This window comes from Lacticaseibacillus yichunensis (assembly GCF_003946405.1).
Taxonomy (GTDB): Bacteria; Bacillota; Bacilli; order Lactobacillales; family Lactobacillaceae; genus Lacticaseibacillus; species Lacticaseibacillus yichunensis.
In genome coordinates this window covers 1-57,671 of sequence record NZ_RHOG01000011.1, presented here as the reverse complement: position 1 = coordinate 57,671, position 57,671 = coordinate 1, and the positions used below count along the sequence as shown (strand labels likewise).

Genomic DNA, 57,671 nt, shown 5'->3' with positions numbered 1-57,671 from the left:
TTGTCTGGCGGATTATTATCACGAGGCGCCTTATACGCCGCGGTTATGGGCGATCATTGGCAATTTCATGGTGTTTGCACATGACGAGGCGCTGATGGACACGCTCTTGACTCCGATCTTCACGCCGCCCCTGGACACGGCGGTGGGGGCGACGCGGACCAATGTGCAATTGGTACAGATCTTGCCGGGCACGCCATATCGATTTGACTGGTCGCGCCTGCGAAAATGGTGCCAGCTGGCCCAGCAAAGTGGGTTTGCGTATCTGGAAATGCCGCCTTTGTTTACCCAGTGGGGCGCACAGGCGACGCCAACCATCACGGATACGGCCGGCACCGCGCTGTTTGGCTGGCATGTGCCGAGTACCGCGCCGGCGTATCGCGCGTTTTTACAGGCCTTGTTGCCCCAACTCTTGGCGGTGCTGGCCGAGGAAGGCTATGACCGTGACCACCTATTTTTCCACCTGGCCGATGAACCCAACGCGTCAACAGAGGACGGGTATCGGGCGGCCCGCGCGCAGGTCGCGGATCTGCTGGACGGCTTGCAGGTGATCGATGCGCTGTCGGATGTCCGCTTTTATGAAAATGGGTTGGTGCCGCATCCCGTTGTCGCCGATGATGCCCTGGCGCCGTTTTTGGCGGCTGACGCGGCGCCTTTGTGGACGTATTATTGTTGCGCACAAACAACGGCGGTGCCGAATCGCTTTTTCGCCTTGCGCAGTTATGACAACCGGGTGCTTGGGGTGCTGTTGTATCGCCATCAGATCCAAGGCTTTTTACACTGGGGCTTCAACTTTTACAACGCGCAGCTTTCCACGCGGCCGATCGATCCGTTTGCCGTGACCGATGCCGGCGGGGCCTTTCCATCCGGCGACCCGTTTCTCGTGTATCCGGGGGCGGACGGCCAACCGCTGAACAGCCTGCGCAACGAGGTGCAGCGGCTGGGCTTTGGCGACCTCGCCGTTTTGCAGCAACTCGAAGCGCTCAAGGGCCGGCCGTTTGTCGAGCGATTGATCGACGTAACTGCCGGCATGGTCCCGCAATTTGATGATTACCCACCCGATGCGGGCTGGCTGACCCGCCTGCATGAAAAAGCTGTTGCGACCTTGGCCGCAGCGGCGCCTGCCCACAAAAAGGAGTGACCCGTAATGAAATTAGCTGAAGCCGAAAAAAGGAGTGACCCGTAATGAAATTAGCTGAAGCGATCAACGTGACCCCCAGCCCCCGCCAGCTCGCCTGGCAGCAGCTTGGCTTCTACGGCTTTATCCATTTTGGCATGAACACGATGACCGACCGCGAATGGGGCGACGGCACGGAAGACCCCGCGCTGTTTGCGCCAACGGGGCTCGATGAAGCCGCCGCCGACCGTGCCGTGGCTGCGATGCAGGCGGCGCACATGCGCGGGTTGATTCTGACGTGTAAGCACCACGACGGCTTTTGCCTGTGGCCGACGAAAACAACGACCCATTCCGTGGCGGCCAGCCCTTGGCAAAACGGCCACGGGGATGTGGTGCGGCTGTTTGCGGATGCCTGCGCACGCCATCAGATGCAGTTCGGTGTGTATCTGTCGCCGTGGGACCGCAACGCGGCTGTCTATGGGCAGGGCAAGGCCTATGATGACCTGTATGTCGCCCAACTGACGGAGCTGCTCAGCAATTACGGGCCCCTGTTTGAGATCTGGCTAGACGGGGCGAACGGAGAGGGCCCAAACGGCAAGCATCAGGTCTATGACTGGGACCGCTATTACCAAGTGATGCGGACGCTTCAGCCAAATGCGGTGATCGCCGTCAGTGGCCCCGATGTGCGCTGGATCGGCAACGAAGCGGGCCACATCCGGCCCAGCGAGTGGAGCGTGGTGCCGGCTGCGCTTAGGGAAGCCGAGCGGGTCGCCGCGCTGTCGCAACAAAGCGATGACGCCGCTTTTTCCCGCCAGTTCAAGTCGACCGATGACGACCTCGGCAGTCGCGACGCCTTGGCCGATTATGACGGGCCGCTGGTGTGGTATCCAGCGGAAGTCGACACGTCGATCCGGCCGGGATGGTTTTTCCATGAGGCACAAGACACTCAGGTGCGCTCGGGTGAGGCGCTGTTTGACCTGTACTGCAAGGCGGTCGGCGGCAACGCGGCACTGTTGTTGAATGTGCCACTGGACCGTTGCGGCCGGTTCGGCGCTGCGGATCAGGCGGCGCTGGTTGCGGTCGGTCAAAAAATTATCCAGCTGACTGACACGGATGTGAGCGGGGCGGCTGTTGTCGCGGCGACCAGCGCTGTGGCGCCCTTTGCGATCACGGGCGGGGCGAGTGAGGCCCCGGCTGCGACGATGGGGGATGCAGGCGAGACGCTGGCCTTACAGTCGGCGTGGGAGGCGGCGCCGGATGACGCGACCCCGACCGTCACGTTGACGTGGGCGCAACCGGTGTGCGTCAACACACTGATTCTGCGCGAAGCCATCAGCCGCGGGCAACGCGTCGAGGCCTTTTCCGTGATGGCTCTGCAAGCGGATGGGTGGCATGCGCTGACGCGCGCGACGACGATCGGCAATTGTCGGATCTTGCGCTTTGAGGAGGTTGAGACCACTGCGCTGAAGATCACCTTCACCGGTTTTCGCGCAGCGCCAACACTGGCGGAAGTGCGGGTGGCCCGGCTGGAGGGTGTGGAGGCTCGCGTATAGGGGCGGGCAGTTAGCTTGGTCTGGGCGCTTGATGGCGTCCCTTGCCATCGAGTGCCTAGGCCAGCTAAATGTCCCACCCTGCGAGCCGGAACCCGACTAAAAGGTGTGGAGGCTCGCGCTCAGGGGTGGGCGCCCGACTCGGCTAAGCGCCTTGGCGACGCGGAAAGGAAACTGTAGATGAAACCGAATGTGATCTTGATCGTGGTGGACCAAATGCGCGCAGAGGCACTGGCGCTCAATGAGGCCACCCACTTTGCCAGCACGCCGACGCTTGATTCCATGGCGGCCAGCGGGGTCAATTTTCAAAACATGTACTCGGCCACTCCAACCTGTGTGCCGGCGCGCGCATCGCTGCTGACGGGCCTGGACGCCGATCGTACCGGCCGCGTTGGGTATCAGGATCGGGTGCCGTGGGACTATTCCCAGACCTTGCCCCAGGCGTTTCGCGATCGCGGCTATCAAACGGAATGTGTCGGCAAGATGCATGTTTATCCGCCGCGCGCCCGGCTCGGCTACGATCATGTGCTGCTTCACGACGGCTATCTGCATGTTCAGCGCAAATACGGCCAGGCGTACGGTTCCCAGTTTGAAAATGGGGATGATTACCTCGCATTTCTCAAAGGGACGCTCGGTACCGAGGCTGATCTGACTGACGATGGCATCGGGTGCAATAGCTGGGAGGCGCGGCCTTGGCCCTATGCGGAGCGGCTGCATCCGACGAACTGGGTCGTCTCCGAGTCGATCAAATTTTTGCAACGCCGCGATCCCACTGTGCCGTTTTTCCTCAAGATGTCGTTTGAAAAACCGCACGCGCCGCTGGATCCACCGGCTTACTATTTTGACATGTACATGGACAGGCTGCCGGCCAAGCTCGATCTGCACCTTGGCGACTGGGCGATCCCGGGCAGCGGGGTGCCAGATATCGAGGCCATGCGCGGCACCTTGAAAGACGATGACGAACGGCGGATGGTTGCGGCCTATCTGGGCTTGGTCACCCAGATCGACCACCAGCTCAGCCGCTTCATGACGGCGCTGGGCGAATTTGACGCGCTGGGGGACACGCTGATCTGGTTTGTCTCGGATCACGGCGATCAACTCGGCGAACACCGACTTTTTCGCAAAGGCTATCCGTATCAGGGCAGCATTCATGTCCCGTCCTTTTTGTACAACGCAGGCGGGCTCTTGGCCGGTGCGCGTCATACTGTGCCGGAGCTCGTGTTGCTGCAGGATATTTTTCCATCGCTGGTGGACCTGGCATGCGGCGACGCGGTGGCTGGGGTGGATGGACGCTCGGTGAAACCGCTCCTGTTTGGCGAAAAGACGGCGTGGCGGCAGACCTTTCATGGCGAACATGCCCTCGGCGCGGACTCCAGCCAATTTATCGTCGGCCCGCGCTGGAAATTGATCTGGTTCCCGGTGCGCAACGTGTTTCAGCTGTTCGACCGGGACACGGATCCAAACGAAATGTGTGACCGCAGCCGTGACCCAGCGGCACAGACGATTTTCGTCGATTATCGCGCGCAACTGGTGGCCGCGCTGACTGGACGCGAAGAAGGCTTCGTGCAAGACGGTCAGCTCGTGCAGGTGCCGGTTGAAGCGATACGGGCGGTGCTGGGCCATCGGGGTGGTCAGACAGGGTAATGAGCAGTGAAGTTAACTTCGCGGCTGATAATGGTGCTGCTCAAGGTCCGGCGGTAGATCGCCTTCTTCGAAAAACGGGACATGATGGCGCTCGCGGTAAGTGACTTCGCCTTGCAGCCGCTCGATCAGGTGGGCGAGCTTGGTCTCATAATCGAGATTAGATTCCTCCATGAAATATGGATCGATCCACCCATCGAGTTTTGCCTGATAGAGCCAGTTGCCTGGCTTTGTATTGATCAAAAGGGGCACCGGGGCACCGTTTTGGGCATCATCCGCCGCGATAAGGCTAAGTTCGGCACGCCGCTTTGCAATCAACTCGTGAGGGAGACTGCCTCGGTATGGCTTGGTGATCTTCGTTTGCAGATCGTAGAGTTGATCGAGGGTCAGCTCAGATTTTTTGAAACGGAGATAGAGGCCGTCGAGACGAGCGAGATTGCGCGGGGAGAGGTCTTTGGATTGCTTGAGGCGGCCGAGCCAGCTCGCTTCGAATAGACGTAATTCCTTACTAATGGCTATTTGGTGGGTCAATCGCCACTTGGTTTGAGAGACGGTCGTTGTGAGATAGGCCGTCGCGACTTTGCCAGTGAAACTGTTCATCCCGCCGATATCTATCCTGAAGATGTCTCGTCGAAGTAGGGCTGGTGTCACGTCGACATAGACAATGATCGAGTCGATCGGAAGCCGGGGCTCATCCGGCCGAGCTTGCATCCAGTCGGCACCGATCTCTAAAAAGACGCCGCTTGTGACGTGACTCGTCACAGGATCGATCATGTCCGCTTTAACGATGTCGATGATCCAGCCATATAACGTGATGATCTGCTTTGGGATCGCCATTTTGGTCATTCCTTTCTAGTTTGCCAAAAAGTTTAGACTGAACATCGTTATTTGTCACGGAATTAGTCTTGTGAAATTTGTATAAATCAAAAATCATATGTTTATCTAGAAGACGGGCCTTGAAACGGGGAAAAGAAGCTGATGTGTTGGCCGTGCGGGCGACGATCTACATTCAACTAGTTACAAACATTTTACAAGAATGGGCCAAAACAGATTCACAATCCTATTGACGAGAACGTTTTCTCACGTTATACTTATTTCGACACTGAGAGGCGTGGAGGAGCTGGCCACGAGTTTTCTCCCAGCGTCGGTCAGTCCGGCGGGAGACAACCCGCGACCCACCCCGAGCGACGCAATGACGGTCATCTGTACGATGTTGGGTGACCCAAAGGGAGAAACGGACCCAGTGCTGAAAGGCACCGGAAAATGTACCACCCGTATTTCTAACTCAATAAGTTCCCCTAACACCGACGGGAGGAATCTCGAAAATGAAGAGGGAAAGGGATCCAACCTAAAATTTGGCAGGTCGGAGGAGACTTCGGCCTGTTTGCTGTGCCATCAAAACGGTGGTGTCCGCGCACCGCCGCGAGAAGACGCCAAAAAAGCTGAGACCGATCGTCTGGTCTCAGCTTTTTTGCGTGGTGCGTGTTGATTTATGTGTGGATCAGGCTTGCCGGTGGTCGGCATCAAAGCCGATTGCATGCAGCCATTCGTTGGCGACTAAGGTGTGGCCAATGTAATTTGGATGGACCCGATCTGGTGTGAGCAGGTACGGCGAATTGTTTTTCAGATACGCATCGATGCGCGCCTGAATATCAATGTAAAGCAGATCGTTGGTCGCAGCGAGGTCCTTGGCCGCGGCGGTGAACTCGTCGACCATTTGCCGCATCGGGTCGTTGTGGTTGGCCTCAAAGAAGAAGGGACTCATGACCAACACCTGGGCGCCGGCCGCCTTCGACTGGTCGATCAGCCATTGGTAATGCTCGCGGTACAGCGGCAAGTCAACGAGGTCCGTGGGATGCAGGAAGGTGCTGTCGAAATGGCGCCATACGTCGTTGACCCCGATCAGAATCGAGACGACATCTGGATGCAGGTCCAAGACATCGGCCTGGTAGCGGGCGACCAGTTCGTTGGTCGTGTCGCCGGACACGCCGCGATTGATGGTCAAGATCTTCAGTTCCGGATACACCGCGGCCAGCTCGGCGGAGATCACGCGCGGATAGCCGGTTCCAAGTGACGGTTCGGTGCCCGGCCAGCCCGTCCGATCGCGGCCAAAATCAGTGACGGAATCACCCGTCAAAACAAGTTTCGTGTTCGCTTTAAAAAGCAAAAAACTCATCTCCAAGCTTGTATTTGTAAACGCTTCACCGGTATCTTCTCACTGGATGGCAAAAAAGAAAAGACTCGATGAGAAATTGCCAGAAACTGTTTTTCAGCAGCCTCGATGGCGTAAAATAACAGTGCACTCAAGGAGGCAAGCCATGATCACCCTTCAATCATTGATGTCCCATATTCAGACCCCGAAACCGATCGCGCTGGCGATGACCGAAATGGACGCGCGATACGCATTTGAGTACGACGAACCCTATTGGCAAGGGCAACTGGATGCGCTGGCGAGCTGGCAGACCGATCAGGAACTGGCGACCCAGTTGGACTCGTGGGATGCACGCGGTGAGGGCTTTGCCGGGCGTTATTATGCCCTACTGAAACTGGCGGCGCTCGCACATAATGGGTATGCGCATCGCGGCATCAGTATGCCGATCTATGACGCGACCATGCGGTTTTTCACGCGGATCCTGCAAAGCGATGCTCAGGCAATCGATGTGGCGCCATATGATCTGCAGTGGCCGATTCGGCAGCTGACCTTGCGCGAATTTCGACTTGGGGCGTTTGAGTATGAGCGCACTGAGACGGCGATTCAGGTCCACATTCCAAATGATGCGGATCTGCACACTGCGTCTCGGCAGGCGTCTTATCGCGCGGCCCGCGATTTCTTTGCCGATTATTTCCCGGGTGATGCCGCGAAGCCCTATGAATGTCATTCTTGGTTGATGGCCCCGGGGCTGGCGGAGGTGCTGCCGCCCGAGTCGAAAATTCGCCAGTTTCAAGATGATTTTGAGGTGATCGCCACGGATCTGTCCCATGAGGATGTGCGCAAGTGGGTGTTTGGTCGCACCAAAGCGGCCCTGATCGACTGGCCGGAGCACACGACCTTGCAGCGGAATCTGAAGACCTTTCTATTGAAAGGCGGCAAGCTCGGGGTCGGCGTGGGCCGATTGCGGCAAACGGCACTGACTCAGTAAGTAATGGGCGACTCTATTTGGGGGTCGCCTTTTTGTTTTGCGAAGGTGGTTGGCGAGCGACGGGGTGCGTGCTACTATTTATATCGTACTGATTACGATATGGGGAGGCGGGACGCATGCGCCATTGGCTGAGACATTATACGCGGCCATTTGATTATGTGCTCTTGGTTATCCTGATTCCGCTGTGTTTTTTGCCATGGTGGCTCTGGTCTCGCCAGCAGGCCGCTCAGCCTTTCTCAAACCTGATCGCCGTGATCTCGATCGATGGTCAGACGGTCCGCCGCATCAAGCTGGACAAGCAGACCCCGCACACGCAATTCACGTTGCACCCCGCGCCGGGCCAATACAATGTGATCGAAGTCGACGGCGCGCGGATCCGGGATAAAGAGGATAACACGCCGGATCAGATCGCGGTCCATACCAGCTGGATCTCGCAACCTGGGCAGCAAAGCATCTGTCTACCGCATAAATTGATCATTCTGATTCAGGCAGGCGACGATCCGGATGCGGGTGGGCTCGTGCAACCTTGACCCGGACGCAAAAAGGCAACGCGGCGTGCGTTGCCTTTTTGTATGGCCCCTAGTTTAGGATGGTCCGTCATCTTCGTCTTCATCGACGCCAAGCACGGTCCCGTTGTAGGCGTCGAGCTGGACCTCGGTCTCTTTTTGGCCATCTTTATATTGAAACTCCCACACCATGCGACCGCTGTCTTCTTCGATCTCCCAACTGGTCAGCTTCCCAGTCGCGTGGGGCGTTGCGGCGGCAACGGCCTTGCTCTGGGTCAGGAGATTTTGTCGCTCGATCACGGCATCGCGGTCGTCATCAAGCTCATCTTCGGTGATCTCCTCGGAGGCTGTTTTCAGGACCCTGCCCGAGGTGGCATCGATCGTCAGCTCGATCTCTCGGCTCGCATCTTGCCCAGTCAGCGTGTAATGCCCAGCTGCCAGTTTGACTTGGGTCACGGCGATCTCGCCATGTTGGCGCAATAAGGTTGTCCAGGCATCGTTCAACGTCACATCCGGCGCCGCGGCATCCACGGAGGTCGGGGCGGCGGAACTGGTCATCGTGGCCGGATGGGTCTTGGTGGTCGATTGCTGGCAGCCTGTCGCTACGAGGCACAGGGCAAACAGCGTCATGATCGCTATTTTTTTCATCGTAAGTCGCTCCTTTTCGTGGGGGCGGTGCGAGCGGCAAAGTTAGCCGCTTGTCTCATCATAACAGGGTGGCGCCGGGCAAAGATAGAGGCCTCAGGAAAAATCGTGGCAGTCTCTCGCACTAATTGGTATGCAGTGACGGAGGCAATCACCCCGGATGTGGGGTACGATTGTCGGTCAAAGCTGACCAATATTTTTTTTGCTTATTATCACCACGCGGGCCAATTTCGCGTGAATTCAGGATAAAGGCGACTGGTATCGCATTCATTGGCATAGACCAACCAACAAGCTCCACGTCAGCGCTTTCTCATAATTGGTGTAGACCAAACGCCAGGGGGTTGTGTTTTTTTCATTCGCCCTGTAAACTCGAAAATGCTTACATGACCGCTTTTTGATTGCGTTTTTGGAAAGCGATTGCATTATTTAATTTATATTTGGGGGGATAAACATGAAGTCATACATGCAACGACTCGGCCGCTCCTTGCAGCTGCCAGTCGCCGTTTTGCCAGCAGCCGCGCTGTTGGTCGGCATCGCGAACTATTGGCTGTCTTTTGGGCCTAACTCGATCGCCAACTTCTTGCTTCAGGGTGGACTTGCCATTCTCAACCAGCTGCCAATTCTTTTCGCAGTGGGCGTTGCGCTTGGCATGGCCAAAGATAAAGACGGGGCCGCGGCGTTTGCCGGGCTGGTCGCCTTTGAAGTGCCAGTTAATGTGCTGAAACCGGACAACATTGCGGTGTTCACCGGCGTCAAAGTGACCGCCGTTAATCCGGCGTTCAATCAAATCACCAACGTTTTCATCGGGATCATGGCCGGGGTCATCGCCGCGGCGCTGTACAACCGATTCCATGAAGTAAAATTGCCAATGGCCTTGTCGTTCTTCAGCGGCAAGCGCGCGGTGCCGATCATCTCAGCGTTTGTGATGATGGCCGTGTCCGCAGTTCTGTTCGTTGTTTGGCCGCCAGTATACTCCGCATTGGTCGCATTTGGCGAAAGCATCGTCAAACTCGGCGCGGTCGGGGCTGGCCTGTACGGGTTCTTCAACCGCTTGCTGATTCCGACCGGCCTGCATCAGGCGCTGAACTCTGTTTTTTGGTTCGACGTCGCCGGCATCAACGATATCGGCAAGTTCCTCGCGTCTCAGGGGCCAAAAGGGGTCACCGGGATGTTCCAGGCTGGCTTTTTCCCAGTCATGATGTTTGGTCTGCCAGCCGGCGCGTATGCAATCTACAAGAACGCGCGGCCTGAGCGGAAAAAGGAAGTCGGCTCCCTGATGTTGGCTGGGGCGTTTGCCTCATTCTTCACCGGTGTCACCGAACCGCTTGAATTCTCCTTCATGTTTGTCGCATGGCCACTGTACGTGATTCACGCGATCTTCACTGGCCTGTCCTTGGCCTTTGCCGCATTCATGCACTGGACTGCAGGTTTCGCGTTTTCCGCCGGCTTGGTCGATTTCGTGTTGAGCTTCAAGAACCCGATCGCCAACCAGCCGTACATGCTGATCTTGCAAGGGCTTGTGATGGCCGTCATTTACTACTTCGGCTTCAACTGGGCAATCAAGAAGTTCAACTTGATGACCCCAGGCCGTGAAGCCATCGATGACAGCGCCGACGACGAACCGATCATCACCGCCGCCGCCGAAGACGACAAGTACATGCGTCAGGCCAAGCAGATCTACGCCGCTTTGGGTGGTTTTGAAAATCTGACTGAGGTTGACAACTGCACGACCCGTTTGCGTCTGCAACTTTCCGATACCAACAAGATCAACGAAGGCGCCATCAAGCATTCCGGTGCGGCCGGCGTCAACAAGATCGATGATCACAACTTGCAGATCATCATCGGCACCGAAGTTCAATTCGTTGCGGATGCCTTGAGCAAGTTGGAAAATGCGAAGACGCCGCTGGCTACGTTGCAGGGTGGGGCAGCTGCAGACAAGGATGCCGCCGCCGATGCAACGCCTGCAGCACCTGTTGCGGACGTCCCAGCCGGCATCAAGCGTGATGTCACTGAAAACTTTTACAGCGTCGCAGAAGGTCACGTCATGGATCTCGCCGATGTGCCAGATCCGACCTTTGCCCAAAAGATGCTGGGTGACGGCTTTGCCATCGATCCCGCAAACGGTACGATCACCGCGCCTGTCGATGGGACGATCGAAGCGGTCTTCCCAACCAAGCACGCGATCGGCTTCAAGACCGATGCTGGCCTGGAAGTTCTGCTTCACATGGGTATCGACACCGTTGAGCTGAAGGGTGCGCCGTTTGACGTCAAAGTTGAAGTTGGCCAAACCGTCAAGCACGGTGACGTGGTCGCGATCGCGGATCTTGACGCGATCGTCGCGGCAGGCAAGAAGACCCCAATGATCGTGATCATCACGAACATGGACGCGGTCGGCATCATGAAGTTCAAGGCTGTCGGCGATGCCACAGCTGAGACGCTGGTGTTGAGTGCTACCACGAAGTAACCACTTCTATAATGGAAGAAAAAAACAGGCAGCGCCGCATCACACTGGTGGAAAACACCGAGGTGACGCGGTCGCTGCCTGTTTTTTGCGTGCATTTGGAATGGTGCAATGTTGCGAAAGCGCGTGGCGCTGGTGCGCTTAGCTGCTCAGACCTAACCGCTCGGCTTCGCACCCTTTTCTAATAAGCGAAATGGTATGAGATCCAGTCGTCGCGCTGTTCGTCTGCGGCCAGCTTGATGGTGCCAGAGTCGTCTGTGGCGGCGGTTGGCAGGGTCTGGGCTTCAACGGCGATACCGACGTATGGGCGGCCTTCATAGCCTTCCAGGTCGTCCGCAGCCTCGAAGTGATTGCCAGAGTACACGACAAGCCCGTTGCGCGGGGAGGTGAGCGCGACACTCACCTTTTTGTCGCTGGACCACAGGGTGCAAACAGGGTCGTTTTCGTCGTGCTCGTTGATCACATAGACATCATCGATGCCCTTTTCATCGATATCCTGCAGGCCGTCGATCGCGGTACCCAGGTTTGCCTGCGTCTTGAAGTTATATGGAGTTTCCGCCAGCGGCAGGAATTCGCCAGTCGGAATTTTTTCCTCATCGAGTTCAAGCCGCTGGTCGGCAAGCACCTGCATGTCCTGCGCGTTGATCGTGTTGTCTGCGCCGTCCAGGTTGAAGTAGATATGGCAAGTCGGGTTCCACAGCGTGTCTTCGCTGGCGGTGGCGCTGTAGCTGATCGTGACAGTGTCGTTGTCGTCGAGCAGGTACTCCACCTGCGCGTCCAGATCGCCCGGGTATCCGTCCACGCTGCTTGGCATGTGGCAGGTGAAAATAATGCGCGACCCCTCAGTACGGCCGTCCCAGTTGAGGTCATGCAGGCCATGCTTGCCACCGTGCAGGGTGTTGCCATTTTCGTTGGTTGGGACCTGAACGAGCTGGCCGTTCAGCGTGGCTTGGCCCTTGCCGATTCGACCGGCTGTCCGCCCAATCGTTTTGCAGAGAAAAGAACTGGCTTGGTCGTATTCTTCTGCGGTGCGGTAGTGCAGGACCACGTCGCGCGGGCCGTCGTCAGTCGGGACGGTGAGCGAATACCAGGTCGCACCAAACGACAAACAGGACAGTGTGACGCCATTTGCGTTCGTCACGGAATATTTGGTAACAGGTTGACCATTTATCTGGCCAAATAATGATTGCATATGTGATCGACTCCTTTATATAGGTTCCCTTGTATTATACCTGAATGGAAACCGGTTGCATCTCGCGCTGCCGATTCGTGGCCGGTTTTTGACAATAATTGGTATATGTGAGTATTCGCGGTATTTTCGCTAGTTCTTTGTGTGGACGATCAGGACGAAACTGTTGCAAAAATTTCCTGGGAAATCATGCCGCATCTGGGTCCCAAGTCCCTTGCACGCGCCTCTCATAGCGGTAAAATATAACTATATTGATGCATGAAGGCTGATAGGGGGAGACAAATGACACAGTTATATCGCGCGTGGTTTCGCTCCAAAAAAGATGGGCGTTATCTTCAAAGTTATAAAACAGACACCATGGAGTCTTTCAGTGTCCAATTGACCGATGATCCGGACGAGGCCGTTTCGCTCGTCACGGATCTCGTCAACGATGTGCAGCTGGAGACGCGACTGTTCCAGGCGGTCCTTCGTCACCCCGACCGGTCTAGCATTCCGCTGTTTTATTCGATCACGATCGAGGCGTTTCAGATCGTTCGCCATTATTTTGAGATTGTGACCGAAAAAGTTGAGCCGGATGTCATCGAAGGGCGCGAGGTCACCTATGCAGTCGGCGATGCGTTGGTCGATTACGATCGGTTTGGGGCAGAACGCCAGATCGCCCGCGACAACAACCGTGTTTTCAACCTTGACGAGGCGGACTGGGCCAAGCGTCAGTTCACTGTCCTGGCCGCGGGGCATTACGTCGATAGCGACACAGGCCAGGCTTATGCTGGAATGACCGTGGCCGGGCCTGATCAGCCGACATTCTGGGCACTGCCAGACGAGCTGCTCGACTGGTCGGACCTCGCCTACCAGATGAACAACTTCCCCTGTGTCGTCGAATTTGGCCGCCTGGAAAATGGGGACGGCGTGGGCGCCATGCAGCTGAGCATTCAATTACGGGAGGACGCCGAATGAGGTACGTTGCCTTTAACACTTATCAAGATTTTGATGCGATTCCGGCCGAGGCCAAGCCTGCACTGTTTACGACAGCCAGCATCGGGCTCAAGTTGCCAGATGAGGGCCGAATCAAATACATTGCCGATGTTGAAGAGGAAGACGATGATTCGCTCACGCTGACCTGGAGCAACGATCCAAAAGACGGCATTCCGCTGTTTTCCAAGGCTCAGATTCAAAAGTATGTGGATCTTCTCCTGTCGTTCGCGAAGCAGGAAGGCGTGTCTGCGAACAAGGCGATGAAGTCGCTGTATATCGTGCCGAATCAGATCGGGTATAAAAACGCCGACGACTAGGTCACACATCAATGATAAGCGGTGCGTGTCAATTTTGATGCGAACCGCTTTTGTTGTGCAGACGGCCATTTGGGGGCCATTTTGTATACGGCCTAACTAACAACGCGCCGCATCGGCCATTTTGGAGAGGCTCAATCCCTGAACTATGCGAAAAAATTTTATTCAGTAATAAGAAACAAAAACAATTGTTTCCTTAAATGAAATACTTTCCGACCGTTTCAACCTGGGGCCGATAGACAGTCGATTCTTGGCCGATTTCAATCGTGCCCAAACCATAACCGAATTCAAAAACGTGTTAATAATCTCAATGTTCTTTAATTATTAAATATAAGTAAGTGTCTTGCACCTGTGATTTTTAGATGATATATTGGGCGAGTTAACAGTCTTTGGGGGAAGACTTTTTAACGGTGCAACAGGCTTTTTTGGGGTGTAGCGACGGATGGTGATCTCGGCCATCTTTTTTGCGGCCCTTTGCGCTGTTATCTTCACGTGAGCCTCCGGAGACGGGGGCTTTTTATTATGTCAGAAACTGGGAACCAGTGGTTTGATGGCGGACCCAGCGATGAGGATCAACATGACAGAGACAAAGGATCGTCATACAAATATAGTAACGCGGCTGACCCGGATCTTATGCGCGTCCGTTGTTTTGCTCGGGCAGGTACTTGTGATGCCCGCGGCGAAAACGGCGAAGGCTGATGGTTCGGCACTCGCGCAACCGGCAGGCACGTATGCCCAGACCTATCCATCGACACAATACGACATCCTTGGCGCGGCCCAACATTTTTCGCTTGTTGGCCGTGATAAGGTCACGTTGGGGTCTAGCCAGGACGGTAATGTGGCGACAAAGGATCTCGCTGCAACGAGTGATTGGCACACTGCCGACGACCTTGGCCCGTTGCCTGTGAACGCGACTACAGGTAAGGGCACCGATGTCAATTATTTTCAGACGATCGATGATATCAATGGCTTTTCCGCTTCGGCGTTTGGCTCTGCTTCTAAGCAAGTCGTCGTAGGGGCAGACACCACTGTGGGTCTGGCTAGTCAAAATCAAGGCGAGACGACCCTTACTCTGGATGGCAAGAAGATGGACGCGCTGCATATCGGCGATGTTTCGCAAGAGTCCGCTGATCAGCCCTTCATCGATCTTGATCAGACTTTCCAGCAATTAGAGACCGTCTCCAACCTCTTTGCTGGCAAAGGGAAAACATACCAGAAGACAAACGACAATGAACTAGACATCGACGTAGATCCCGAAGCCGACAACTCACAATGGCCGCTCATGTACCCACTGCAACTGACGAAGGTCGATGAGAATGGCAAGCCGATCACCTCGGGCGTCAAATTTCAGCTCGTTCAAAAAGACGATGATGGCCAACTGACCCCGGTCGATTTTTCAAAGATCACTGTCTTTGATAGCCAAAATAATCGGCTGGATAAAAACGTCCTGACCACAGATAAGAATGGTCAGATCAATATCTCGGTCAGCGCGCCGGGCACGTATTACTTCGTTGAACTCCCGCAGGACCAGCAGGCGGCCGACTATAACTACGCCGTCAATGCCGCACCAAGCGATGAATTCACCACTGGCGTCATGCCAGATGCCGCCTATGTCAACTTGACGTGGGAGCAACTGGCTGGCGAAAAAGGTGAAGCGAAGAGCGCCATCAACTTCTCGGGGATCAACTTTGACGATCCCAACTCACGGCCGATCATTATCAATGTCGATTTTTCAAATTACGATGGTACCGATATCAGCGCCGGGGATGCCGGCAATATCTCGTTTGAGGGCCTCACTGACGCTGATCTGAAAGACTTCAACAAGGCGAAGATTCTCTGGAATTTTTATGGCTATAAAGATGGCCAGACCATCTCAATCTGTAATGATACGTTTTATGGGTCGATTCTCGCCCCGGATGCGAATCTCGTTGTTCAAAGTGCCCACGTGTTTGGCTCGATCATTGGCCGCACAGTGGCGGTCAGCGGCGATACGAATCACCGGTGGGACCTCAACTTCTCGGCTTACACTGGTGAAAATACCGGGACGGTCGAAAATACGCAGTTCGCTCAGGCAACCGTGAAGAAGGTCTGGCACTTAGGCGACCCTGTCGATCAGCAAAATGCCGAGGCGACGGTTCAACTCTACCAAGTCGCAGACGGGACATCGCAAACGAAGGACCAACCCGTTGGCGATCCGGTCACGTTGAATGCGGCGAACGATTTCACGGCTACGTTTAAGAAGCTCTCGCCGACTGCAAAGTATGTTGTCAAAGAGGTTGGGGCGACGGTCAATGGCCAGTCAACCGGGAAAGAATTCAGTACGACCCTGACTGGGGATCTCGATGGAAACGGCGACCTTGATTTCACGTCTACGACCGATCCACAAGTTACGCTCACAAATACACAACACGTGATCGACGTCAGAAAAGTTGCCACCGGCGCCAAGGCAGGGGACGCTCCGCTGACTGGTGCAACATTCAAGCTCGATCAGATCACGACAGCCGAAGATGGGTCCGAGACGAAAACACCAGTCGCAACGATCACCGATGCAAACCAGACCCAGCCGCTGGCCCCAGGCGTCTATGAGATCACTGAAACAGTTGCGCCGACTGGCTATTCGCTCGATGCCACGCCTACGCGATTTGAACTAACAACTGATTATCAGTGGCAACACCTGAGTCAAAATGCAGACAAGAAATGGGTCCCATCTGCACTCCCAACTCAGACACCAAGCATATATGACAAGGATTCGTTTTACGTTTCAAGTAGTGGCGAGTCGACGGCTGGCAATGTCCTGCACTTCATTAAAACCGATACGCCATCGTGGCAACTCAACGTTTTGAAGCAGGATGAGGCGACAGGCAAACCGCTGGCCGGGGCGATCTTCACCTTGTATCCGAAGGACCAGCCGGACAAAGCAATCACCTCCGCGCCAACTGATGCGGATGGCCACGTTCAATTTTCCCAAGCGCTTGACCGCGACACGACTTATGAGCTGGTTGAAAAGACGGCACCGGATGGGTATGACGTCGATGCGACGCCAAGAGAGATCTCATTTGGTAATGCGTCTCAGGATCCGGCACTGACAGTCGATGCCGACGCCCCAACAACGATGACGTACGCCTTCACAGATAAGCGCACGACGGTCAATTTTCACCTCAACAAAGTGGATCATTGGAACCACAAGACGCAGTTGACTGGCGCTCAGTTCAGCCTCCAGGATACGACGAGCGATGCCGCCCCTGCTGTCCTGAAGTCTGAAAACGTGGCCGGCCAGAAATGGAATATGACGGCTATGGGGCTTCAGGCTGGACACACGTATACGTTGACGGAAACCACGGCGCCAACGGGATATTTGCGCGGCACCGGCGCGTACACGATCAAGGTCAAGCTGGACGGCACGGTCGAGTTCTATGCGCCGGGTGACAAAAAGGCGCAGAATCTGGCTAAAACAGATGGCATCGCTACCATCACCAACATGCCGCAGACCATTTTGCCGCATACCGGCGGCGGTGGCGTGTCGCGGTACCTGGTCATGGCCTTGGCGATGTTCGCGCTGGCCGGGTTCCTGATCTTGATCGTTGCGGCTTTTCGCCGGGAGGTGCGCCATGAGTAAGCGATGGAAAGCACTTCTTGCAGTGGGCGCCGCGTTCCTGATGTTGCTTGGGGTCGCGCTCAGCCCGGCGCAAGCAACCGCCGCGGCTCAGACACAAGCGCCCACGACCGTCGATATCGTCCTGCACAAGCTGCTCTTCGACGAGACGTTGCCGGACAAACAGGCCAACGACGGTGCGGCCATTCCCGATTTTGGCCAGTCCGCGCGCCCGCTGAATGGCGTGACCTTCACTGCGTATGACATCACGACCGATTTTTGGGCGTATGTCGCAGATGGCCATGATGTGGCGGCGGCGCAGGCCCATTTTGCGAATACGCAGGCCGATTTTTCGCGCCAAGCGGTGGTCAGTCACCAAACGGCTGGCTCGGGTGAAGCGCGGTTCGCCGGCCTCACGCTTCGCGAAAATGGGCAGTACGCGGTTTATCTGTTCAAGGAAACTGGCACGCCCGCCGGCATTGATGGGCAGAGCCAAAACTTGGTCGTTGTGTTGCCGCTGATGGCAGACGGCCAGATTCAATCGCAGATCGATCTGTTTCCAAAGAATGTGGTGAGCGGCGGCGAAACGACGATCGCGAAAACCGTCACGGCGAACCGCACCAATTTCGCGTATGGGGAAACCATTCCATACAAGATCGCGGTGACGGTGCCGGCGGATATCGGCGCGCTGAAGACGTTCACCATTTCGGACAGCGCCAACGCCGAGCTTGTCCGCCACGGCGGCATTCATGTGGCGATCGACGGACAGCCAGTCACGGCGACTGCGGGGCTGTATCGGGTCCGCGATGCCACTGCGCACAGTTTTTCCCTAGCCTTTGACGTCACCCAGCTGACGGGGGATGCCGGCAAAACGATCACCGTCACTTATGACATGGCGATCAAGGCCGGCACCCCAGCGGATGAGCTGCTGGTCAACCGCGCGATCGTCTATCCGGGCGGCGATGACCCGCAACAGGATTACACGGTGGATGTCACCGGCGGCAAGCGGTTCATCAAGGTCGATGCGAAGTCTGGACAACCATTGGCCGGCGCCGTCTTCGTGGTGAAAAACGAGCAGGGTGCCTACCTGATCAAGGCCAAGGACGGCTGGGCGTGGAAAAATGTGTCCGCGCCGATCACCACGTCGTACAAAGCGGCGGGCCTGGCCACCCTGACGTCGGGAAAAGATGGGCGTTTTGCCATTCAAGGCTTGGCCGCTGGTCATTATTCGCTGGTTGAAGTCAGGGCGCCGGCTGGCTATGTGCGAAACACCAAGGCCATTGCGTTTCAGATCGTAGCCGGGGAGTACACGCGCGGCCAAACGGATCCATACAAGGTCGTGAATGTCGCTTCACCCATGACACCGGACAAACCAGTGTCACCCACGCAACCGCACCACCCAACACCAAAATTGTGGGATTACCTGCCACACACCGGCAGCGCCTGGGCCTCTTGGCTTTCGGCCATCGGGGTCGTGGTGATCGCACTGGTGCTGGCGCTTCGTTATCGGAACCGGAGATCAGTTAACTAACTAGTTAAAAAACTATTTTGGGGGAACCAATGATTATGAAGAATTCACTTGTAAAGAAAGCACTGATCGTGATCGGTGCGGCCCTGTTGGCATTGCCTCTGGCGGCCAATGGTCTCAACGCAACAACGGTCAAAGCGGACGGCGAGACACAGAAGGTGACGCTGACCAAGTATGTTTCGGCCAGCAATCAGCCGACCGGCAACCCTGTCCCTGTCGACACGTTGCCGGCAACAGCGGACAAGGCGAATAATGCCCGTGTCGATGGTGCGGAGTATTCCGTGTATGATGTGACGGCCCAGTATTGGAGCAAGATCAAGGATGGTACGTTGACTGCCGCGGATGCTAATCAGGCAGATGATAACGGCCATACCACGGTGTTTGACCTCACAGATGCAAAGCCGGACCTCAGCGACACGACTCAGAACGGGCAAGTCACCTTCGACTTGCCTAAATCCTCAAATGGTCAGCCCGCTGTCTATCTTTTCCGTGAAACAAAGACACCGGCTGGCTACAAGACTTCCTTTGATTTCGTGCTTTCCCTGCCTGTGAAGGCGCCGGCTTCCGATGGCGTGGCGTATGTTTATCCGAAGGAACAAGTCGACAAGACGTATAAGTTGAAGTTCACCAAGGTTGACGAGACGAACACCAAGACTGTTTTGGCCGGTGCGAAGTTCTACATCAAGCAAGGCGACCTCTATGCCGCCATCAAGGGTTCTGAAAATGCAGCGCTGACCGAATTGCCAGCTGGCGCCTCCGATGTTTCCTGGGGCACGAGGGACCAGGCAACGACCTTTGTTTCCAACGACAAAGGCGAATTCGGCTTTGAGGCGAATCCAGAAGCAACGGTCGATGGCGTGCTGACAGGCCTTGATCCTGACAAGTCCTACACGATCGAAGAAGTCGCGGCACCAAACGGCTACAACAAGGATGCGGCGATCGATGGCAAGGCGGCTGCGGACGCTTCAGTCAAGCCGGGCGATAACGCAACGACCGTCACCGATACCCCAGAAGGCATTCTCCCGCATACCGGTGGCGCCGGCATCGTGGCCTTTGTCGTGCTGGGCGTGGCGCTGATCGCACTTGGCGGCGTGGCTTACAACAAGCGGCGCGCAGCCTAATTTTCCCCGCACCTGCAAAAGGAGGAGCCGGCCGCTTCTCCTTTTTGCTATCGAGACAAGTCGCTGAGAAGGAGGCACATGATGGCGAAAAAGAAAGCGAAAAAGCCGATTGGGGCGATCGACATCATCATTTTGCTCCTGATCGTCGTCGGCATCGGGGTGCTGGCCTATCCCTTCGTGTCGGATGCGTATGTCTCGTACAAAAATCAGCAGGTGATCGACGCCTATCAGGTCCGCGAAACGAAGAAGAATACGGCGGCCTTGAAGCGCGAGTACAAACAGTATCAGGCCAAAAATACGGCGCTGGCGAAAACTGGTGCGGCGCCTGGCGTGGCGGCGTTCAACACGGCCGTCAATGCGCAAGGCACCGCAAAGACCAGCGCCAAACGCGACCAACAGACGCTGACAAATGACACGATCGCGCAACTCACCATTCCGACGATCGGCGTGTCGCTACCTGTTTTTTCTCGCACGACGGACTGGTTGCTGCAATTCGGCGCCTGCCTGCTGGACGGCACGAGCTATCCGACCGGCGGGAAAAATACGCACGCGGTGATCTCCGCGCATCGCGGGATTCCCAATGCCGAGCTGTTCACCCGCCTGCCGGAGCTGAAAAACGGCGCCAAATTTTTCATCAAGATCGGTGACAAAACGCTGGCCTATCAGGTCTTCAAGCGGCAGACGATCGACCCCAGTGATATCGGCTCGCTCAAGGTCGAGCCGGGACAGGACCTGGTAACATTGATGACGTGCACGCCTTACATGATCAACTCGCATCGCTTGCTGATCACCGGCCGCCGGGTCCCCTACACCAAGGCGGATAAGACCGCTTCAAATTGGGCAGAGCGCTGGAACAAACTGAAGCTGGCAGCGTGGGGGCTGGCCGGGATCCTGCTACTCGGCGTGATCTGGCTATTGCTTCGCGGCCTGCTGGTGGCGGGCAGCCGCTATGAACTGCGTGTCACGGCCTTGACCGCAGACGGGGCCGCGCTAGCTGACGCTTCGCTCGTTGTCCGGCGTCGGCGCAAGCACGTGGCGACGCTGACGACCGGCCCAGATGGCGTGGCCAGCACCACGCTGCGCGGCGGGACCTACCGCGTCGAGGTGCCGGCTGGCGTGACATCCGGTCCGCTGAAGGCCTACGTCAAGCACTGGCATGACAAGCAGTTTACCCTGAAGCCCCGCCATCATTAGCGAAGCCCCGGTATAGCCAAAAACAGCCCACGCGCAACGAGGAACCCCGAGATCACAAATTGATCCTTGGGCGCCCTCCGTCAGCGCGAGGCTGTTTTTTTTATGTTTGTCAGGCAGCCGCAGTCTTAAACCAAGCGCGAATCCAAGGCGGTGACATAGGTGATGTAATTCGCGAAATCCCCGATGCGCCGGCGGTTCAATTTTGCCTTGGCGACATCCGGGTTGGTCAGGTCGATGTTGAGCTTGGTTGCCCATGAGTAATCGCGACCATCTTGCGCCTGCAATTTGGCGACAGCCGCCAGCGCCGAGATCACGGAATTATGTGCGGCGGTGCGCTTTGTGCCTTCCTCGGAGCTTTCCACGATGGTCATCAGCGCAAAATCGGCGCGGATGCGCGTGTAGCTGGTTGCGGTGTGGACGAAGGTCTCCCAGGTCTCCTGGTAGAAGTCGTCGGTCAGATCCATCGCCGCGATGATCTCATCCAGCAGCTCCCCGCATTCTTCGACCGTGATGTGGTCGTTGGGGGTGGCGGTCAGGTAATCTTGATAAGTTGGAATTCGAAATGTCATAGGTGAATGCTCCTGTTTCTCGCGCCAGCTGGCGGTAATAGTAAGGCGGTCCCACGGCGGCAAGCCAACCGTGAAACCGCTATCTTCTTTCTCTATCATACCTTAGTTCACCGAGGAAAGCATCCGGTTTGGGGTTTTCGTGGGAAAAGCGTGGCGATACGACAGGCGTAAGGCGAAAACTGACGAGACCTGACAAACTAAAATCACCGGAAAAATCGCGGTCGCACCAGCCACAGCCCTGTTTTTTCGCCATTTCGGCAAAAGCCGGCCCATTTGTTCAATTCCGCATCAGTTGGCGCGAGAAAGCGCTATTTCTATCGCTAAAGCCCATTAAACTGCGGGGTCTGCGGTCACTTGCGGGTAATTCAATTGCTATTCGGCAAGCGTGAGGATATAATCTAGTTCGTTAGTAGTCCAAACAAAAAGGAGGGGTAGAGATGGCTGCAAACAAGAACATCCTGCGCGTGCTCAATGAGCGTCATGTGTTGGAGCAGGTCTTCAATCATGGGCCGATCTCTCGTAGTCAGGTCTCCAAGAATCTGGGCCTGAACAAGGTCACTGTCTCGGAGATCGTTGGCGACCTGATCGCCCATCAGCATTTGCTTGAGCTTGGGCAAGGAGATAGTACGAAAAACGGCGGCCGCAAGCCGACACTCTTGCAGTTCAACGCAGATCTTGGGTATGTGATCGTCTTTGACCTCGGGTTTGACTACATCGATCGGATGGTCAATAAGATGGACGGCAGCATCGTGGCAGTCGAGCGCTATCAAGTCGCCGACATGCCTGTTGAAAAACGGCTTGCGATGCTGGTCGACATGGCGAATGTGGATAATATGATCGATGGCTTGCCGCTACTGGGTATCGCGGTGTCCATCCACGGGATCGTCAACGAAAATAAAGTCGTGTACACACCGACGCTTGATTTCAAGCGCTTCGACGTGGCGAAGATGCTGCAGGACGCCACGCATGTCCCGGTCGTCCTGGAAAACGAGGCGAATCTTTCCGTCATTTATGAGCGCGATTTTGACACCAAGGAAAGTGTCGCCAACCTCGTCTGTGTCAGCATTCATAAGGGCATCGGCGCGGGGATTATTTTGCACAACCAGCTGTACACGGGTAATCGCGGCGAGGCCGGGGAGATCGGCCACACCATCGTCTACAACAATCATTTCCTGGGCAATAGTAAACCTGATACGGTCGAAAATCTGTGCTCGGAAGATGCAATCATGGAACGGCTTCGCCATGATACCGGTGAGGCCGACCTGGTGCGGCAGGATGTCGTGCAGCGGTTCCGGGCCGGCGACAAGCTCGTCACCGAGGCGCTCGACCGCTTCTGCTTTGCGATCGCACATGTGATCTACAATGTCGGCGTCACCATGGCGCCACAGCTGATCGCCCTGAACTCGGGGTTGGTCGCGGCGATTCCGGAGCTGTTTGCCAAGATTCAGGCGGACATGCCGCGGCTTACTGATGAAGACCCGGATGTGATCTTGGTCAAGGATGTGCGCAACGCGACCTTGCTTGGTGGCGCCTCGCTGATCATTCAAACGCTTTTGAACGTCGAAGCCGGCAGTTTGAGCTTCGCTTAACGAGCTATATCAACAAAAAAGACGGGGTAGGCAGATTTTTTGCCTGCCCCGTGTTGTTTTACCAAAATGAAAGCGTTAAACTATGTTTGAAGTAAGTTAGCAAAACAAACCAACCGAAAAGGCTGACGTTTAGGAGGCACTCTGATGACAAAGACTTATTTTCCCGATGTGACCCAGATTCCTTATGTTGGGACCAAGGATCTCAAATCTGGGTTTGGATTCCATTACTATAATGCCGATGAAGAGATCGGCGGCAAAAAGATGCGCGACTGGCTCCGCTTCTCCGTTGCTTACTGGCACACATTTGGCCAGAAGCTGGACGATATTTTCGGCGACGGCACCGCGATTCGGCCTTGGGATGGCTTGACTGGCATGGATCTGGCAAAGGCGCGCGTGGATGCGGCCTTTGAATTCTATGACAAGCTCGGCGTGGACTTCTTCTGCTTCCATGACCGCGATATCGCGCCAGAAGGGGATACGCTGCGCGAGACCAACAAGAACATCGAGACGATCACGGACATGTTCGTGGATTATCAAAAGACGTCGCACATGAAGGTCCTCTGGAACACTGCGAACATGTTTACCAATCCACGGTTCGTTGCCGGGGCAGCCTCCAGTCCGTTTGCGGATGTGTTTGCGTTTGCTGCGGCGCAGGTCAAGGAAGGGCTCGACACGGCCAAGAAGGTCGGCGCTGAGAACTATGTCTTCTGGGGCGGCCGTGAAGGGTACGAAAGCCTTTTGAACACCGACATGAAGCGCGAGCAGGATCATCTGGGCGAGTTCTTCCACATGGCGGCTGATTACGCAAAAGAGATCGGCTACACGGGCCAGCTGCTCCTCGAGCCAAAGCCAAAAGAGCCAATGATGCACCAATACGACTTCGATGCCGCGACCACCATCGCGTTCATGAAGGAATATGGGCTGGATGGCACCTACAAGTTGAACCTTGAAGCCAACCATGCCAACTTGGCGGGCCATACCTATCAACACGAGATTCGCGTCGCACGGTCGGCCGGCTTGCTGGGTTCTTTGGATGCCAACCAAGGCGATAAGCTGATCGGCTGGGATCTGGATCAGTTCCCGACCAACCTGTATGACACCACCCTTGCGATGTATGAAGTGGTGGCCAATGGCGGGCTCAACCATGGTGGCCTGAACTTTGATGCCAAGCCGCGCCGCTCCTCCTTCACGCCTGAGGATATGTTCTATGCGCATATTGTCGGCATGGACAGCTTTGCGGCTGGCCTGAAGGTGGCGGTCAAGCTCCATGAAGATCGCGTCTTTGACGACTTCATTCAGGACCGTTACAGCAGCTACGATAGCGGCATCGGTGCCTCGATCGAAGCGGGCAAGGAGACCTTCACGTCCTTGAATGATTACGTGATCGACAAGCCGCAAGCCGCATTGCGGGCCGCAACCAAGTCCGGTCGCTGGGAAGAGCTTGAAGACACGTTGAATCATTACATCATCGAGACTTTGCACTGATCGATCAACAATCAACACTAAGCGGCGCTTGCACGACGCTGACGCCGGCTGCGCAAGTGGCTCGTCAGCGGAGGCAGGCGCCGTTTTTTCGTTAGCGTTAGATGGAGGAAAATTATGAAATATGTGATCGGCGTTGATCTTGGCACAAGTGCCGTTAAAGTCCTTCTGGTGGATCAAAAAGGCGCGGTGGTGGCCCAGGCCAGCCAGCCTTACCCGCTGGCCCAGCCAAAGCCGGGCTACAGTGAGCAAGATCCAGAAGATTGGATGCGCGGCGTCACCGCGGCCATTCATGAATTATTGGCGAAAACGGACGTGGCGCCCACAGCCATTGAGGGCTTGAGCTACTCCGGCCAGATGCACGGACTGGTGCTATTGGATGCCCAAGGAAACGTCCTGCGCCCGGCCATTTTGTGGAACGATACCCGCACGACTGCGCAATCGGCCGAGATCACGGCCAAAATGGGCGCGCAGTTTTTGGCCATCACGCGCAATCGCCCGCTGGAGGGGTTCACCTTACCGAAACTCCTGTGGGTCAAGGAAAATGAGCCGGCGATCTTTGCCCAGGCCGCCAGCTTTGTGCTGCCCAAGGATTACGTGCGCTACCGCATGACCGGCCACCTGGAAATGGAGCTTTCCGATGCGGCCGGCACCGTGATGCTGGATGTGGCAGGCAAAAAATGGAGCGACGAGATCTGTGAGGCATTTGGGATTCCCACCAGCCTGTGCCCGCCATTAGTCGAGGCGACCAAACAAGTCGGCACGCTCACCCCAGCGTATGCCGCGCTCAGTGGGCTCGATCCAGCCACCGCGGTGTTTGGCGGTGGGGCCGATAATGCCTGTGGGGCGATTGGCGCCGGGGTCCTGCAGCCGCAGCAGGCCATGTGCAGTATCGGCACCTCTGGGGTTGTTTTGACGTATGAGCCGGATGCCACGGCCGATTATCACGGCCATCTTCATCTGTTCAATCATGCGGCGCCAAATGCTTTTTACTCGATGGGCGTGACGCTGGCAGCGGGCTACAGTCTGAGCTGGTTCAAGCACACGTTTGCCCCAGACGAGGAATTCACACCGTTTGTGAACAGCGCGGCCACCTCTATTCCGGGGGCGCACGGGCTTCTTTTCACCCCGTATCTTGTCGGCGAACGGACCCCGTATGCAGATGCGGCGATCCGAGGAAGCTTCATTGGCGTCGATAGCAAGCAGACGCGCGCCGATTTTGTCCGGGCGGTGCTTGAAGGCATCACCTTCTCGTTTCGCGATATTCTTGAGATCTATGCGGCCAATGGGAAGGCCTTTAAGCAGCTGGTCTCGATCGGCGGTGGGGCAAAAAGTCCGCTGTGGCTTCAGATGCAGGCGGATGTCTTCAACACGCCGATCGTGCGCCTGACCTCCGAACAGGGGCCTGGACTGGGCGCGGCAATGCTCGCGGCGGTCGGCCTCGGGTGGTTTGCCACGCTTCAGGACTGCGCGGCGCAGTTCGTGCAGGTCAAGCAGGTCTATCAGCCGGATCCGGCGGCCGTTACGCAATACCAGAAGCTTTATGACTGCTACCGCGACGTGTATCCCGCAACCAAGAATCTGACGGCGCGGCTGATCGATTTTCAATAGGAGACAATCATGTATAAAAATCCTGTGATTCCCGGGTTTCATCCCGATCCAAGCGTTGTGCGGGTCGGCGATCACTATTATCTGGTGACCAGTTCATTCAACTATTTTCCCGGTGTGCCCTTGTTTGAAAGCACCGACCTCGTCAACTGGACGCAGATCGGTCATGTGCTAACGCGTCCGAGCCAACTTCAACTCGCAGACGCCAACACCCACGGCGGCATTTATGCGCCGACCTTGCGCTACAACAACGGCCGGTTTTACATGGTGACCACGAATGTGAACCATGGCGGGAATTTTTACGTGTGGACGGACGACATTCATGGCGAATGGAGCGACCCGATCTTCGTTGAACAAGGTGGCATCGACCCATCCCTTTATTTTGAAAATGGCACGGCGTACTTCATGAGCAACGGCGATGACGATGCGGGCCGGCATGGCATCACCCAGTGCGAGATCGACATCGCGACGGGCAAAAAGTTGACCCCGGCCACCGTGATCTGGACCGGCGCTGGCGGGCGCTACCTGGAAGGCCCGCATCTGTACAAAAAGGATGACTGGTACTACCTCATCGCCAGCGAAGGCGGCACCGAATATGGGCACATGCTGGTTTATGCGCGGGGCAAAACGCCGAACGGGCCGTTTGAAAATGACCCGGGCAACCCAGTCTTGACCAACCGCGATCTCGGCGGCTATCAGATTCAAGGCTGCGGCCATGCGGATCTCGTCGATGATGGCCACGGCAATTGGTTTCTCGTCCACCTCGCGTTTCGCATGCTCGATCAGTGGATCCAGCACCACACGCTGGGGCGCGAGGTGTATTTGGTACCGGTCGCGTTTGATGACAAAGGCTGGTTCACGGCCGGCGACCACGGCACGACCCGGCTGGCAATGACCGCCCCTGGCCTGAGCGATGTCGTGCAGACGCCGGCACAGGACCTGAGTTTTGCTAACACGGCGCTGGGCCGGCAGTGGGTCACCCTACGCGAACCCGAGACAGCCAATTACGCCTTCGGGGAAAATCGGTTGGCGCTGCGCCCCAACGGCCTGATCCTGGAGGAAACAAGCGGGTCCCCGACTGCGGTGATGCTGCGCCAGGACCAGTTCAACTTGGACGTTCATGTGACGATCGCCGAGCCGCACAATTTGGTGGGGCTCGCCGCCTACATGGAAAATGATCAGCATTATGATGTCGTGGTCTGGCCGGAAAATGGGCAGGTGCAGGCGGCGCGGCGGCTGCGCATCGGGCCGGCCGCGACGCTCGACCATCAGCTCACATTGCCGGCGGGGCCGGTGACGCTGGGGGTCCGCACCACGAACTACCAGTATGCCTTTTACGTGAGCGCCGGGGGCCAGCAGTTTGACCTCGGCGCGGCGGCGGCGCAGTTCTTGTCGTCTGAGGTCGCAGTGAATTTTACCGGCGTAATGCTGGCGCTATTCACCGAGACTCACGGCGAGGCGCCGGCGTGGAATGAACTCAGCGATTTTTCCTATCACTTGATGGAGGCAGAGAAATGACAAATGCACGTCAATTAGCGCAACACCTTGCCGCACAGCTCACGGTGAGCGAAAAGATCGGGCTGCTTTCGACCACGCAAAAGGCGGTGCCGCGCCTGGGTCTGCGCGAATTTCACATTGGCGGGGAAGCCGCGCATGGCATCGTGGACCGTGAGACCTATCACACCACGAGTTTTCCGATACCGTTGACCTTGTCGCAGACCTTTGACCCGGCGCTGTTGAAGCGCGTCGGCACCGTGGTCTCGGCCGAGGCCCGGGCGCTGTACAACACGACCGGCCGGAACAGTCGCCTGATGCCATGGGCGCCGACTGTGGATCTTGAGCGCGATCCGCGGTGGGGCCGCAATGAGGAAGGCTACGGCGAGGATCCGTTTTTAACCGGCGCGGTGGCAGGCGGCTATATCGATGGGCTGCAGGGAGACGACAAAACGCTACGGGTGGCCGCGGCGCCGAAGCATTTTTTTGCCAATAATACCGAGGCCAAGCGCGGCAGTGAGTCAAATTCCGTCACCCCGCGGATGAAGCACGAGTATTACCTGAAGGTGTTCAAATTCGCGTTTCGCGATCACCACGCGCAGTCGATGATGACCGGCTACAACGGCGTCAATGGCATTCCGATGATGCAATCGCCAGAGCTCGCGCACACGGTCAAGGGGCAGTGGGGCATGGATGGCACGATCGTCACGGACGGGTCGGCTTTGACGCTGAACATTGAGGATTACAAATATTTCGGCGATTACCCCCATGCTGTGGCCGATGCGCTGCACAAGGGGATGGACTGTTTTGTCGATGATCCGGCCAAGGTGGAGGAAGCGGCGAAGCAGGCACTGAGCCGCGGCTTGATCACGGAAGCCGAGATCACCATGGCGATCACCAACACCCTGACCGTTCGTACCAGACTCGGTCAGCTGGATGAAACGACCGATCCATACGCGGAATTGGGCAATGCGGCTATCGGGACCCAAGCGGCCGATGACCTGGTGCAGGAAGTCACGGCGGCCGGCACCGTTTTGCTGAAAAACGAGCATGCGACCTTGCCGTTGACGGACGCCGACCGGGTGCTGTTAACGGGGCCGGCTGCCGACCGGTTTGTGCGCGATTGGTACGCGACCTTGCCGATGGACCGCGAGACCTTGCGCGAGGGGTTAGCCAAGCGGCTGGGGGCGCGCGTCACCTATGTCGAGTCAAATGATCATGCGACCCTCGCCGTTCAAGCCGGGTTGCCGGCGACGCCTGACCTCGCCCAATTGACGTACGAGATCGAGCGGTGGCAAGGCGACCTCGTCTTTTTGCGGGACACCAACAGCGGACGCTACCTGCAGTTTGAGGAGGACGGCCAACTGAGTCTGCACAAGACGGAGGTCTATGACTGGGTCGTGCGGGAGGCGTTTGTGTTGACGGCAGCGGGCGACCTGTATGCCGTTGACCATGATTTTCGCGCCAGCGACCGCAATGCCATGGAAGCCGGCGGACGCGGGCCGCGCGTCGGCACGGTCACGATCACGGAAAATGGGGCTGAGCGGGTGGCTGCGGCGGCCGGCGACTCCACGAAGATCGTGATCGCAGGCGGCAACCATCCACTGGTGATCGCCCGGGAAACCGAGGATCGCACGGATCTTGAGTTGCCGGCTGCCCAGCGCGCGTTGTTTGACCGCCTTGCGCAGCTTGGTAAGCCGGTGGTCGGTGTGCTCATCACGGGCTACCCATTTGCGGTCGAGACGCTTCCGACCCAGGCGCTGCTTGAAGTCGGGTATGCGGGGCAGTCCCTGGGCGCGGCGCTGGCCAAGGTGCTGGTCGGGGATGTCGCCCCAACGGGTAAGCTCAGCCAGACGTGGTATAACCACACCTGGCAGATGCCGAGCATGCGCGCCTACGACATCGAAAAAACGCGACGCACCTATCAATTTGCGGCGCCCGAAACCGTTCAGTATCCGTTTGGCTTTGGTCTGACATACGGCCAGGTGACGCTGCAAAATGCCTCAATCAACCAGCAGGGCCGGCACCTGACGATCGACTTGGTATTGGAAAATCGGGAGACATATCCCGTGACGGAAACGCCTCAGGTCTATCTGGTCGCCACGGGGCTTCAGGACTTGCCGAATCGCCAGCAGTTGATCGCCTTTGAAAAAACCACTGTCAACGCACACAGCACCCAGCTGGTCACGCTCGCGGCGGATCTCGCCGACTTTCGCTGGTATGACGCCAAGGCGCAGGCCTTCTATTTTCCGCGGGGCACGTATCAGCTGGCGGTCGGCTTTGCCAGTGGTCAGCCGCAACAAACCCTGCCTGTGACCATCGATGGGGCCGCGCCAACCACCTATGATCTCGATGCGTTCCCGCTGCGCGCCGGTGCCTTTGATGACGCCGATGGGGCCGAGCTGACGAGTGAAGCCGGCCAATATGAGGTGGTTTCGTTGAGTAAGGAAGGGTCCCTGACTTACCGCCATCTGACCGCCAAAAACGGTGACCTTGTCGTGACAGTGGTGGCGTCCGGTCGCGGCCAATTAACATTGACACGCGGCGATGGCCACCACGAAACGCAAGCGTTTGACGCCGCCACCAGCGAACAACAGCTTGTTTTTGCGCTTGGCGGAATGGCCGATCAGATTTTGCAGGTCACGACAAACGCCGCAGTTTCAGTGTTAACACTGGCTGCGGCGCCGACTGGTTCAAAATAATAATTATTGGTTCGTAAATTAAGTTTACAAATAGACACACTTGTTTTATACTAACCACGTTGAAGCGTTTTCACCGGTCGCCTAGACTTGGTCCGAATAGTTGGCCAACAGCTTTTTGTCCACGAAGGCTTTGAGATAAAGCCAAAAGGCAAAGCCGAACAGGACGAACGTGACCCGGCCAAACGATGTGAAGATGAACAGCAACGCGGCAAGAACGTCGATCACGGCGAGAAGCAACACTTTCGGCAGTTCTGGCAACACCAAAAGCGCAGCGTTCTTGAACGTCTGCTTGTAGGTGTTGGCAAAGGTGCCGACCAGCGGAAACAGTACTTGGCAGATCAATAGCAAGACGCCGGTCGCAATGATCATCAGGACCATCACCGGCGTGGCAAACCAATCATCAAGCCCGCGCCAGAAGTTGACGTTGAAGATGAACACGGCTGCCAGAGCCAGGACCGTGAGCCAAGTGGTGGTGCCGAGTTTGAAGCTAGACTTGAAATTTTTCAGGTAGCTTCGGGTCAGCGATAACCCGCTTTGATCGATGTATTGCATCATCGTCCGTTGCATTGCAGCCAGCCCCGCGCCGATCGTGAAGACCGGCAGGCAGGTGATGATGAAAACGAAATTAACGGCGACAAACGAGACAAGGGTGCCCATCGCCCGGAAAAATGAGCTGTTTGGATTGAATTTCATGTTTGACCCACCTGTTCATATTTTATGACCTTGTGTCACATACTAGGCCACACGCGTCGCCGAATGCAAGTCTTATACAAGGAGAGGAACGCCATGGAGAATGTGATCGATAACCAAAAGGAAAGCGAAGCGCTGCAGCAGCGGCGCCAGCAACATGATAAGGCCAAGCGAAAGCGTTCGCGGCGGATGTGGCTGTTGATCGTGCCATTCTTGGTGCTGGTCGTGGCTTTCAGTTATTATCCGCTGTTCGGCTGGGTCTACGCGTTCTTTGACTATGAGCCACCGATTCCGCTGCGCGACAGTCAATTCGTCGGTATGCAGTGGTTCAAGATGATGGTCGCCAACTCCACGCAGGTGCGCCAGTTGATGCAGGTGCTGATCAACACCTTCGCGATGAGCCTGCTGAACATCGCGACGTCATTTTTCCCGCTATTATTTGCCATCGGACTGAATGAGATTCGCAACAAGCATTTCCGCAACATCATTCAGACCTTGACCACGCTGCCGAACTTCATTTCTTGGGTGCTGGTCTACTCGATCGCCTTTGCGATGTTCTCCACCAACGGCATGGTCAATGACCTGCTGCAAAACCTCAATGTCATCGCGGCGCCGATCAAGTTCCTTGACTCCGACTCGTTGACTTGGATCAAGATGCTGCTTTGGAGCACCTGGAAGGGCCTTGGCTGGGGATCGATCATCTACCTGGCCTCCATCTCCGGCATCGACCAAGAGCTGTATGAAGCGGCGCGTGTCGATGGCGCCAGCCGCTTCCAGCTGATCCGCTACATCACCATTCCGGCGCTGATGCCGACCTTCTTCGTGATGTTGATGCTGTCGGTTTCCAACTTCCTGAACAACGGCATGGATCAGTACTTTGTTTTCCAAAACGCGTTCAACCAGACCCATATCCAGGTCCTTGACCTTTACGTGTACAACGTCGGCATGGGCCAAAACAGTCTGTCATACGCGACTGCGATCTCTATGCTGAAGAGTCTCGTGTCGGTCGCCCTTCTGTGGATCGTCAACATCGTATCCAAGAAGACGCGCGGCGCGTCGATCATTTAGAAGACGGAGGTAAAAATTATGTCTAATATTGAAAAAAACGAGACGACCCCCGGCTTCAAAGCGTTCAGGGTGTTCAACATCATTTTCTTCGTTCTGTTTACGTTGATCTGCTTCTATCCGTTCTACTACCTGATCATCAACAGTATCTCGGCGAATGACCTTTCCGCAAACGGGCTCATCAACTGGTTCCCGCGCAAGATCCATTTTGAAAACTATGTCCAGGTCTTGCAGCTCTCTGGCCTTGGCACAGCGGCGTTGGTCTCCTTGGGCCGGACGGTGATCGGCACGGCTTTGACCGTGATCGCCTCCTCCTTCCTGGGGTACATGTTCACCCGCGAAGATATGTGGCACCGCAAGTTCTGGTACCGCTTCGTGGTGGTCACCATGTACTTCAACGCCGGGATGATCCCGATGTTTATCACGATGAAAAACTTAGGCTTGACCAACACGTTCTGGGTCTATGTCCTCCCAGCGATCGTGCAACCGTTCAACATTATTTTGGTCAAGACCTATATTGAAAGTCTCCCGAAGTCGCTTGAAGAAGCGGCAGCTCTCGATGGTGCGACAACCTTGCAGACATTTATCCATGTCATTTTGCCGAGTTGTACACCGATTCTGGCGACCGTCGCCATTTTCTCCGCTGTCGGTCAATGGAACTCATTTCAGGATACGCTGCTCTATATTACTGACGACAAGCTTTATTCCCTGCAGTATCTGCTGTACCAGTACATCAACCAAGCGAGTTCGCTTGCGTCTATGGTCCGCAACGGCGGTGGGGTCGCCGCGGTGGCAAGTGCGGCCCAGTCTCAGACACCGACCTCGATTCGCATGACAGTCTCGGTCGTTGTCGTCCTCCCGATCTTGTTCATCTATCCAATGTTCCAACGTTACTTTACTAAGGGGATCATGCTTGGCGCTGTCAAGGGTTAACGTGTATCAGGCGTTTCAAAAAAATTGGAGGTAAGAAGTAATGGATAAGAATTCGACCTTGTTCAAGTCTGTTGTATCTGGCATCAAAAAGGTTGCGGTAGTCGCAACCGTTGCGCTGGCTTCTGTCGCACTCTTTGCTTGCAGCTCCTCTTCGGCTGACAATTCATCCAAAAAGGCTGAAAAAGATGACGGCAAGCTGATGACGGTCACCGTCTATGACGACTTGGCCAACTATCAGGGCTTGGCCAAGGGCTGGTTTGCCCAATATGTCCAAGACAAATTCAATATCAAGCTTAAGATGGTCGCACCAAACGTTGCTGGGGGCGGCAACACGCTGTTTGACACCCGCACCGCGGCCGGCAATCTGGGCGATCTGATCATCACCGGGACCGGTCATGTCAACAAGTTGGTCAAGGCTAACCTGTTGACCGACATGACGCCATACTTGGATGGCATGAAGTACATCAAGAAGTATGACGGCGCGACCAAGGCGATCTCTGACTTGGCGGACAAAAAAGGCACATGGGGCATTGCCAGTTCCGTTTCCTCAGGCTCCCCAACCGAAGCATCTGAAGGCCTAGAAGCAACCACCGTGCCATATATCCGTTGGGATCTGTACAAGAAGATCGGCTATCCGACCTTGAACAACACAGATGATCTGTTGAACGCCTTGAAAGAAATGCAGACAGAGGCCCGCAAAGAAGAAGGCAAGAAAGACATCTATGCGATCTCCCTGTTCAAGGATTGGGATGGCGCCTCGATGCAAAACGCCGGCCAGAACCTCGCCTTTTACGGCTGGGAGCCGACCAACTACGCTTTGGCAAAAGGCAATGGCTCCAAGTATGAAAGCCTGATCGCTAACAACAGCCAATATGTTCAAGGGCTGGAATTCCTGAACAAGGCACAGCAAATGGGTCTTGTTGATCCAGAAAGCACGACCCAGAACTGGGATACGATGTATGCGAAGTATCAGGCTGGTAAAGTGCTCTTCTCCTACTGGTCATTCCTGGGCCAAGGGGCGTACAACACCAGTGCCAACATGGCGGCTGGCAAAGGCTTTGAACTGGCACCGCTCAAAGGCATGAAGGTCTTCTCCAACGGGAACATGCCAGATGGCAACACGACCTTCATCGGCATTGGCTCGAAGGCAAAGAACAAGGCACGCCTTGTGAAGTTCATCAACTGGCTCTACAGCCCTGAAGGCGTTCAGGTTCAACAGGCCCAAAGCACCGGCTACTCCGCTGGGATCAAAGGCCTGACCTGGAAGATGGATGGCGACCAACCTGTTTTGACCGACTTTGGTAAGAAGGCATTGCTTGAAGGCGGCTCCGTCAAGATGCCTGCTAAGTATGGTTCCGGCACTTGGAAAGACGGGATCTCCACGTTGAACTTCGTTGCTGTGATGCAGTACGACAAGGATCCTACCACTGGCTACAAGTATGGCTATGTGACCTGGCCTTCTGTGTTGAAGATCAACGAGACCAAGTTGTCCAAGGACTGGTCCGAACACATGGGCGGCGCAACCTCGACCATGGATTACCTCAAGAAGAACAACGAACTGTTGGTTGCGGCCGGCGTTTCCTACACCGCACCGGAAGATCCTGCAACCGTCGCAACAACGCGTGGCTCTGTCCAGACACAGATCGTCTCCTCTTCCTGGAAGATGGTCATGGCCAAGAACGACACCGAGTTCAAGAGCCTGTTGACCAGCATGCAAAAGACGGTCAAGGGTCTTGGCTACGACGATGTTTATAAAGTTGACCTCAAGAACTCCAAGGCAAAGAACGCTGCCCGTCAAAAGGTCATCGAACAGTACAAAGACGAAAAGTAATTGCGGACTTTCGCAACAACTGAGTCGTCGATGAACGGTCAAATAGTGCGGGGTGACAAACGTCGCCCCGCATTTTTGAATGTGGGCAGGCCCGTTGGCAGACGGTGATGCACAAGGAGGCGTCATTACGCGCTGTCAATTTCCGGCAAAAAGCCCACAATACATATAGTACGTGACGCAACGCCGCGCAGTTTCGCTTCTGGCGGCTAGCGACGAGAAAAATGGGAGAGGTGCACAATGGCAAAAACAGTCGCAGAGATCCGCGCGATCAACGAGGCGGGTCCGTATCATGCGGATTGGGCCAGCCTGAGTCAAATGCCGGTGCCAAACTGGTTTCGGCAGGCAAAGTTTGGCATCTTCACGCACTGGGGACTTTATACCGTGCCGGAATATTCAAACGAATGGTATTCGCGCAACATGTACATCAAGGGGATGCCCGCCTATGAGCATCACATCAAGACGTATGGGCCGCAGCAGAATTTTGGCTACAAGGATTTCATCCCGCTCTTCACTGCACCGAAGTTTGACCCAAATGACTGGGTCGCCCTGTTTAAAAAGGCTGGGGCACAATACTATTTTCCCGTCGCTGAACATCACGATGGCTTTCAGATGTACAAGTCGGACCTGTCGCATTACAACGCAGCGGAAATGGGTCCGCACCGCGACATCATCGGCGAGCTGCGGCAGGCGGCGTTAGCAACGGGACTGCATTTCTGCACGTCCAATCACCGCGCCGAACACTGGTGGTTTATGAGCCACGGCAAGGAATTCGACTCGGACATTAAGGAGCCGCTGCACAAGGGCGACTTCTACTGGCCGGCCATGCCGGAGCCCAACAACCAGGACCTCTATTCCAAGCCGTATCCGACCACGGAGTATCTGGATGACTGGCTGATGCGGGTGTGCGAGCTGATCGACAACTATCAGCCGGAGATGCTGTATTTTGACTGGTGGATTCAGCACGAGGCGTTCAAGCCCTACCTCAAGGAAATGACCGCCTATTACTATAATCGGGCCGCCGAATGGGGAAAAAATGTCGGTATCTGCTACAAATATGATGCGCTGGCCTGGGGCGACGGCATTCCGGATGTGGAGCGCGGCGGCTTTGAGCAGCAAAAGCCCTTCTATTGGCAGACTGATACCGCCATCGCGAATAACTCGTGGTGTTATACCGATGACCTTGATTATAAGGACACCAACGAGATTCTGATCAGCCTGCTGGATGCCGTCGCGAAAAACGGGAACCTGCTCTTGAACGTTGGCCCGCGGGCGGATGGCTCGATCGCCGCCACCGACCGCCGGATTCTCGGGGAGATTGGGGATTGGCTCAGCGTCAACGGTGAAGGCATTTATGGTAGTACCTGCTGGAAATTGTTTGGCGAAGGCCCAACTAACATCAAGGAAGGCATGTTCCAGGACCTCTCTGGGCTGCATTACGGCAGTCAAGATGTCCGCTATACCGCCAATCACGGCAACGTGTATGCCTACATTCTGAATCCAGCGGGCAAAACAGCTGCGACCCTGACTGCGTTTCGGGCGTTTGACGACGCCGACCAGCCCGCGTTCCACGCGCCGATCAAGGACGTGGTGCAGTTGGGCAGCGGTCCAGTTGATTGGCACATCGATGCGGCGGGGCTGCAGGTCACGATCCACGCGACTGACGCGAACCGACCGCTTGGGTTGAAGATCATTGTGGAGTGAGAAAAATGCAAACTTTTGTCAAAACAATCAAAACGGCGCTGTCCGATAGCGCCAAAGTATATGGCTATGTCCTCGATAATTCCGCGGAAATGGCGCCAAACCGCCAGCGCAAGACCATTGTGCTGTGCCCAGGCGGCGGTTATGTGATGACTTCGGATCGCGAGGCCGAGCCTGTGGCGATGCAATTTTTAGCGCTGGATTGCAACGTGTTTATCCTGCGCTATAGCGTTGCCCCGGCCCGCTATCCTGTGGCGCTGCTGGAATTAGCCGAGACGATGCGGCTCGTGCGGGCCAATGCGGCGGACTGGCATGTGGATCCAGACCGCATTGTGGTCGCCGGCTTCTCGGCTGGCGGGCACCTGGCCGCCGATCTCGCCGTGGAATGGGACCGCGATCTCGCAACTGAGTACGGCTTCGACCCCGCTGCCATCAAACCCAATGGCCTGTTCCTCGGCTATTCGGTGATCTCCTCCGGCCAGTTTGCCCATCAAGGCTCTATTGAGGCCCTACTTGGCGACAAGTACGGGGATGACGCGCTGATGACCAAGGTCTCGCTTGAAAAACAGGTCACCGCCAGCGCGCCGGCCAGCTTCATTTGGTGCACGGCGACGGACGATACGGTGCCGATGGAAAATAGCCTGCTGTTCACCAGCGCACTGCATCAGGCCGGTGTTTCCGTCGAGCTGCACATTTTTCCACAAGGCGGCCACGGCTTGTCGCTGGGCACCGCGGTCACGGCGATTGCCGACAACGGGTATGGCATTCAGCCGCAAGTCGATCAGTGGCCGGCGCTGTTTGCCAGCTGGCTCGCCAATAATATTTAGGAGGTTGTCGTCAATGAATTATCTTTGTTTTGATGTCGGTGGCACCTTCGTGAAGTATGCGGTGCTGACCGACCACGCGGCATTTATTGAAAAAGGGAAGTATCCGACCCACAGCGAGGTGCCCGACCAGTTTTTTGCCGACATGGCGACGGTGGCCAAGCGGTTTCCCGATATCGCAGGGGTTGGAATCAGCTTTCCGGGGTTCGTCGACCCGGCGACCGGCGTGGCCAAACGCGCCGGCGCCTTGGGGCAACTCGATGGGTTCGATCTGGTCGCGCATTTCAAGCAGGCCCTCGGCAATGAGGCGCTGCCTGTGGCGATCGACAATGACGCCAAATGCGCTGCGCTGGCGGAGCTGCTGAACGGCAACGCGATGGATGTGCGCAACTTTGCGGTCTTGACGCTGGGCACCGGCGTCGGCTGCGGCATTGTGCTGGATGGCAAAGTCCTGCACGGCGGGCATTTCCGCGCCGGGGAGTTTGGCATGTCCATCACCGATTTTCAGGCGCAAGGCTACGCGACGCTTCACGACATGGCGGCGACCAGCTCGTTGGTGCGCGCGTTTGCCAAGGCAAAAGGGCTACCATTCGAACAGGCCTCAGGGGAAATGATTATGGCCGACCTGCAGGATCCGGTGACGAACAAAGTCGTTCGGACTTGGGCGCAGCATGTCGCCGTTGCGATCTTCAACCTCGTTGCCACTATCGACCCCGAGCGCATTTTGATTGGCGGGGGCATCTCGAAAAATCCGAAGATCCTGCCGTTCATCGAAGCAGCCCTGAATGAAAATCCATTCTGGGGCGAATTTCACACCGACCTTGCCCTGTGCAAACACGACAACGATGCCGGCTTGCTGGGCGCACTGTACATTGCCTTGCAGAACCATTAACGAAGGGAGCAGCTCATGTATTACGACAAACTCGATGATTTTCCGCCTGACTTTCTGTGGGGCGCCGCCAGTGCCGCCTACCAGATCGAAGGCGCGTATGACGAAGATGGCAAAGGCCCGTCGATCTGGGATGTGTACGCCCATCAGCCGGGCAACACCTTCAACGGCACGACCGGCGATGTCGCGATCGACCATTATCACCATATGAAAGAAGACGTCGCATTGATGGCGAAAATGGGGCTCAAGGCGTACCGCTTTTCCGTTGCATGGGCGCGCGTGATTCCCGATGGTGACGGGGCGGTGAATGAGGCCGGGCTCGATTTTTACCGGCGGCTGATCCGCGAACTCAAGCAAAACGGCATCGAGCCGGTCCTGACGCTGTATCACTGGGACCTGCCCCAAGCCCTGCAGGATAAATATGGCGGCTGGGAGTCGCGTGAGGTGATTCCAGCTTTTGCCAAGTATTGCCGCACCTTGTTCCATGCATTCAAAGACGACGTGAAATACTGGGTCACCTTCAACGAGCAAAATGTTTTCACCGGCCTCGGCTACCGGTGGGGCAACCATCCGCCGAAGGTTCAAGATGTCCGCCGGATGTTCGCGGCGAACCACATCGTCAACTTGGCCAACGCGACGGCCATCAAGCTGTTCCATGAGCTCGTGCCAAATGGGCTGATCGGGCCGAGTTTTGGCTACGGGCCGGTCTATCCGCTGACCGGCGCCCCGACCGACGTGTTGGCGGCCGTTAACGCCGATGATTTCAACAATAATTGGTGGCTGGATGTCTACTGCCGCGGGGAATACCCGTACTTTATGGCAAAAACACTGACGCGCATGGGCCTCATGCCGGATGTGACCGACGCGGATCGGGCGCTGCTCAAGCAGGCACATCCCGATTTTCTGGGCATCAATTATTATCACGGTGGCACCGTCCAGCAAAATCGCTTGGAAAAGCCGGTGGCCGAGGCGGCGAAGAAGGATTTTTCCGCCACGGACCCGTATCTGATGCAGCCCAAGGCAGATCAGGCGCAATCGCCTGAAGTACCGATGTTCAACGCGGTGGCCAATCCGTATCTGAAAAAGACGGACTGGGGCTGGGAGATCGATCCAGTTGGGTTCCGCGTCGGCCTACGCCAAGTCTATGAAAAATACCGGCTGCCGCTGTTCGTGACCGAAAATGGGCTGGGCGCCGTCGACGAATTGGCAGATGGTGAAGTGGACGACCAATATCGCATCGACTACCTGGCCGCCCATCTGCGGACGATGAAGGAAGCCATTACCGATGGGGTTGAGCTGATCGGGTATTGCGCCTGGAGTTTCACGGATCTGTTGTCTTGGCTCAATGGCTACCGTAAGCGGTACGGCTTTGTTTACGTTGATCGCGATGACGACGGGCCAAAGCAGCTTAAACGGATCCCCAAGAAGAGCTTTTACTGGTATCAACAGATCATTGCCCAAAATGGGGCGCAGATCACGGAGGCCACAAAATGACAGTGCGCGATAGGCCGCTATTGTTCGGCGGCGATTATAATCCGGAGCAATGGCCGGAAGACACATGGGAACAAGACCTGAAACAGTTGCAGGCGGCGCATATCAATTCGCTGACGCTGAATGTCTTTTCGTGGGCGCTGCTTCAGCCGGATGAAGCGACCTATGATTTTTCCCTGCTGGACAAGATCATGGCGCTGGCCGCACGCTATGATATGACGATCGTGTTGGCCACCTCGACCGGGGCGCTGCCGGCCTGGATGGTGAAAAAATATCCAGACGTCGCACGTACCGACGTCAATGGGCGCCACGCGGGATTTGGCATGCGCCACAATGCGTGCCCGAGCTCCCCGCATTTTCAGCAGCTGGCCACAGCGCTGGTGACCCGGCTGGCGGCCCGTTATCACGACGCACCGGGGCTGGTCTGCTGGCACATTTCAAATGAATATGGCGGGCAGTGCTACTGCGATAATTGCGCGGCGGCCTTTCGCAGCTGGCTTCAGGCCCATTATGCCGACCTGGATGCGGTCAACAAGGCGTGGAACAGCAATTTCTGGAGCCACACGTTCCATGACTGGACGGAGATCGACCCACCGATGCATTTGACGGACATGATCGATGCCGGCAGCGACAAGCCTGTTTTGGCCGGGGCGGCGCTGGATTACCGGCGCTTTCAATCCGACGCGATGCTGGCGAACTTCAAGATGGAAAAAGCAGTGATTCGGGCCGTTGATTCAACAACGCCGATCACCACCAACCTGATGAGCACCCAGCGCGACCTCGACTATTTCCAGTGGGCGAAGGAAATGGATGTCGTGTCTTGGGACAACTATCCGAGTTTTGACACGCCAAGCTCCGAGACCGCGATGAAGCACGACCTGATGTACGGGGTGAAGCAGGCGCCGTTCATGTTGATGGAGCAAACGCCGAGCCAGCAGAACTGGCAACCTTATTGCGCCTTGAAAAAGCCGGGCGAGATGCGGCTCTTGTCCTATCAGGCGCTGGCACATGGGGCCACCACCATCGAATTTTTCCAGATGAAGCAGTCGCGCAATGCCATCGAAAAATTCCATGGCGCCGTGATCTCCCATGTCGATGCCGGCGGGGCGCACGAATCGCGTGTCTACAAGGAGGTCCAGCAGCTCGGCGCGGAGCTCGCGGCCTTGCCGACGGATCTTCGCCGTAGCAAGAATGTCGCCAAGATCGGGGTGCTTTTTGATTGGCCGAGTTTTTGGGGTGTGGAATACGCCACTGGTCCGAGCCGGCAAATGGATTACGTCCAGCAGGTGCATACTTATTACCAGATGGTCTATGATGCGGGGCTTGATGTCGCGATGGTCGGCCAGGAGAGTGACTGGTCACAGCTCGACATTTTGATCGCGCCGGTGATGTACATCGCGGGGCAGGCGGTCAGCGACAAGCTCGCGGCCTTTGTGAAAAATGGCGGCACGTTCCTGACCACCTACATGTCCGGCATCGTCGACGACCACGATAATGTTTGGCTTGGCGGGTATCCCGGCTCGTTGACTGGGGTGCTTGGAATCTGGAATGAAGCCTGTGACGCCCTGCCGCCGGACACCACAGTCGGCGTCCAACTGGCGGATGGCCCTGCTGTGCAGGGGCAGTTCCTGTGCGACATTATTCATCCGGATGGGGCCAAGGTGCTCGCAAGTTACCAGGACCCGTCACTGTTTTACAACGGGGCGCCGGTCCTGACGGCGAATCGGTTCGGCCAGGGCGCGGCCTTTTATGTGGGGACGCAGCTGGACGAGGTGGGTTTGGCGCATTTGATGGGCCAGCTGCTTGACGCGGCTGGGCTGCCGGCTGCGGCCACGCGGTTTGATGGTGTCGAGATCACGCACCGGGTCAGTGCCACCGAGCGGTACACGTTTATCCTGAATGTGACCGGGGCCGCGCACACGGTCACCAACCCGGATCCGGATGGCGTCGATCTGTTGAGCGGCACCCCCCTGCCAGCAGAAGTGACGTTGGCACCTTATGGGGTGGCAATCTTGCAGCACACTCTTTAAGCGGAGATAAAAACGCACCATGCAGGGACCTTGCGCCGTCTATTTGAGACGAGGCGGGGCTTTGCGGGTGCGTTTTTTGGCGTTTTTCGCGTTGGTGAGAGGAGGTGAGTCGGAAAAAAGGCGCACCGCGCTGGGTGGGCGTTGAGGCGCAACTAGTCAGATTATTTGCCGCTGGTGGCGGTCTGAATCTGTGCGATTGCGGCCGCCTCGATCGGCAGGCCAGCTTGATATCGTTTGATGAAGGCTTCATAACCCGCGACCCCGGAATCTTCTGGGCTGAGGGTCATGCTGTCGGGCTGGGTGAAGACATCGCGGTCGAGGAAGTCGGCGAGACTGCTCGTATCAGTCTGCGCAGCATAGCGGGCGAGCACCGCCATCCCCCAAGGGCCGCCTTCACCGGCATTCTTCATGATGGTGATCGGCAGGTTCAAGGCGTTTGCCAGCACCTGCTGGCCAATCACCTGCGTGCGGAAGAGCCCGCCTTGCGCGATCATCACGTCGGCGGACAGGCCTTCCTCTTGGATCAGGATGTCCATCCCGATCTTCAGCGGGGCAAAGGCCGCATACAGCTGGGTGAGGAAGAAGTTGCCCAACGTGAAACGACTGTCCGGCGTGCGCACAAACAGCGGCCGGCCCTCGGGCATCTTGGTGATGTTCTCGCCGGAGAGATAGCTGTAGTTTGTCAGCCCGCCGGCGTCGGGGTCGGCGTGGGTCGTCTCCAAAAACAATAGCTCATACAATTGATCTGGCGTCAGTTGCGCGCCTGCGCGCTGGGCGAATTCGCTGAACAAGTCGACCCAGGCGTTGATGTCGCTGGAGCAGTTGTTGATGTGGACCATTGCGACCGGTGCCCCATCCGGCGTGGTCACGATATCGATGTCGCGATGGACCGCGCGCAGCGGCTGCTCGAGCACGAGCATGGCAAAGGCCGAGGTGCCGACCGAGATATTACCGGTGCGTTTACGCACGCTGTTGGTCGCGACCATCCCGGTACCGGCATCGCCCTCCGGCGGCGCCATCACGCTGCAGGCCTGCAAGGTGCCGCTGGGATCCAGCAGTTTGGCGCCGGCTTCAGTCAGCTGGCCGGCTGTGGTGCCGGCGCTCAGCGGCTTGGGCAGCAGGTCTTCCAGCAGCCACGGCATCGCTTTGACTTTCGGCAGTGCATTGAACTGGCTGACCATCTTGGCGTCATAGCTGTGTGTTTTCTCATTGATCGGGAACATCCCAGATGCATCGCCGATCCCGAGCACTTTTTCGCCCGAGAGCTGCCAGTGCACATAGCCGGCCAAGGTAGTGAGAAAATGAATCCGGCTGACATGCGCCTCCCCGTTCAGGATTGCTTGGTAAAGATGGCCGATGCTCCAGCGCTGGGGGATGTTGAAGCCGAACAACGCGGTCAACTCGTCGACCGCGGGGCCCGTGATATTGTTGCGCCAGGTGCGAAACGGGGTGAGCAAAGTATCTGCGTCATCAAAGGCGAGATAGCCGTGCATCATCGCCGAAACACCGATCGCGCCAAGCTTCGTCAGGGCGACGTGGTACTTGCCGGCCACCTCGGCGGCCAGCTGCTTGTAGCTGGCCTGAATGCCGGTCCAGACCAAGTCGAGCGGGTACGTCCAGATGTTGTCCTTGAGCTGGTTCTCCCAAGTGAAGCTGCCCGACGCGATCGTATTGAAATCATCCGTGATCAAAACCGCTTTGATCCGCGTCGATCCCAGTTCGATGCCAAGGCTCGTCTGCCCGGCCTCGATTGCCTTGGCCGTATCGATCAAATTCATCGTATTTCCTCCAATTGATCAGTGGGCCAAAAGTCAGATCCAGACTTTAAGTCCACGACACTGTAGAAACAAGGTTGTTCTTGAGAGCAACTGGGGACAAAACAGCACGTCTTGCCCCCAGCTTTTTGCCGACCCACTTCTACTGAATATTGATATACGTCAGATCGAACATCTGCGCCAGATCGTGCAGCTGCGTTTCGGTGACGCTGAGGCTGAACACGGTATGGTGGCCGCCGCCGTCTTGAATCCATTGGGTCGCGCCGTTCTTCAGGCCCATCTTCGGGGTCCAGAGCTGACGGGCAACGGGCAGATGCGGCGCCGGAACGTCCGGATTTTTCGCGTCAACGGCATATGTGATCATCTTGTACTGATCGCCGAAATCGGAGATCGTCACGTCGATCGCGTCGCCGGCAGACCCATCGAAGACAAGGCGCGCCGGATCTTCACGGTTGCCGATGCCCAGCGGATGAACTTCAACGCGCGGCTTGGTCGAAGCCAGGGTCGGATCGACCTCCAGCATGTGGGAGCCGAGGATCACTTCATGGCCTTTGCGCAGGTCGAGCGTGTAATCTTCCATGAAGCCGGTCTGCTGATTATGACTGACGATCTTGAGCAGGCGATCCAGCGCTGCGGTCTTCCAGTCGCCTTCACCGGCAAACCCGTAGCCTTCACGATTGAGCAGCTGAACGGCAAGGCCTGGCAACTGCTTAATGCCCCAAAGATCTTCGAAGTTGGTCGTGAAGGCGGAATACCCGCCGCGCTCAAAGAAGCGCTCCATCGCAATCTTTTCTTTCAGCTGATAACGGACATGGTCTTTGTAAAAGGCGAGGTCGTTGTCGCCGACGACCAGGTCGTATTTTGCCTCCAGATCGGCGTATTCTTGATCGATGTCGGCCTCGGTGACATGACTCATCTCTTCGACGAGGTCGCCGATGCCAAAGTAGTCGACGGTCCAGCCGAGCTGAATCTCCGCTTCGATCTTATCGCCTTCGGTCACGGCGACATTGCGCATGTTATCGCCGAAGCGGGCGACCTTGATCTTGAAGCTCTCGTTGTAGCCGACCACGGCGTTCATCCAATCCGCGATCTCCTGCTGAACCTCACTGTCTTGCCAGTAGCCGTAGACGACCTTATTATGTTTGCGCAGACGGGCGTTGATGAAGCCATACTCGCGGTCGCCATGCGCGCTTTGGTTGAGGTTCATGTAGTCCATGTCGATGGTGTCCCATGGGATATCATTGCGGAACTGCGTCGCCAGATGTAGCAGCGGTTTTTGCAGCAGCTTGGTGCCGCGAATCCAGTTCTTCGCTGGCGAGAATGTGTGCATCCAGGTGATCACACCGGCGATTTCATCGCGGAAGTTGGCTTCCTTCATTGCGGAAGTGATCGTCTGCGCATCGATCGCGACTTCCTTGAATTCGACCGGATACGGCAACTTTTTGCTGTCATTGAGACTGTCGACGATGGTCCGCGCGTCTTTTTCGACCGCCTTCAGATCATCTTCGCCGTACAGCGCTTGGCTGCCGACGATGAACCAGAATTTGTATGCAGGGACTTTCAACATGATGATGACTCCTTTTTCTTCCTATTGTTAAAATCGATTCTTGGCATCGGCGGCGAACTTCACCCGCCGCGCCTTGCCTTGGCCGTAGTACGCATCTTTGCCGTGCTTGCGGTCATAGTGTTTATCCAATAAGTATTGCGGAACGTGGCAGTCCGCGTGGGTCAGGGTCATCGCGTGATAATCAATCTCCGCGACGACTTCCAGCACCTTCGCGTTGTAGACCGCATGCGCCGGCGTCTTGCCCCAGGTGAATGGGCCGTGCTGGCTGACCAAGACCGCTGGCACCGCCTCGTGATCGAGGCCGCGGTCCTTGAAGGTCTTAACGATCACGTTGCCGGTCTCTTCTTCATAGGCGCGTTCGATCTGTTCTTTGGTCAACGGCTCGGAGACCGGCACGTCGCCATAGAAGGTATCCGCCGCGGTGGTGTTCAGCGCCGGCACGTCGAGATTGGCCGACGCGAAGGCGACAGCCCAAGGAGAGTGGGTGTGCACGATGCCGCCGATATCCGGAAAGGCGTTGTACAACACGGTATGCGTCGGCGTATCGCTGGACGGATTCAACTTGCCTTCGACGACCTCGCCTTTGAGGTCGACCACGACCATGTCGTCCGGGGTCAATTTCTCATACGGGACCCCAGAAGGTTTGATCACGAACAGGCCTTTCTCACGGTCGATGCCGCTGACATTGCCCCAAGTGAACGTGACCAAGTCCAGCTTTGGCAGCTGCATGTTGGCCTCGTAGACTTCTTTTTTCAGATCCTCTAACATTGCGGGGACCGCCTCCTTTTTCACTGAAATGGGAATGCTTACAGGAGGTAGCCTAGCCTATTTATACGTACAAGTCAATGAAAATGACGCGCCTCCATAGCCGCGATAGCGCGCAGAAAGCCCTCATTGAGTCCGCATAAAGGCCGGTGGAATAGGGATACAATCAGAAAATCTAAAATTATACGGATAACATCTCGGCGTGGCAGGCGAGCCTTAGCCGTGCCATTGTTGAAATACGCTAAGCGAACGGCTAGAATCGATTCATCAGTCAGTTTGGAGGCAGTTATGGAGAAAAAATACGAGGTCGTCATCAACGCCCTGCTCAAGGAGATGCAGGATGGCGCTTACTCGGTCGATGCCAAGCTGCCGACAGAGCTGGCGCTGATGAGTCAGTTTCAAGTCAGCCGCCACACCGTGCGCAAGGCGCTGGCCGATCTTGAGGGCCGCGGCTATGTTTATCGCATTCAAGGCGGCGGTAGCTATGTCGCCGATTGGCAAAAAAACTGCCAGCAACGCGATACTGGGCAAAACGTCGCGGTCCTGACGACACATATTTCCGATTACATTTTTCCGGCGATCATTTCCGGCATCGAAGAGACCTTGACGGCGCAAGGTACCTCGCTACTACTTGGCAGCACCCAAAATGATCCGGAGCGCGAGCGACAGAGTCTGGTACAGTACCTAAACAGCAATATTCAAGGGCTGATCATCGAGCCGACCAAAAGCGCGCTGGGTCTGAAGAACCAGGATCTTTATCAACAGTTTCTTGACCGCAAGATTCCAGTGATCACGATCAACGCGAAGACCAGTCTGCCGAAGGTGCCGTATTTCGTGATGGATGACTTCGGCGCTGGTAAACTGGCGACCAAGAAGCTCCTAGACCTCGGCCACCAGCAGCTACTTGGTATCTTCAAGACCGATGATCAACAGGGCATCGATCGGATGAACGGGTTCAATCGCGCGATTCAAGAGACCCAGACAGCCATCGACATCCAGCTGATCACGTATCAGACGGAAAATGTGCAGACCCAGATGTTTGAGCGGCTATCGCGCATCCTTGCGACCAAGGACGCGCGCCCAACCGGCATTATCGCGTATAACGATCAGATCGCGATGACCGCCTACAACTTAGCGACGAAATATGATCTGAAGGTGCCACAGGACCTGTCGATCGTCGGTTTCGATAATTCACTGTTATCGCACAGCCTTGGCGTACAGCTGGTCTCTGCGATTCATCCGCAGGCACAAATGGGCCGTGACGTTGCTGCCTTAATGATCAAGATGATTGCTGAGCCGACGCGCAACTATGCCCAGTTCGCCAAGACCTATGCGCCGGAACTCTCGGCCGGCGAGTCAGTCGCCGCCTATCAGCCAAAGAAGTAACAAGGAGCCCTTGAAAAAGGGCTTTTTGTATATTACTATTTGTCCTGTCAAAAATAGGACGTCTCGTATATGTGCGTACAATCCTCGCCTGTCGTGCCTAAGCCCGTTCGAGGTCGGTTTGACACGTTTTATGTAATCGCTATCAAAATGAGGTGAAATCAATCTGAAGTGTTTGGGCGTGATCAGGCGGGCTGTGAGACGAAAAAGAGTGTGAAGACGCGGTCCCGTCTGACATCGAGAAAGGAAACGCGAATGACAATTTCTGAAGAAGCACCATTTCGTACTTGGGCACCGCAAGCACCGATGGGGTGGAACAGCTGGGACTGTTTCGGCGCGTCGGTGACTGAAGCGGAGGTCAAAGCCAATGCAGACTATGTGGCCAGTCACCTGAAGACGTTCGGGTATGACTACATCGTTGTTGATATCCAGTGGTATGAGGCCACTGCTGATTCGGCGGTTTATCATCCCTTCGCCGATCTGACGATGGATGATCAAGGCCGTTTACAGCCGGCCCCAAACCGGTTTCCCTCTGCGCAAAATGGCCAAGGGTTCACCGCACTGGCGGCCTATGTCCATGGTCTCGGCTTAAAGTTTGGGATTCATATTTTGCGCGGTATTCCACGGCAGGCGGTTCACCGCGATCTGGTGGTGGCAGGCGGCGCCCGTGCGCGGGATATCGCGGACAATAATATCTGTCCATGGAATAGTGATATGTATGGGCTAAATATGGACCAGCCTGGGGCACAGGCCTACTATGATTCGATGATCGCGATGTATGCGGCATGGGGTGTCGATTTTCTCAAAGTCGACGACATCGCCAATTCTCGTTTATATGGCACCATGCGCCCTGAAATCGCGGCCCTGCGCCGAGCAATCGATCGCAGCGGCCGGCCGATCGTGCTCAGTCTGTCGCCAGGCCCGACGGAGATCGAAGATGGGGCGTTCATGCAGCGGCATGCGAACATGTGGCGGTTGACGGATGACTTCTGGGATACCTGGCAATTACTGCGCGACGTTTTCCCTGTCGCTGCCAAGTGGGCGCCGTTCGTTCAGGCGGGCACCTGGCCCGATCCGGACATGTTGCCGCTCGGCGCGGTTCGTCAGCGGGCGCTCGATGATAGCACGAATATTCCGCACTCGCGTTTCACGGATAATGAAGCGAAGACGATGCTGACGCTGTGGAGCCTGCTGCGCGCGCCTCTTTTCCTCGGCGGCGACCTGACCAAGTCCGGCACCGAAGAAATGCTTTACACTAACCAGGATCTGCTAGCGATGCGCGCTGCGATCACGGGGGCGTGGGAAGAATCCGCGAGCAGCGACTGGGTGATCTGGCATGCCGTCAGTGCGAATGCGGGCTACACCGCGTGTTTCAATCTCAGCGATACCAGCTTGAATGCGAAGGTACCAGATCAGGCGACGGAGCTCTGGACCCACACGAAGCTGACTGCGGCGACAATCGAAGTGCCGGCGCATGGTGTGGCATTGTTCGCGCAGCCGCAGTAACGGAATTTGACGGAGGAAGCAATCATGGAAGGATCATTAGTGATCGATCAAAACGCCCGGGTGGATCAGATCGACCCGCGCATTTACGGCTCGTTTATCGAGCATCTCGGCCGCGCCGTTTATACCGGGATCTATCAGCCCGGACACCCCAGCGCAGATGCCGAAGGGTTTCGCCAGGATGTGATCGATCTAGTCAACCGGCTCGGGGTGCCGATCATCCGCTATCCTGGCGGCAATTTTGTCTCAGGCTTCAACTGGGAAGACAGCGTGGGTCCGAAAGCCCAGCGGCCGAAGCGCTTGGACCTTGCGTGGCAAACGGTTGAGACCAACGAGTTCGGCTTGCATGAGTTCGTCAATTGGAGCAAGAAGGTCAATAGTCAGGTGATGATGGCAGTCAATCTTGGCACCCGTGGCGCGGATGAAGCGCGACGTCTTGTCGAATACTGCAACTTCCCGGGTGGCACTGCCTTGTCCGACTGGCGCAAGCAAAATGGGGCGGCGCAACCCTTCAACATCAAGACATGGTGCCTCGGCAACGAAATGGACGGGCCGTGGCAGATTGGGCACAAGACCGCGACGGAATACGGCCGGCTCGCCAACGAGACCGCCAAAGTGATGAAATGGGTCGATCCGTCGATTGAGACCATCGCGTGCGGAAGTGCCTCGCTCGAAATGCCGACCTATGGCAGCTGGGAGTCGACGGTGCTCGCCGAAGCCTATGATAATGTCGATTATCTGTCGCTGCATCGCTATTACAACAACAAGGACGGCAACACCGCTAACTTCCTCGCCCAGGCGCAGGATTTTGACCTCTTCATCGACGGCGTGATCGCGATCTGCGATGCGGTTCAAGCGACCAAGCACAGTAAGAAGCAGATCGATCTGTCCTTGGATGAATGGAATGTCTGGTATCACAGCAACGACGCCGACACGCACAACCAGCCTTGGCAAATCGCGCCGCATCTGCTGGAAGACAAGTACGACTTCCAAGACGCGCTCCTGGTCGGCACCCTGTTGATCAGCCTGATGAAGCACGCCGATCGCGTCAAGATCGCCTGCCTTGCGCAGCTGGTCAACGTGATCGCGCCGATCTTTACCGACGAAAATGGCGGGGCGTGGGCCCAATCGATCTTCTTCCCGTTCATGCAGGCGTCGCAGTATGGTCGCGGCGTTGCCTTGACTCCGATTCAGAGCAGTGCGACCTATGCGACGAATCAATTCGAAACAGTGCCTTATCTCGACAGCATCGCGGTGCTCGACGAGGCGGCGCACGTGGCCACGATCTTTGCGGTCAACCGCTCGCAAGATCAGCCCCTGGCCTTGACTGTGACCAACGCGGCGGGCACGTTCGACAAGGTGCTGCTTGCGACCCAGTTTGCCGGTTACGCGGTCGATCAGACCAATGAAGACGGCCAAATGGCGCTGGCGAAGAACGCGTCGGCGCAAATTTCGAGCGAACAGCTCACCGCGACCTTGCAGCCGCTGTCATGGAACGTGATTCGGGTTCAGCTGTAGTAAGCGATGAACAGGGTATTGAAGCGCCGACTCAAGCATCTAGACAAGCCAAAACCGGCGCCGTTGCGGCAGAGATACATGCAGCGGCCCCGGTTTTTTGATGCGCCGAGCAGCGCGTGGCGTGAGTCCGTCAGCCTAGCTGGCTCAAAGTGCCTCGGTCAAAATGCATTGGCAACATGCTTCAGTGGTGCCTCTGCGCCGCGCGATAGGCTCCGGGTGTTTGCTGCATCCGTTCGCGGAACCGTTTATTGAAATAGGAGATGTTCGCGAATCCGCAGGCCAAGGCGACCTCGCTGATTGGCATCGTTGTGTGCCTCAGCAGGTCAGCCGCGTGGGACAGGCGCTCGGCAGTGATGCTGGTGGTCAGGGTCGTCTTTGTATTTTTTTTGTACAGGCGACATAGATGGCTTTCGCTGACGTGAAACTGGCGGGCGAGCAGGCCGGCGGATAGCGGCTGATCATAATGCGTGCGAATATAGGTCAAAACGTTCTTCACCAAGCTGATCTGTGAAGGGTCTTGCGCCGTCTCGCGTGGGGAGCCGCTTGAGTGGGCAAACAGCAACTGCCAGGCCAAGAAGAGTTCCGCCTTGATCATGAGCTCGTAGCCAGGCGCTGCGGATGCATCGGCTTCGCGAATCACCGTTAGCGTCATCAGAAGAGTCTCATACCAGAACTGATGCGGCGTGATCACGCTCGGAATGCGCCGTTCGCCTTGTAGCACCGGATCAAGGTACTGGGTCTGAATCGTATCGGCGACGCTGCTGGCAAGAAGGCTCGGGTCGAATACCACCGCATAAAAGGCGAAGGGCGTGCCAACCGGGGCAGTGAATGCATGCAGATGATCAGGTGCAACGAAAATGATGTCGGCCTTGGCAACGGGGCGGCTGATGCCGTCGAGATGGAAAACGGCTTGGCCAGCGGTGATCACAAGCAGTTCGATTTCCGGATGCCAATGAGCCGGCACCCGGTCAACAATTGCGGGGTCGCTGGCGAATTCATGCACGCGCAGTGGAAATAAAACGGTGCCGTGCGGTTCAGTTTCACGTAGCGTCGAATCAACCATTGAGAGGCCTCCTTGAGCAATATCGTGTTAGAAAACGGGCAAAGCGTTTCAAGCCTTCACCGCCGCATTTACTATAATAAACAGTATAGACGTTTGATTCCACGAAACAAACGTCAAGAACGTGTTAATTTTCCGACAAGTCTAAGGAGGACAAAAATGCGTTATCAAGAAGATAAAAATGCGCTGATCGCTAAAAATGGCAACGAGACCCTGCGCATCGAGGCGTGGGGCAAAGATGCCTTACGCGTGCGGGCGACGGAATACCCGGCGTTTACCGGGAATAATTGGGCGCTCAGCGAATCGCTGGCACCGCAGACCGCGCTGGTCACGATCGATGAGGTGAAAAAGACGGCCGCGATTCAAAATGGTCGGCTGAAGATCACCATCACCCCAAGCGGCGTGCTGACATTTTTCAAGGACGACCAGGAAGTGTTGCGCGAATATTATCGCAATTATGATGGTAGCGTGACTGACGAGAGTTACTGCATGAAGGTCGTTAACCGCGACTGGAAGCCGATCATCGGCGGGGACTACGGACTGACCGTGCGCTTCAACGCCAATGACGGTGAGAAGTTCTACGGGATGGGCCAGTATCAACAGCCCTATCTCGATCTGAAAGGCTGCACGCTTGAGCTCGCCCAGCGCAATTCGCAGGTCTCGATTCCGTTCGCCGTTTCCAGCCTCGGCTATGGCATGCTGTGGAACAACCCAGGCATCGGCACCGCAAATTTTGCCAAAAACAAGACTGAGTGGCACAGCGACGCGACCAAGGAAATGGATTACTGGTTCACAGTCGGTGACACGCCGAAGCAGATCGTTGCAAACTACACCGCCGTGACCGGCCGCGCGCCGGAAATGGACAGCAGTCTCCTTGGGCTGTGGCAGTGCAAGCTGCGCTACCGCACCCAAGACGAGGTGCTCGACGTCGCCCGTCATTACAAGCAGCTCGGCATTCCGCTGGACGTGATCGTGATCGATTTCTTCCACTGGACGCGCCAAGGCGATTGGCATTTTGACAAAGACTACTGGCCGGATCCCAAGGCAATGTGCGACGAGCTCCACGCGATGGGCACCAAAGTCGTTGTTTCCGTCTGGCCGTCTGTTGACCGCAAGTCCGAGAATTTCCAAGAGATGTTCGACAAGGGCTATCTGATTCGCACCGAGCGCGGCAGCATTCAGACCTATGATTTCCAAGGCGATTGCCTGGAGATCGACGTCACCAACCCCGAGGCGCGCCAATTCATCTGGGAGAAGTGCAAGCAGAATTATTACGATTACGGCATCGACATGTTTTGGCTGGATAATGCCGAGCCCGATTATGCGATCTACGATTATGACAATTACCGTTACTACCTCGGCCCGGCACTCGAAGTCACCAACATCTACCCGCAGCTCTACGTCAAGGCGTTCGTCGATGGCATACGCACGGTCGATCCGGATAAAAAACAGTTGGCGCTGGTCCGCTCTGCTTGGGCCGGCAGTCAAAAACTGGCGACCCTCGTGTGGAGTGGGGATGTCCCAAGCACCTTTGCGGCCCTGCGCGATCAGCTCGCGGCCGGCCTGAACATGGGCCTCGCCGGCATTCCGTGGTGGACCACAGACGTCGGCGGCTTCATGACCGATGACTGGCAGGATCCCGACTTCAAGGAACTGCTTCAGCGCTGGTTCGAGTTCGCCGTTTATTCTCCGGTCCTGCGCATGCACGGCGATCGCGGTCCGCATGACATCAAGCCGCTTTCCGACTCCGATCATGGCGGCGGCAGCCTCTACACCGGCCACAACAACGAGCTCTGGAGTTACGGTGAGGACGTCTACAAGGTTCTGCGCAACCAGCTCGACACCCGCTGGGCCCTCAAGCCTTACCTGGAAAAACTGTATCAGGAAGCCTCCGAGAACGGGTCGCCGCTGTTGCGGACCATGTTCTACGAATTCCCTGACGATGGAAAAACCTGGGAGCTGGCCGACCAGTATATGTTCGGCGCCGATTATCTCGTGGCCCCGATCTTGACGCTCGGCCAGCGCGAGCGCGACGTCTATCTGCCAGCTGGCAAGTGGGAGAATGTCGATACCCACGAGACCTTTGAGGGCGGCCAGACTGTGACAGCCGCGGCCCCAATCGAGCGGATTCCAGTGTTTAAGAAGCTCGGCTAACGATTTTGATTGTGACTGCCCGCTATGTGCCTTCCAACATGGCGGGCATTTTTTTGAATTAGGGCAAGGAAACACGTTCTTTCAAGGACGTGATGAATTGCCCTTTTTCTGTGTCCCAGGCACTCTTCACATGGTACAAGATGCCATGCTATAATTACTAGTATGAAGGATACTAAACGTGTCACGTATGGTAGAACATCTGTCTATAATCTCAATTACCACCTCATTTGGGGCACTAAATACCGAAACCGCGTTCTGAAAGGAAACGTCGAAGCTGTGCTTAAGCGAATCCTCTATGAGGTCGCCGCACAATATGGGTTCAGTATCGACCATATGGAGATTGGTAAGGATGACCACGTTCATTTGTTGGTGAGTGCACCGCCGAAATTGTCGGTGACTAACATCGTTCGGTGGTTAAAGGGTATTTCGGCTCGTCAAATGTTCGTTGAGTGTCCCGAACTTCAACGAAGCTATTGGAAACACCAAGGGCGTCACCTGTGGTCACCCAGCTACTACGTCGAGAGTATCGGAACAACGAACCAGGAGGCTGTTGCTAAATACATTGATGATCAACGGAGTAAGGCGGTGCAGATAATTGACCATGAAGAGCTTTAAGCTGCGCATCTATCCAAACGCAACGCAGCGCCAACAGATCGAACGCAACTTCGGTATATGCCGCTTCGTGTGGAATGAACTACTCAACATGCAAATTCAGCGCCACGATAATGGCGGTAAGTATCTCAATGAGTTTCAGATGAACTACTTGATCAAGCCACTCAAACAGCAGTATCCCTGGCTCAAAGAAGCCGATGCGACTAGTCTGATTGCGGTCAGTCACAACCTGCACTTAGCGTTTCAGAAACTGTTCAAAAAACAGGCCGGATACCCCAAGTTCAAAGCACGGCGCTTCGCTAAGCCAACGTACCGAGCCAATGCGGTCAACGGCAATATTGTGCTTACCGATGCAACCCATTTGCGCATGCCAAAGCTGGGCCCGATCCTGTTCCGTACGGGGCAGCGCCCAGTTGGTGAAATCAAAACTGCCACGGTGGTGCGCGACCGCGTGGACAATTATTACGTTCTAGTGGTTGCGGAAGTTGAACTGGAATCGTGGCCGAAGAGCGAGGCAGCGGTTGGACTAGACATGGGAATCGCAGACCTGGTCATCACCAGTGACGGCATGAAGTATCCCACCAAACGTTTCGACAAGGCTAACGCCAAGAAAAAACACTACTGGGAAAAACGCCTGGCTCGCCGGCGTGCACAAGCCGAAAAGGAAATCGCTTGGGACCGCCACCTTAAGCTGGAAGCCCCGCGGCAACTCAGTGACTTCAAAAACTATCTGAAGGCTAAGCGCATGGTGGCCAAATACAGCGCGAAGGAAGCCAACCAACGTCGTGACTATCTCCAGAAGCTCAGCACGATTCTTATACGCCAGTATGACCTGATCAAGCTAGAAGACCTGAAAACCAAGGGCCTCCTGCATAATCATAAGCTGGCTCGTGCCATCGTGAACCAGTCCTGGCGGGAATTACGCCTGATGCTTGAGTACAAGGCGGCCTGGTATGGTAAACAGGTTGTGGTGGTATCGCCATACAAAACCTCGCAACGCTGTTCAAATTGCGGTTACGACGACGGAAAACACGAGCTAGACGTGCGCGAATGGACGTGCCCACAGTGTGGCACGCGCCATGATCGTGATATTAACGCCGCTAAGAATATCTTGGCGGCTGAGCAACAAACAGTTTAAAACCTGATAGGGTTTGTGGCGCGGGACGCGCCTTGGTCAATAGCCGTAACCTCTGCACAAAAAGCTTAGTGCTGGATGTGTAAGTCAGCGGTGTTCCCAGAAGCTCGGTCATTTATGGCCGAGTAGTTCACTCTGCTGGAAATAGAATGCGGGTTGTACTTCTACATCTCGCTGGGTTGTTCTCGTTAAAAATGCATCGAGGTCTCGCAGAAATGTCCGAAATCGGAGAAATGGTTGACAGATTTCACGGGCAATTTTGCGAAAATGCGATTTTGCGACAATTGACCGGCGATTTTGACCTTCAATTCTTCGATAATCGCGTTTTCGAAGAATTGAAGGTCAGCTTGACACACAAAATCGCGACATTTCGTCAAAGCGCGCTTTCGTTGTGTGACTTTCAGCGCAATTTTTCGACAAGCCTTTTCTTGTATAATAGAAGAAACACGTCCAAACACGTTAAGGAGATTCCCATGACCATCAAGCTCATTGCGTTTGACATCGGCGATACGCTCCTGTCCTCGGCCAAGGTCATTCTGCCCAGCACCATCGCCGCGGTGCGCAAGTGCCTGGCGCGCGGGCTCAAGATCGTCTTGTGTACCGGGCGCCCGCTGGCAGGCGTCGCGCCGTTTTTGGCCGAGCTGGGCGTGACCGGCGACGACCAGTATGTGGTGACCTACAATGGCACCGTCACCGAAACGGTCAGCGGGCGCCTCGTCATCAGCCACCTCATCGACCACGCCGGCTATGTGGCGATGACCGAGTTCGCCGCGGCGCATCGACTGCCGTTCAATGTGGTGAATCCGCAAAGCACCATCATCACCGCCGACCGCGACATCGACCCAATGATCGTCGTCCAAGCCTATGAAAATCGTGCCGGTGTGCTGGTTCGGGAGCCTAGTGAAATGCCAGCCAATTTTGCCATTGCCAAGGGCGTCTTTGTGGGTACGGAAGCCCAGCTCGATGCGGCGGAAAATGCGGTGCGGGTGGCATTTTCGCCGCGCTTTTCCGTCATCCGCGCCGGCCGCCAATTTTTGGAGGTGATGGCGCTTGGCATCGATAAGGGGAAGGCGCTTCTTGCGCTGGGTGAACAGCTCGGTGTTTTGCCCGGGGAAATGATGGCGTTTGGCGATGAAGAAAACGACCTCGCGATGTTTGATGCAGTGGGCACCGCGGTCGCGATGGGCAACGGGACAGATGTGGCGAAAGCACATGCCGATGTGGTCACCGCCTCTAATGACGAGGATGGCATTGCCAAGGCACTGGCGTCATTGGTGTTGGGGGATTGAAGAGCGTGTCGGTCGGTGGCGGTGTGTGCTGTGCCGACACTCCTGGTGACAATTGCGGGTGCCCGTGTTACTCTAGTTGTAGAGATGATGACCAGACAAAAAGAGCGCGGCTGCAACCGCGCCTTCGAGAGTAAACTCTCTCACAGTATGGTGATCCCATTGTGTTAATACGACAAAAAGCCGCTAACTCTTGGAATTGTGAGCGGCTTTTTGTGACCGTCGAGCTACTTGGCTCGCCAAGCTCTCACAAGATCGCGCCAAGCCAAAATGCAGGCGGCCGAAATGATCAGCAACCCCAGGCCTTCTCCTAGCAGCTGCCGAAGCAGGGAAACCAGGGTCAGCGCGAATGCGAGAGCCTCTATGACCGAATGGGCCACAGGGACAAAGATCCTCCTTTCTCAAAGCTTTCAGCGCTTGCAGAATGATTCACTGCATTGGCATCATCTCCTCCTGGGGATCACCGCTATACTATGTGGAACCAGTATACCAGAGGGGCTTGCTTTAAAAGAACGTATAAAGAAAAATATTTGCTGATATAAATACACATATGCTCACAATAAATAACTTTCTACCTTTGGCTCGAATTATTTTGGCGCAGGTTTGATAAGGTCAATTTCAGAAGTGGTGTTTCAGTTCTTAAAACTCGACACCGCCAACAGGGACGGTTATAATCATCCTGGAACCTCGGTGCATCGCCTTGATCAGGTCGCACCGACATGCTTTTGCATCGTCTTTCGGTTGTTGTTTGCCTCCTGTGGGCCTCTGTCTTGGGCTTACCACAGGAGGCGGGCGGCAGCGACCCGGCATCGCCGTGATTCAAGGAAGACGGGCTCGCGCCTGATCCGCGCGGCACCGACCCGAACCGGTATCGTCGGTGTTCCATAGCGGTGGACAACACAGCGGAGGCGCCTCCTCGTGCACTGGGGAGGCGTTTTTTTTAGGAAATTTGTCAAATGGTGTTGGTTTTATGTTTTAAGCTTTTATGGGTCTCCTCTTTTGAGGGGGCTTTTTGTTATCTTAAGGGCTTAGAGGGCTTAGAGGGCTT

The 57,671-nt window shown here is 56.1% G+C and carries 42 protein-coding genes (1 of these 42 running past the window's edge); 32 read left to right on the top strand and 10 right to left on the bottom strand.

All coding sequences use genetic code 11. The features are described from left to right. The 3 genes from EKM95_RS05140 to EKM95_RS05130 all read left to right on the top strand — a co-directional run. Positions 1 to 1,138, top strand: partial view of a DUF4091 domain-containing protein gene (locus EKM95_RS05140; RefSeq protein ID WP_125696777.1) — the 3' portion only. 512 nt of this gene lie to the left of the window's left edge; the window shows 1,138 of its 1,650 coding nt (coding positions 513–1,650); its start codon lies beyond the left edge, outside the window; its stop codon occupies positions 1,136 to 1,138. A gap of 44 nt (positions 1,139 to 1,182) precedes the next feature. Next, a complete protein-coding gene (locus tag EKM95_RS05135) occupies positions 1,183 to 2,667 on the top strand; it encodes an alpha-L-fucosidase (protein WP_125696776.1) in 1,485 nt (494 codons plus the stop codon). Positions 2,668 to 2,844: 177 nt separating this feature from the next. Then, positions 2,845 to 4,308 (top strand): arylsulfatase, encoded by a 1,464-nt coding sequence (locus tag EKM95_RS05130; RefSeq protein WP_125696775.1) that lies wholly within the window; start codon positions 2,845 to 2,847, stop codon positions 4,306 to 4,308. Positions 4,309 to 4,320: 12 nt separating this feature from the next. Here EKM95_RS05130 and EKM95_RS05125 read toward each other — a convergent pair whose 3' ends face one another. Together EKM95_RS05125 and EKM95_RS05120 are read right to left on the bottom strand one after the other, a co-directional pair. Continuing rightward, complete coding sequence (locus EKM95_RS05125) at positions 4,321 to 5,142, bottom strand: hypothetical protein (RefSeq protein ID WP_125696774.1); 822 nt, start codon at positions 5,140 to 5,142, stop codon at positions 4,321 to 4,323. Between the two features lie 664 nt (positions 5,143 to 5,806). Continuing rightward, complete coding sequence (locus EKM95_RS05120) at positions 5,807 to 6,472, bottom strand: SGNH/GDSL hydrolase family protein (RefSeq protein ID WP_164510095.1); 666 nt, start codon at positions 6,470 to 6,472, stop codon at positions 5,807 to 5,809. Positions 6,473 to 6,623: 151 nt separating this feature from the next. Here EKM95_RS05120 and EKM95_RS05115 point away from each other — a divergent pair, with 151 nt between their 5' ends. Next, a complete protein-coding gene (locus tag EKM95_RS05115) occupies positions 6,624 to 7,445 on the top strand; it encodes an acyltransferase domain-containing protein (protein ID WP_125696772.1) in 822 nt (273 codons plus the stop codon). 116 nt (positions 7,446 to 7,561) lie between these two features. After that, the gene (locus EKM95_RS05110) at positions 7,562 to 7,975 is read left to right on the top strand and encodes a NusG domain II-containing protein (protein ID WP_125696771.1); all 414 of its coding nucleotides are present in this window, start codon (positions 7,562 to 7,564) and stop codon (positions 7,973 to 7,975) included. 54 nt (positions 7,976 to 8,029) lie between these two features. Here the strand turns inward: EKM95_RS05110 and EKM95_RS05105 are convergent, their stop codons facing one another. Then, positions 8,030 to 8,599 carry a PepSY domain-containing protein gene (locus tag EKM95_RS05105; protein ID WP_125696770.1) on the bottom strand — a complete coding sequence of 190 codons (570 nt, stop codon included), beginning with the start codon at positions 8,597 to 8,599 and terminating at the stop codon, positions 8,030 to 8,032. A 448-nt stretch (positions 8,600 to 9,047) separates the two neighbouring features. Here EKM95_RS05105 and nagE point away from each other — a divergent pair, with 448 nt between their 5' ends. After that, positions 9,048 to 11,060 (top strand): N-acetylglucosamine-specific PTS transporter subunit IIBC, encoded by a 2,013-nt coding sequence (gene nagE, locus EKM95_RS05100; protein WP_125696769.1) that lies wholly within the window; start codon positions 9,048 to 9,050, stop codon positions 11,058 to 11,060. A 178-nt stretch (positions 11,061 to 11,238) separates the two neighbouring features. Here nagE and EKM95_RS05095 read toward each other — a convergent pair whose 3' ends face one another. Then, entirely contained in the window at positions 11,239 to 12,249 is a 1,011-nt protein-coding gene (locus EKM95_RS05095; RefSeq protein ID WP_125696768.1) for an aldose epimerase family protein, read from the bottom strand. Between the two features lie 279 nt (positions 12,250 to 12,528). On the opposite strand from EKM95_RS05095, the gene EKM95_RS05090 reads away from it, so the two are divergent. From EKM95_RS05090 to EKM95_RS05065, 6 genes are all read left to right on the top strand, one after another. Then, positions 12,529 to 13,203 (top strand): hypothetical protein, encoded by a 675-nt coding sequence (locus tag EKM95_RS05090; RefSeq protein WP_125696767.1) that lies wholly within the window; start codon positions 12,529 to 12,531, stop codon positions 13,201 to 13,203. Further along, a complete protein-coding gene (locus tag EKM95_RS05085; RefSeq protein WP_125696766.1) occupies positions 13,200 to 13,538 on the top strand; it encodes a hypothetical protein in 339 nt (112 codons plus the stop codon). The genes EKM95_RS05090 and EKM95_RS05085 overlap by 4 nt, the downstream gene beginning before the upstream one ends. 574 nt (positions 13,539 to 14,112) lie before the next feature. Further along, on the top strand, positions 14,113 to 17,151 hold the full coding sequence (locus tag EKM95_RS05080; protein ID WP_164510094.1) for a SpaA isopeptide-forming pilin-related protein: 3,039 nt from the start codon (positions 14,113 to 14,115) through the stop codon (positions 17,149 to 17,151). After that, a complete protein-coding gene (locus EKM95_RS05075; RefSeq protein WP_125696764.1) occupies positions 17,144 to 18,658 on the top strand; it encodes a SpaH/EbpB family LPXTG-anchored major pilin in 1,515 nt (504 codons plus the stop codon). Before EKM95_RS05080 ends, EKM95_RS05075 begins: the two co-directional genes overlap by 8 nt. Before the next feature lie 35 nt (positions 18,659 to 18,693). Continuing rightward, positions 18,694 to 19,776 (top strand): pilin N-terminal domain-containing protein, encoded by a 1,083-nt coding sequence (locus EKM95_RS05070; RefSeq protein WP_164510093.1) that lies wholly within the window; start codon positions 18,694 to 18,696, stop codon positions 19,774 to 19,776. Positions 19,777 to 19,857: 81 nt separating this feature from the next. Then, positions 19,858 to 20,970: a class C sortase gene (locus EKM95_RS05065; RefSeq protein WP_125696762.1), complete on the top strand. Its 1,113-nt coding sequence runs from the start codon at positions 19,858 to 19,860 to the stop codon at positions 20,968 to 20,970. Between the two features lie 125 nt (positions 20,971 to 21,095). On the opposite strand, the gene EKM95_RS05060 is transcribed toward EKM95_RS05065, so the two are convergent. Next, positions 21,096 to 21,539, bottom strand: a complete 444-nt coding sequence (locus EKM95_RS05060) for a hypothetical protein (protein ID WP_125696761.1) — start codon at positions 21,537 to 21,539, stop codon at positions 21,096 to 21,098. Between the two features lie 437 nt (positions 21,540 to 21,976). Here EKM95_RS05060 and EKM95_RS05055 point away from each other — a divergent pair, with 437 nt between their 5' ends. The 5 genes from EKM95_RS05055 to EKM95_RS05035 all read left to right on the top strand — a co-directional run bounded on the left by EKM95_RS05055 (position 21,977) and on the right by EKM95_RS05035 (position 30,414). Next, positions 21,977 to 23,128: an ROK family protein gene (locus tag EKM95_RS05055; protein WP_125696760.1), complete on the top strand. Its 1,152-nt coding sequence runs from the start codon at positions 21,977 to 21,979 to the stop codon at positions 23,126 to 23,128. A gap of 144 nt (positions 23,129 to 23,272) precedes the next feature. Beyond that, entirely contained in the window at positions 23,273 to 24,613 is a 1,341-nt protein-coding gene (xylA, locus tag EKM95_RS05050) for a xylose isomerase (protein WP_125696759.1), read from the top strand. A 111-nt stretch (positions 24,614 to 24,724) separates the two neighbouring features. Beyond that, entirely contained in the window at positions 24,725 to 26,221 is a 1,497-nt protein-coding gene (gene xylB, locus EKM95_RS05045; RefSeq protein ID WP_125696758.1) for a xylulokinase, read from the top strand. Between the two features lie 9 nt (positions 26,222 to 26,230). Beyond that, on the top strand, positions 26,231 to 27,736 hold the full coding sequence (locus tag EKM95_RS05040; protein WP_225423184.1) for a glycoside hydrolase family 43 protein: 1,506 nt from the start codon (positions 26,231 to 26,233) through the stop codon (positions 27,734 to 27,736). After that, positions 27,733 to 30,414, top strand: coding sequence for a glycoside hydrolase family 3 protein (locus EKM95_RS05035; protein ID WP_125696756.1), 2,682 nt, complete (start codon positions 27,733 to 27,735; stop codon positions 30,412 to 30,414). Before EKM95_RS05040 ends, EKM95_RS05035 begins: the two co-directional genes overlap by 4 nt. 81 nt (positions 30,415 to 30,495) lie before the next feature. Here EKM95_RS05035 and EKM95_RS05030 read toward each other — a convergent pair whose 3' ends face one another. Next, on the bottom strand, positions 30,496 to 31,107 hold the full coding sequence (locus EKM95_RS05030; RefSeq protein WP_125696755.1) for a YesL family protein: 612 nt from the start codon (positions 31,105 to 31,107) through the stop codon (positions 30,496 to 30,498). Positions 31,108 to 31,200: 93 nt separating this feature from the next. On the opposite strand from EKM95_RS05030, the gene EKM95_RS05025 reads away from it, so the two are divergent. The 8 genes from EKM95_RS05025 to EKM95_RS04990 all read left to right on the top strand — a co-directional run bounded on the left by EKM95_RS05025 (position 31,201) and on the right by EKM95_RS04990 (position 41,865). Continuing rightward, positions 31,201 to 32,172 carry an ABC transporter permease gene (locus EKM95_RS05025; protein ID WP_191988586.1) on the top strand — a complete coding sequence of 324 codons (972 nt, stop codon included), beginning with the start codon at positions 31,201 to 31,203 and terminating at the stop codon, positions 32,170 to 32,172. Positions 32,173 to 32,190: 18 nt separating this feature from the next. Beyond that, the gene (locus tag EKM95_RS05020; protein WP_125696753.1) at positions 32,191 to 33,102 is read left to right on the top strand and encodes a carbohydrate ABC transporter permease; all 912 of its coding nucleotides are present in this window, start codon (positions 32,191 to 32,193) and stop codon (positions 33,100 to 33,102) included. 40 nt (positions 33,103 to 33,142) lie between these two features. Beyond that, on the top strand, positions 33,143 to 34,933 hold the full coding sequence (locus tag EKM95_RS05015) for an extracellular solute-binding protein (RefSeq protein WP_125696752.1): 1,791 nt from the start codon (positions 33,143 to 33,145) through the stop codon (positions 34,931 to 34,933). Between the two features lie 237 nt (positions 34,934 to 35,170). Continuing rightward, positions 35,171 to 36,634: an alpha-L-fucosidase gene (locus EKM95_RS05010; protein WP_125696751.1), complete on the top strand. Its 1,464-nt coding sequence runs from the start codon at positions 35,171 to 35,173 to the stop codon at positions 36,632 to 36,634. 5 nt (positions 36,635 to 36,639) lie between these two features. Next, positions 36,640 to 37,458: an alpha/beta hydrolase gene (locus EKM95_RS05005; protein WP_125696750.1), complete on the top strand. Its 819-nt coding sequence runs from the start codon at positions 36,640 to 36,642 to the stop codon at positions 37,456 to 37,458. 13 nt (positions 37,459 to 37,471) lie between these two features. Next, positions 37,472 to 38,347, top strand: coding sequence for an ROK family protein (locus EKM95_RS05000; RefSeq protein ID WP_164510092.1), 876 nt, complete (start codon positions 37,472 to 37,474; stop codon positions 38,345 to 38,347). A 15-nt stretch (positions 38,348 to 38,362) separates the two neighbouring features. Then, positions 38,363 to 39,838: a glycoside hydrolase family 1 protein gene (locus tag EKM95_RS04995; protein WP_125696748.1), complete on the top strand. Its 1,476-nt coding sequence runs from the start codon at positions 38,363 to 38,365 to the stop codon at positions 39,836 to 39,838. After that, complete coding sequence (locus tag EKM95_RS04990; RefSeq protein ID WP_125696747.1) at positions 39,835 to 41,865, top strand: beta-galactosidase; 2,031 nt, start codon at positions 39,835 to 39,837, stop codon at positions 41,863 to 41,865. Before EKM95_RS04995 ends, EKM95_RS04990 begins: the two co-directional genes overlap by 4 nt. A 161-nt stretch (positions 41,866 to 42,026) precedes the next feature. On the opposite strand, the gene EKM95_RS04985 is transcribed toward EKM95_RS04990, so the two are convergent. From EKM95_RS04985 to EKM95_RS04975, 3 genes are all read right to left on the bottom strand, one after another. Further along, a complete protein-coding gene (locus EKM95_RS04985) occupies positions 42,027 to 43,643 on the bottom strand; it encodes a xylulokinase (protein WP_125696746.1) in 1,617 nt (538 codons plus the stop codon). Positions 43,644 to 43,782: 139 nt separating this feature from the next. Continuing rightward, entirely contained in the window at positions 43,783 to 45,207 is a 1,425-nt protein-coding gene (araA, locus tag EKM95_RS04980; protein ID WP_125696745.1) for an L-arabinose isomerase, read from the bottom strand. Positions 45,208 to 45,234: 27 nt separating this feature from the next. Next, on the bottom strand, positions 45,235 to 45,975 hold the full coding sequence (locus EKM95_RS04975; RefSeq protein ID WP_125696744.1) for an L-ribulose-5-phosphate 4-epimerase: 741 nt from the start codon (positions 45,973 to 45,975) through the stop codon (positions 45,235 to 45,237). A 285-nt stretch (positions 45,976 to 46,260) separates the two neighbouring features. Here EKM95_RS04975 and EKM95_RS04970 point away from each other — a divergent pair, with 285 nt between their 5' ends. From EKM95_RS04970 to arfA, 3 genes are all read left to right on the top strand, one after another. Continuing rightward, on the top strand, positions 46,261 to 47,358 hold the full coding sequence (locus EKM95_RS04970; protein ID WP_125696743.1) for a GntR family transcriptional regulator: 1,098 nt from the start codon (positions 46,261 to 46,263) through the stop codon (positions 47,356 to 47,358). 252 nt (positions 47,359 to 47,610) lie between these two features. Further along, the gene (locus EKM95_RS04965) at positions 47,611 to 48,861 is read left to right on the top strand and encodes a glycoside hydrolase family 27 protein (protein ID WP_225423182.1); all 1,251 of its coding nucleotides are present in this window, start codon (positions 47,611 to 47,613) and stop codon (positions 48,859 to 48,861) included. A 24-nt stretch (positions 48,862 to 48,885) separates the two neighbouring features. Further along, complete coding sequence (gene arfA / locus EKM95_RS04960; RefSeq protein ID WP_125696742.1) at positions 48,886 to 50,376, top strand: arabinosylfuranosidase ArfA; 1,491 nt, start codon at positions 48,886 to 48,888, stop codon at positions 50,374 to 50,376. Positions 50,377 to 50,557: 181 nt separating this feature from the next. On the opposite strand, the gene EKM95_RS04955 is transcribed toward arfA, so the two are convergent. Then, complete coding sequence (locus EKM95_RS04955; RefSeq protein ID WP_125696741.1) at positions 50,558 to 51,439, bottom strand: helix-turn-helix transcriptional regulator; 882 nt, start codon at positions 51,437 to 51,439, stop codon at positions 50,558 to 50,560. 156 nt (positions 51,440 to 51,595) lie between these two features. Here EKM95_RS04955 and EKM95_RS04950 point away from each other — a divergent pair, with 156 nt between their 5' ends. The 4 genes from EKM95_RS04950 to EKM95_RS04935 all read left to right on the top strand — a co-directional run bounded on the left by EKM95_RS04950 (position 51,596) and on the right by EKM95_RS04935 (position 56,626). Beyond that, positions 51,596 to 53,590 (top strand): glycoside hydrolase family 31 protein, encoded by a 1,995-nt coding sequence (locus EKM95_RS04950; protein ID WP_125696740.1) that lies wholly within the window; start codon positions 51,596 to 51,598, stop codon positions 53,588 to 53,590. Positions 53,591 to 53,752: 162 nt separating this feature from the next. Further along, positions 53,753 to 54,205 carry an IS200/IS605 family transposase gene (gene tnpA, locus EKM95_RS04945; RefSeq protein WP_125696739.1) on the top strand — a complete coding sequence of 151 codons (453 nt, stop codon included), beginning with the start codon at positions 53,753 to 53,755 and terminating at the stop codon, positions 54,203 to 54,205. Beyond that, positions 54,186 to 55,340, top strand: a complete 1,155-nt coding sequence (locus tag EKM95_RS04940) for an RNA-guided endonuclease TnpB family protein (RefSeq protein WP_125696738.1) — start codon at positions 54,186 to 54,188, stop codon at positions 55,338 to 55,340. The genes tnpA and EKM95_RS04940 overlap by 20 nt, the downstream gene beginning before the upstream one ends. Before the next feature lie 470 nt (positions 55,341 to 55,810). Continuing rightward, complete coding sequence (locus EKM95_RS04935) at positions 55,811 to 56,626, top strand: Cof-type HAD-IIB family hydrolase (protein WP_125696737.1); 816 nt, start codon at positions 55,811 to 55,813, stop codon at positions 56,624 to 56,626. Positions 56,627 to 57,671 lie beyond the last annotated feature (1,045 nt).

What these genes read in the sequence shown, in the direction of transcription:
- EKM95_RS05135 (WP_125696776.1), top strand. Translation starts at nt 1,183, where the DNA reads ATGAAATTAGCTGAAGCGATCAACGTGACCCCCAGCCCCCGCCAGCTC.
- EKM95_RS05130 (WP_125696775.1), top strand. Translation starts at nt 2,845, where the DNA reads ATGAAACCGAATGTGATCTTGATCGTGGTGGACCAAATGCGCGCAGAG.
- EKM95_RS05125 (WP_125696774.1), bottom strand. Translation starts at nt 5,142, where the DNA reads ATGGCGATCCCAAAGCAGATCATCACGTTATATGGCTGGATCATCGAC.
- EKM95_RS05115 (WP_125696772.1), top strand. Translation starts at nt 6,624, where the DNA reads ATGATCACCCTTCAATCATTGATGTCCCATATTCAGACCCCGAAACCG.
- EKM95_RS05110 (WP_125696771.1), top strand. Translation starts at nt 7,562, where the DNA reads ATGCGCCATTGGCTGAGACATTATACGCGGCCATTTGATTATGTGCTC.
- EKM95_RS05105 (WP_125696770.1), bottom strand. Translation starts at nt 8,599, where the DNA reads ATGAAAAAAATAGCGATCATGACGCTGTTTGCCCTGTGCCTCGTAGCG.
- nagE (WP_125696769.1), top strand. Translation starts at nt 9,048, where the DNA reads ATGAAGTCATACATGCAACGACTCGGCCGCTCCTTGCAGCTGCCAGTC.
- EKM95_RS05095 (WP_125696768.1), bottom strand. Translation starts at nt 12,249, where the DNA reads ATGCAATCATTATTTGGCCAGATAAATGGTCAACCTGTTACCAAATAT.
- EKM95_RS05090 (WP_125696767.1), top strand. Translation starts at nt 12,529, where the DNA reads ATGACACAGTTATATCGCGCGTGGTTTCGCTCCAAAAAAGATGGGCGT.
- EKM95_RS05085 (WP_125696766.1), top strand. Translation starts at nt 13,200, where the DNA reads ATGAGGTACGTTGCCTTTAACACTTATCAAGATTTTGATGCGATTCCG.
- EKM95_RS05080 (WP_164510094.1), top strand. Translation starts at nt 14,113, where the DNA reads ATGACAGAGACAAAGGATCGTCATACAAATATAGTAACGCGGCTGACC.
- EKM95_RS05075 (WP_125696764.1), top strand. Translation starts at nt 17,144, where the DNA reads ATGAGTAAGCGATGGAAAGCACTTCTTGCAGTGGGCGCCGCGTTCCTG.
- EKM95_RS05070 (WP_164510093.1), top strand. Translation starts at nt 18,694, where the DNA reads ATGAAGAATTCACTTGTAAAGAAAGCACTGATCGTGATCGGTGCGGCC.
- EKM95_RS05065 (WP_125696762.1), top strand. Translation starts at nt 19,858, where the DNA reads ATGGCGAAAAAGAAAGCGAAAAAGCCGATTGGGGCGATCGACATCATC.
- EKM95_RS05060 (WP_125696761.1), bottom strand. Translation starts at nt 21,539, where the DNA reads ATGACATTTCGAATTCCAACTTATCAAGATTACCTGACCGCCACCCCC.
- EKM95_RS05055 (WP_125696760.1), top strand. Translation starts at nt 21,977, where the DNA reads ATGGCTGCAAACAAGAACATCCTGCGCGTGCTCAATGAGCGTCATGTG.
- xylA (WP_125696759.1), top strand. Translation starts at nt 23,273, where the DNA reads ATGACAAAGACTTATTTTCCCGATGTGACCCAGATTCCTTATGTTGGG.
- EKM95_RS05040 (WP_225423184.1), top strand. Translation starts at nt 26,231, where the DNA reads ATGTATAAAAATCCTGTGATTCCCGGGTTTCATCCCGATCCAAGCGTT.
- EKM95_RS05035 (WP_125696756.1), top strand. Translation starts at nt 27,733, where the DNA reads ATGACAAATGCACGTCAATTAGCGCAACACCTTGCCGCACAGCTCACG.
- EKM95_RS05030 (WP_125696755.1), bottom strand. Translation starts at nt 31,107, where the DNA reads ATGAAATTCAATCCAAACAGCTCATTTTTCCGGGCGATGGGCACCCTT.
- EKM95_RS05025 (WP_191988586.1), top strand. Translation starts at nt 31,201, where the DNA reads ATGGAGAATGTGATCGATAACCAAAAGGAAAGCGAAGCGCTGCAGCAG.
- EKM95_RS05020 (WP_125696753.1), top strand. Translation starts at nt 32,191, where the DNA reads ATGTCTAATATTGAAAAAAACGAGACGACCCCCGGCTTCAAAGCGTTC.
- EKM95_RS05015 (WP_125696752.1), top strand. Translation starts at nt 33,143, where the DNA reads ATGGATAAGAATTCGACCTTGTTCAAGTCTGTTGTATCTGGCATCAAA.
- EKM95_RS05010 (WP_125696751.1), top strand. Translation starts at nt 35,171, where the DNA reads ATGGCAAAAACAGTCGCAGAGATCCGCGCGATCAACGAGGCGGGTCCG.
- EKM95_RS05005 (WP_125696750.1), top strand. Translation starts at nt 36,640, where the DNA reads ATGCAAACTTTTGTCAAAACAATCAAAACGGCGCTGTCCGATAGCGCC.
- EKM95_RS05000 (WP_164510092.1), top strand. Translation starts at nt 37,472, where the DNA reads ATGAATTATCTTTGTTTTGATGTCGGTGGCACCTTCGTGAAGTATGCG.
- EKM95_RS04995 (WP_125696748.1), top strand. Translation starts at nt 38,363, where the DNA reads ATGTATTACGACAAACTCGATGATTTTCCGCCTGACTTTCTGTGGGGC.
- EKM95_RS04990 (WP_125696747.1), top strand. Translation starts at nt 39,835, where the DNA reads ATGACAGTGCGCGATAGGCCGCTATTGTTCGGCGGCGATTATAATCCG.
- EKM95_RS04985 (WP_125696746.1), bottom strand. Translation starts at nt 43,643, where the DNA reads ATGAATTTGATCGATACGGCCAAGGCAATCGAGGCCGGGCAGACGAGC.
- araA (WP_125696745.1), bottom strand. Translation starts at nt 45,207, where the DNA reads ATGTTGAAAGTCCCTGCATACAAATTCTGGTTCATCGTCGGCAGCCAA.
- EKM95_RS04975 (WP_125696744.1), bottom strand. Translation starts at nt 45,975, where the DNA reads ATGTTAGAGGATCTGAAAAAAGAAGTCTACGAGGCCAACATGCAGCTG.
- EKM95_RS04970 (WP_125696743.1), top strand. Translation starts at nt 46,261, where the DNA reads ATGGAGAAAAAATACGAGGTCGTCATCAACGCCCTGCTCAAGGAGATG.
- EKM95_RS04965 (WP_225423182.1), top strand. Translation starts at nt 47,611, where the DNA reads ATGACAATTTCTGAAGAAGCACCATTTCGTACTTGGGCACCGCAAGCA.
- arfA (WP_125696742.1), top strand. Translation starts at nt 48,886, where the DNA reads ATGGAAGGATCATTAGTGATCGATCAAAACGCCCGGGTGGATCAGATC.
- EKM95_RS04955 (WP_125696741.1), bottom strand. Translation starts at nt 51,439, where the DNA reads ATGGTTGATTCGACGCTACGTGAAACTGAACCGCACGGCACCGTTTTA.
- EKM95_RS04950 (WP_125696740.1), top strand. Translation starts at nt 51,596, where the DNA reads ATGCGTTATCAAGAAGATAAAAATGCGCTGATCGCTAAAAATGGCAAC.
- tnpA (WP_125696739.1), top strand. Translation starts at nt 53,753, where the DNA reads ATGAAGGATACTAAACGTGTCACGTATGGTAGAACATCTGTCTATAAT.
- EKM95_RS04935 (WP_125696737.1), top strand. Translation starts at nt 55,811, where the DNA reads ATGACCATCAAGCTCATTGCGTTTGACATCGGCGATACGCTCCTGTCC.